Origin of the sequence: Hymenobacter polaris (genome assembly GCF_012927305.1) — a bacterium.
GTDB classification, from domain to species: Bacteria; Bacteroidota; Bacteroidia; order Cytophagales; family Hymenobacteraceae; genus Hymenobacter; species Hymenobacter polaris.
Genome location: NZ_JABBGH010000001.1, coordinates 1030598 through 1086685, shown reverse-complemented (window position 1 = coordinate 1086685; position 56088 = coordinate 1030598). Strand labels below are relative to the sequence as shown.

Below are 56088 nucleotides of genomic sequence, written 5' to 3'. Positions count from 1 at the left end.
CTCGCTGCACAGCGTGGCGGGCTGGTAGGAGGTGCGGGCCTCGCCGGTGTGTACGTCGAGCTTCACCAGGTGGTCGAGCAGGGGCAGGGGGTGGCTGGGCGGGCGGCCGATGCTCCAGGCGTAGCGGTAGGGCTGGCCGGTGCGGGTGGGGTTTATTTCAGGCAGCTCGCCTTCGTAATCGCTCAGCGGCTGGCGCGCCACGGTGCCGGCGGCCAGGTCGAGCCGGAAGCGAGTGAAGCGGGCCTGGATGGCATCGTTGGGCAGGTTGCCCTTGAGGTAGGCCCGAATGCTGAGCGAGTCGGGGTAGTCGTCCAGCAGCAGCGCGTCGGCCACCAGCGTGCCATCGGCGTCCTGGTAACCATTTACGAAGTGGAAGACAAAGCAGAAATCGGTGGTTAAGCGGTGTACGGTACCATCGGGCGCCACTACCACTACTTGCGTGCCCTGCGTGCGGTCGACCCGGATGGAGGCGGCCGGCGAGGTGAGGCCCGAGAAGGCTCGCAGTACGTCGAACGCCACCGGCGTGAGAAAGAAAATCTGGTGCCCGCTCTGCGTCAGCAGGAAGTCGTGGGCGAAGGTGGCGGCGGGCATGGGCAGCGCGTGGGCCACCCGGGCCTGGCCGCCAGGGCTCACCTCGTAGAGCACCAGCCGGTGCGTGGTGCCCGCCACGGTGCCGAAGTTGTGCAGCACGCCGGTGGTGGGGTGCACCTTGGGGTGGGCCGAAAACGGCATTTCGGGCGTAATGCGCCGGTCGAGCCACGAAAACTTATTGCGCAGCACCCCGCCGTAGTCGAAGCGCCCTAGGGTGGCTAGCGTGGCTGGGTCGAGGGCGTGGGGCAGGCCGCCCTCCCAGAGGGCCAGCAGGTGGCCGCCGTGCTGCACCAGGCTGGTATTGGCGGTGTTTTTGAACTGCATCTTGCCAAAATTGGCGCGCAGCCCCCCCGGCAGGTTGGTGCCGAAGCTGCGGTAAAGCATCCGCCCAGCAGCTTCCTCGGCCACAAACTCGCGGGTGCGCACGTAGCGGTTGCGGTAGCGCACGCCGCCCTGCCCGTCGAACACGAAGCGCGCCACCATGCCGTCGCCGTCAAACAAGTGCTCATACACCACACCTTGGTGCTCAAAGCGCCCGTTGCCATTGCGCAGCAGCGTGCCCACTAGGTCGGGCGGCGGGGTGCCTTCCAGCAGCTCCAGCGGCTCGTTGTCGTACTCGGTGCTTACGCAGCGGTTGGCGGCGAGGTAAGCCCCTAGGGTGGGGTAGTGCTGAATAGGCATAGCGGCAGTTTTGGGGGCTAACGGCCGCCGCGCAAGAATAGTTAAAAGCAGGCTAGCGGATTTTCACTCGCTAAGGGCACCTACTCGCCGTGGCCGACGCGCACCACGATGCCATCCGAGTTCAGGCCGAAATAGATGTTTGAAGCAGCCACTGGCCCGTAAGAATATTCGTAGATAACGTCCCCATTAAAAGCAATTGAGCGCCTGCTGGGTGGGCCCATAACGCGCCGGGCCTGCGCCACGCCCATGCCCGGCCGGACGCGGTAGGAGTTTTGCCAATTTCGCCGGCCAGCGCGGGCTTCTGGGCCAAACCACAGCAGATAGCCCAGTGCGAACGTCCCTATCGCCCCTAGGCCCGCAATAGTTAATAAAGCGGGGCGAAAAAACGGGGGCATACTAAAGCGAAGAGGCATAGGCGCAATAGCTTGAAAAGTATCAGTTAAGCCCCGCTAAACACGTTCGCCCGCCGGCTACCCCTAGGGGCACCCGGCGGGCGAACGTGTTTAGCGGGCACTAAAAAGCTATTGCACCCGCGTGAGAGCCACTTGGCGCACCGGTGAAATAACGAGCGGCACCTTCTCCACCTTCACCGACGAGGTATCGAGGCCGAAGTACTGGGCCTCGCCCGAGATGAACTGCTTGAGGTAGAAATAGGCCTGCATCACCAGCTTCTCGAGGGTCGGGAACTCGTTTTCCACCGAGAGGTACTTCTCCAGTACCACGAAGCGGAAGTCGCCCACCACGTGCCGCTGGCTGAGCGAGGCGTAGCGCGAGGTGATGTCCACCTCCTTGTTGCGCACCAAGTCCTCCACCACCTTGCGGAAGAACAGGTTGATGCGCTGCTGCACCCGGAAGCCCAGCCGGAAGTTGATGCGGAACACGTCGTCTTGGGCCAGCTCCGTCACCTTATACTCCATGGTATAGGGCTCGTCGGTGGTATCGACGTGGATAAACCAGTAGATGTCGGCCCGCTTGGGGCGCTTCTGGAAGATGGAGTAAATGATTTTCTGCTCAATCTCGCTGGCTCGCTCGGCCGACGTCAGGAACACCAGGTGGGTGGCGTACTTGCCAATCGACTCGTCATTGCTGAGCTGCTTGAGGGGTTCGATGTAGGGCTCCATCTTCACGAAGTCGGTGAGGCGGCGCTTGATGTAGTACGACTTCAGCCACACGTACATCACGGCCATCAGGGCCAGGCCAATGAGCAGCGACACGTAGCCGCCCTTGGGAAATTTGAGCAGGTTGGCCACCAGAAACGAGCCTTCGATAACGCCGTACACCAGCACGAACAGCATTACCAGCGGCGTAGCCACGTGCTTGACCTTGCGCAGCCACACAGTGAGCAATATCGTGGTCATGAGCATAGTAAGCGTAATGGCCAGCCCGTAGGCCGCCTCCATGTTCGACGACTCGCGAAAGTGCAGCACCACCCCGATGCAGCCAATGAGCAGCAGCCGGTTCATGCTGGGCACGTACAGCTGGCCCTTCACGTCGGTGGGGTAATTGAGGCGCACCTTCGGCCACATATTCAGCCGAATAGCTTCGGCCACCAGGGTGAAGGAACCCGTGATAAGCGCCTGCGAGGCAATGATGGCCGCCACCGTAGCCAGCCCGATGCCGAAGAGTAGAAACCAGCCGGGCATCAACTCATAAAACGGGTTGCGGTCGCCGAGCTGCTTGCCTTGTTCCGTAAGTAGCCACGCGCCTTGGCCCAGGTAGTTAAGCAGCAGCGTAACCTTGACGAAAGTCCAGCTAATGCGAATGTTACCTTTGCCGCAGTGCCCCAGGTCGGAGTATAGTGCCTCGGCCCCGGTGGTGCACAGAAAAACCGACCCTAGGAGCCAGAAGCCGCTCGGATACTGGGTAAGCAACTGGTAGGCATAGTAGGGGTTGATAGCCTTGAGGATGACCGGATTATGGCCAATCCAGATGGTGCCCAGCACCCCGAGCATGGTAAACCACAAAAACATAATTGGCCCAAACGCCTTGCCCACTATCTGGGTACCAAAGCTTTGCAGCAGAAACAGCCCCGCAATAATGCCAATAACAATGTAGACGATGTAGTTCTGCGTCAGGCTCGGATACACCGCCTTGAGTCCTTCGATGGCCGAGGTAACCGAGATGGGTGGGGTGATAACGCCATCGGCCAGCAGCGACGCCCCGCCGACAATGGCCACCACCGACAGCCAGGCCCCGCGCCGCCGCACCAGGGCGTAGAGCGAGAAAATGCCTCCCTCGCCGTTGTTGTCGGCGTTGAGGGTAATGAGGACGTACTTGATGGTGGTTTGCAGCGTCAGCGTCCAGATAACGCACGAGATGCCCCCGAGCACCAGCAGCGGGTCAATCAGGCCCGGTGTTTGCCCGCTCTTGAGGATGGACGACATCACGTACAGCGGCGAGGTGCCAATGTCGCCGTAGATGATGCCCAGCGCGATGAGCAGGCCCGCCCCCGATACGGCGGTGTGGTCGTGCGCCTTGTGGGCCGTGGCTAGCTCGGGGGAAATGGTAGAAGAACTCATACGAAGGAAAAATAAGCGCTAGAAAGCTGACCCCACCGCCGCCCGGCGCGGGGCACCCAAAAGTAAAAATAGCGCGGCTTGGCGACCCAGGCGGCCAGCCGGTACCGCCGCGCGCCGCCTAAGCTAAACCAGGAAACGGCGCGCGAGCCAAGTGCTCAATCGGAAGGGGGTGGGGAAGGAGAAGTAGCGGCCAGCAGCCGCGCCGCTTCGGCAGCGGCGTAGTCGTGGGCGCGGGCAATGCGGCGATTTAGCTCGGCTATCAGGCGCTGCCAACCTGCGAGCTCGCCCGGCAGGGCGGCGTGGGCCGCGGGCTGCCCTAGGCGCCACAGGCGTAGGCGATTGGTGCCGCGCTGCCCGTAGGCCAGCAGCAGCGCCGTGGCCACCAGGCCCGCGGCGGCGGGCAGCGTGCGCAGCCAGTTCTGCAAAAAAGCAATTAGCACCATGGACAGCCCTAGGCCCCCCAGCAGCACCCACAGCACCCAGCGCACGTGCTGCACATCGGCTCGCTCTAGCTCGCGCAGGCTGTAGGCCTGGCCCAGCACCGTAAGCTGCGTATCGGTTAGCACGAAACGCCCGTCGGGGCTGCGTACTGGGGGTAGCGGTTCATGCGGTGGTGGGGCAGGCCAGGGTTCGGTAGCTTGCGCGAGTACAGGTTGTTCAGAGCTAATAGCTTGGCTACTGGTAGTTGAAGCATTGCTGGGGGCCGGCGCGTTGTCGCTAGTGGCCAGGCCGCCGGCCGCCGGGCTAGGGCTAGCGGGCAGCCGCCCCGCCGTACTGCTGCTAGCCCAGGTGGGGGCAGCAGCAGTAGGCGTGGGCGCGGCCACCCAACCAGGCCCTCAGTTGTTCACTTTCAGCAGCTCCACGTCAAAAATCAGCGCCGAATCGGGGCCGATGTCGCGGCCGGCGCCGCGCTTGCCGTAGGCCAGGTCCGAGGGGATATAGAGGCGCCACTTCGAGCCTTCGGGCATCAGCTGCAGGGCTTCCGTCCAGCCCCCAATCACCTGGTTTACGCCGAAGGTAGCCGGCTGGCCGCGCTGGTAGCTGCTGTCGAACACCTTGCCGTTGATGAGGGTGCCGTGGTAGTGGGTGGTTACCGACGCGCGCGGGCCGGGTTTGGGACCGCTGCCCTCGGTCAGCACTTCGTATTGCAGGCCGCTGGGCAGGGTCACTACGCCGGGCTTGTTGGCGTTTTCAGCCAGGAAGGCTTCGCCCTCCGCTTTGTTATTGTTCATGGAGTTTTGGTCTGAGGAATCGTCGTCATCATCTTCTTCGGCGCCGCCCAGCTGCTCTTGCAGCTGCTGCATGGCGGCCTGCATTTGGTCGGGACTGAGGCGTACGGGCTGGCCGGCCAGGCCTTCCTTGAGGGCGGCGGTCAGGATGTCAATATCCAGGTCGAGGCCTTGCTGGGAGAAGTTGCGGGCCAGGTCACGGCCAATTATGTAGCTGACCTGCTGCTGATTGGTGTCAAGTGTCACAAGAAAAACGTTAAGGCAACCGACTTCAATAAGAACGGCTGCGTGGAAGATTAGGGCCGCGAAGGTCGGCACTACGACCCGTTCTTACGCAAAAAGCCCCGCCGGGTAGGCGAGGCTCACGCAAGGGTGGGAGACCGCCCCGGCTTACAGGTAGTGATAATCCTGTTCGCCGTGCAGGTGAAAGGTCAGGTCGAGTTTAGCTAGCTGCAGGCTCAGCAAGCGGAGTGAGCCCAGGCCGCCGAGCAGCAGCAGCGACGACAAAGCGGTAGTCTTTTTCATCGGGTTAAGGGGGTTGATGTATCCGCAAAGATACGCCACGAGGGCGTAAATTTAGTAGGCGTGCCGAGTAGTTGGTAGTCAGCCAAGCCTACTTCTCCGAGGCAGCCAAGGCGGCAAATTCGGTTGCATTCTCCGCTAGCTGTAGCAAATGGCGCTGGGCATGTTGCGCCAGAAAGTACAGATACTCATAAACGTTCAGCTTGCCCAGGCCATTTACTGTCATGGTGGTTTGGTACAGTACGCCCTGCCCATCGGGCAGCCGGTCGAGGCAAGCCAGGGCCTGCACCAGCTGGTTGCGTAGCTGCTGGCGCACCTGCGGCAAGGGGGTGGGAAAATCGCGGGGCTCCATGTGCGCCGGCCGCAGCCAGGGAAAGGCGTGCAGCAAACCAATGGGGGCTAGGCGCGATGGGTTGAGGGGCTGGGCCGCCAGCTCGGCAGCCAACTCCAGGCCCCGGCTGTTGTGGAGCGCCTTGGCAGTGCCTTTTTCGATGAGGATTAGCAAATAGTGGTTGGTAAGGCCGACGTGGGTTAGGATTTCCCGGCCGCTCCAGCCCTGGTCGGCCGGCACGTAGTCCAGCAGCGCAGGCGGTTGGTCGAACCAGGTAGCCAGCGCCGCAAAAGTTGCTTGCATAAACGCGCGCAGGTCGGCCAGCTGATGATGGATATCCATATAATTACTATGCAGCGCGGCTAGCTGGTGTGGTCGGCCACAATCACCCACTGCCCACTTACGAGCTTGAAAACTAGTAGGAAATATCCGCCCAGGTCGCCGGCGGCCACGCCGGGCCGGGCCAGGTGCCAGTGGCCCACCACCTGCGCCGCGCCGGGCGCCAGCAGCGTAATGCGCAGCCCGCTAAAGTCGAGCTTCCCCATTTCGGCGGGCGTGGGATAGCGGTGCTGGTAGTTGGCCAGGGTGGTTTGCCAGCCGTAGGTCAGCCCGCTTTTGCCGATGAACACCAGCGAGTCGGAGTGCCAGTAGCCGGCCATAAAGCCCGGAATGTCGCCCCGGTTCCAGGCCGCCGTTTGGGTGGTGAGCACCTGGGCAATGGCCTGGCGCGGCGTGGGCGGTGCGGCCGGCAGGGGCCTAGGGGCTAATAGTAAACTGAGGGCAAAGGCGTTGAGCATAAGGACAGGAGTAAGCCAGCGGTACACTAGCGGCCCTAAAGAACGTCATGCTGAGCCTCGCGAAGCATCTCTCCCGCGTAACTAATTCCGGCCGTTAGGATTACTTACGCGGTAGAGATGCTTCGACAGGCTCAGCATGACGTTCTTTTTCATTGCTCGCTTTAACCACTCGCCGCCCCTAGGGCTACTTCAGCAGCTCGCTTACGTAGGCTGTGCCCCCTAGGGCCCGCATACGCTGCAACACGCGGCGCTGCTTGGCGCGGGCCTGGGGGCCGGGCTCGCCGGCCCGGAAGCGCAGCGGGTTGGGCAGCACGCCGGCCAGCAGGGCCGCTTCGGGGGCGCTCAGGGCGCGGGCCGACTTGTGGAAGTAGCGCTGGCTGGCCGCTTCTACCCCAAAGGTGCAGTCGCCCAGCTCGGCCACGCTCAAATACATTTCCATGATGCGGCGCTTGCTCCAAAGCAGCTCGATGAGCACCGTGAAGTAGGCCTCGGCGGCCTTGCGCACGTAGGAGCGGCCCTGCCACAAAAACACGTTTTTGGCCACCTGCTGCGAGATGGTGGAGCCGCCGCGCACGGGCTTGCCGGCGGCGCGGTTCCAGTTGTACTTGGCCGCGCGCCACATGCCGTCCACGTCGAAGCCGTGGTGCAGCAGAAAGCGCTGGTCCTCTGAGGCTACCACGGCCAGCGGCAGGCTAGGGGCCACCTCGTCGAGGGTGCTGAACCGGTAGTGGGCGTGGCGCGGGTCGGGCTGCACGCCGATGTAGCCCAGGCCCACCGGGGCGTGGGCGCGGCGGTCGAGCATGAGCCAGGTGGCGGGCGGCGGCACCCAGCGGTAGAGCAGCACCCAGGCCACCGACACCAGAAACAGCGCCGCCAGGCTTTGCAGGCCCACGCGCGCTGCCGTGCGCCAGGTAGGCAAAAGAGAGGTAAGGGGTTTACGCACAGCTTAGTACTTAACACGGGCCCTAGGGTGCGCGAGGCGGCTAGGACTGGCTTTTTTCGTCATCTTTGGTGGTAGCTACCCGCACCTGCGCCAGGCCGGCAGCCGTTATCAGCCCGCACTGGGCGGCGTGGGTGGCGGCGGCCAGGTAGTCGGTTACCAGCAGCATCTCCACGCCGGTGTCGCGGCGCAGGGCGGCGGCAATGGGCGCCACCGGCGTGCTGCGCTTGGGCACGCCCACGTCGCGGATATACACCACCCGCACCCGGCCGGGGTGGCGGCGCACCACCTCGGCGTAGATAACGGGGTCTTGCTGGCCATTATCGCCGAGCAGCACGAAGCTCAGGTGCGGATAAGTATCGAGTACCTGGTTGATTTCCTTGAGCTTATGGTGGTGGTGGCTGGAGGCCGGGGCCGCCTCGCCCTCGGCTAGCACCGGGCGGCCGATGAGGGTGTCGCGCAGCAGCAGGGGCCCTGGCGGAATGCCGCGCAGCCGTAAAAAGTCAATCAGCACGTCGTACAGGTTCCAGGGCGAGGAGCTGACGTAGAAAAACGGGTTATCGGGCCGCTCGCTAAGGCCGCGCAGCAGCGCCTGGTAGAAGGCCGCTACGCCCGCCAGAGGCTCGTGCGAGTAGGCATTGCGCAGCAGCACCGTGCGCAGCATTCGCCACATGTGGGTGGCGCGGGTCACAATCACGGTGTCGTCGAGGTCAGAAATAACCCCAAACTCGGCCGTGGGCGGCGGAATGAGCACCTCGGCCGTAGCGCGCACCGTGCCGTGCAGCCCCCGAAAGCGGTAGGGCAGCCGGCTGAGCTGCGCCGGCACCGGGTGCCAGAGGTAGTCGTGGGCCGGCGGCATGCTCGGCGGGTCGATGACCAGCGTAAAATACCCTTCCGAATCGGTGGTGACGTAGTAATCGTGGCCGCCGGGCAAGCATAGCAGCACCCGCGCCCCCGGAATTTCGCGGCTGTTGAAGCGCCGGTACATGGCCTGGAAGTTGCGCCAGGGCGAGTCGGCCTCGGTTTGGGGCGTCAGGCCGCGGTCGGCCAGCAGGCGGCCCTTCACGTAGAGGCGGTGCGGCGTGCCGTAGCTGCGGTACACGTCGAGGTGCAGCGGGCGCAGGCGCCCCAGGCGGGCCGCCCAGCGCGTGATGGCCGCGTCGGCCCATTCAAAGGCATCCGATAGCCATTGCCGTACATCCATCCGGCAAACCTACGGCCGGCGGGGCCATTCGAGCCCGGCGAAGAGTAGCTGGTAGCCCGCCCCGGCTAGCCTGCCAGCCAGTGCCGCACTTTAGCGAGCCAGAATGAGCGGCCAGCGGCAGCCGGCGCGCCCAACTGGCCGGTACGCTCAAAATGCTGCATCAGGGTGCTAATAGAAACTTGATTTTCAGCTAGCAACGTGGCCAGTAAGGAACTGGGCACCTGGGCGGCGGCTAGCAGGAAGTGGCACGGCAGCACCTCGGCCGCGCGGTAGTGGCGCGCTACCGTCTTGGTCTTGCGCAGCGCCCGCTCGCATTCTTTGAGCAGGGGCAAGCTGCCGGCCGCCGCAAGGGGCGGCCCTGCCCGCAGCTGCTCGGTAAAAGCCGTGAGGGCACGGGCATTGCCAAAAAGCACGTCGCGCAGCGACCAAAAAGGGTACAGCTGGCAGTCGGCCAGCAGCAGGTGCAGCGTCGACACGTAGTCGCAGCCTAGGTGCAGGGCCACCTGGCGCGACTCGGCAATAACGCGCTGCATCTCAACGGAAAACCGGACGGAAGCCATGACAAAAACTAGAACGAAAAGGTAGCGGCAGCGGCTAAAGTAACGGCCGCCAACCAACGGCCCAGCTACGGCCGGAAGTGGCCGGGGCCGCGACACCCACCCGAAGCTTTGCTACCCGTTGCCGCCGCTTACGTACACGTTGCCATCCGTTAGCCTGTTCTACCCGCAATGCCCACCGCTGCCGCCCCCACCGCCCCTAGGGCCAAAACCCCCAAGAAACACCTGCCGCCCGTGCACGACCTGGCGGCCCACGAGCTATACAAAGACCCCGCCCACCAGGCCGAGCTGGCGGGCCTGCGCTACACCACCGACCACGGCCCCGGCCTGCGCCGCGAGGCCCTAGGGGGCAAGGGCGAGTTTGCGTACTTCGACGCTAAGGGCCATAAAATTGAAGACGAAAAGACGCTGGCCCGCATCCATAGCTTCGTGATTCCGCCGGCCTGGACCGACGTGTGGATTGCGCCCAACCCCAAGTTTCACTTGCAGGTGACGGGCCACGACGCGGCCGGCCGCAAGCAGTACCGCTACCACCCGGCCTGGGACGTGGCCCGCTCGCTCACCAAGTTCTCGCGTCTGCTCGCCTTCGGCCAGAAGCTGGGCGAGCTGCGCCAGCAGCTGCAAAAGGACCTCAAGCGCCCCGGCCTCGACCGCGACAAGGTGGTGGCCCTGGTGCTCACGCTCATGGACCAGTCGTTTATCCGCGTCGGCAACGAGGAGTACGCCAAGAAAAATAAGAGCTACGGCCTCACCACGCTGCTCGACGACCACGCCGAGATTCACGGCCAGGATGTGCGCTTCAAGTTTGTGGGCAAGAAGGGCGTGGCGCACGACGTGACGGTGCACGACCGCAAGCTGGCCCAGCTGGTGCGCAAGTGCCAGGATATTCCCGGCCAGCACCTGTTTCAGTTTTATACCCCCGACGGCCAGCACCACTCCCTGGAGTCGGGCCACGTGAACGACTACTTGCATCAGCACACGGGTATGCAGCTATCGGCCAAGGACTTCCGCACCTGGGGCGGCACCGTAAAAATGGTAGAGTGCCTAGAGCAAGTGCTTAATGCGGAGCCCGACTTAGCGCCCGAAAAAGCCATCCGCAAATCAGTGAAGGAAGTGGCCGGGCGCCTGGGCAATACGCCCACCGTGTGCTCGAAATACTACATCCATCCCCAAGTAGTGGAGCTGTTCAAGTCGGGCCGCCTCATCGAGTACTTGCGCCGCCACGACGCCGACCCCAAAGACCAGGACGCCCTTTCGCCCACCGAGCACCTGGTGCTGGAAATGCTGGCGGAGGTTTAAAGAATAGGGCAAAAAAGGCGGTCATGCTGAGCCCCGCGAAGCATGACCGCCTTCCACTTACTGTCAACTATAACTCACTCGTCCTCCAGCCTGTCATACGGATAGAACTGCTCGTGCTTGTTCTTGGGCTCGGGGCGGTTAAGGCGGCCGTTGGCTTCCTCCTCGTAGCGCAGGCGGCGGCGCGAGGGGGCGCGCAGCACGTCGGGCCCGGCCCCGGCGTGAATGACCAGCCGCAGGCCCCGCGCGCCGCTCACCTCAAACAGGTCGCGGCTTTCGAGGCCTTCCAGGGTTAGGCGCTTGGTTTCGCGGGTGTAGAAGGTGCGCTGATAGTAGAGCGAATCGGGCCCTAGGGTGCGGCTGTACACCTGCACGGTGGTGGAGTCGGGCGCGCGGCGCACCACGAAGTGGTCGGGCTGGTTGGTGCCGGCCACCACCGGGCGCTCGGCCTTGAGGCGATAGTAGCGGGCGGCCACGGCGGGCAGCGCGTCGCGGCGGGCTTGCAGGTCGCGCAGCAGCCTAGGGCCTTCCAGGGCGTACACGGCGGGCGGCAGCCGGCGCACGGCGCGGGCCAGTACCGAGTCGGGCAGGCGCTGGCGGGTGCGCTCGGCGGCAGCCACGAAGTCGCGCTGCGTTAGCTCGTTCAGCCCGCGCTGGTCTACGTAGCGGCCCTGCCCAGTGAGGGCCACCAGGTCGTGGTAGCGGTGGCGAAACGTAACGAGGTGGCGCACCAGAACCCGGCGCGTCAGCAGCCAGGGAATTGTTCCGTCGGCCAGGCGAAAAAACACCTGGTCGCGGTCTTTGGGCACCGGCGCAAACAGGTGGCGCGTGGCCGGGGCGGCCGGGTCGGGGCTCAGGGCCCACTGCCACTGCCCGGCGTGGCGGTCCCAGTCGCCCACCAGCACGTCGAGCAGGCGGGCCTGCAACAGGGCGGGCTGGTCGGGGCGGTAGTGGGGGTCCTCGTAGAGCAGCTTGCGCATATCCTCATCACTAAGGAAATCGGTGGCCTGGGGCAGCAGCGGCGAGTAGGCCCGCTTGCTGCTATACTTCTCCTCCAGCAGCGCCAGCTTGCCGCGCAGGCGCTGGTTGGCCTCGGCCGAGCCCAACTGCTGCTCCTCAGGCGGCACGTACTCGAGCCGCGGGTGGGTATGGGGCACGCCCAGGGCCTGGGCCAGGGGCGCCACCACCAGCGCCCCATAGCCTAGGCCGGCCGAGGTGGCATCGCGCAGGGCGTTGGCCACGAAGGTGCGCTGCCAAAACTTGGGCAGAATGCGTGAGGGGTCTTTGTCGATGCTGCGCAGGGCGTAGCTGCGGCCGTCGGCCCCCTTGAGCGTGAGGCTGGTAGTTTGGAAGCCGCCCCCCAGCTTGGTGGGCGTGAGGGGCCCGGCAGTGGGCCAGGCCGTTGCCAGATGAAGCACCGGCACCCGCACCGGCGCTGCCCAGGCGGCCCGGTGGTGGCGGCCCACCAGCACGGTGTTGACAAAGCCGTGCTGGGCGTACTGGCGGCCGGCGGTGGCCCATACGCTGTCGGCGGTGTTGGGGCGGGCGGCGCTGGGGGCGGGCACCACGGCATCGCGCTGAAAGTAGTGCCGCTTGGCGCAACCGGCCAGCCCCAGCGAGCCAGCAATTGATAACAAGAACGTAACAGTACGCAAAGCAGGCGAAAGTTAGGCTGGTAGAAACCGCCCCGCGGGGCAGGTGGCGTATTAACGTAGCCTATTTTAAAAAAGATAAGCTTAACAGGCTTTCCCGCCCCGGTGGCCGGCGGCTGGCCCCGAGCCGTTTCAGGGTCCGGGTAAAGTAGGAGCGGGGTTGGCTGCCGCTCGTCGTTGTAGCGATTGTGCTGAAATTACTTTAGCAGCGCAGGCGACGGGTGGCGGCCAGGCCAGCCCCTACTTTACGGTACCCGACCTACGCATTTGCGGCAGGGTAACCGCAACGGCGTAAGCTGCGCTATAAAGCGGCAGCAAGGTACTGCGCGGCGCGGGGGCCTAGGGGTCCCGGCTGCTCGTAGGCGGTTGCTCGGCGCCTATCTTGCACTAATCTGCCAATTTTTGGTAGAATTCGATTTGTCATTTTGGGCCGCCGTGGCTTAGAACGGGCTGCTTTTTCCGCGTGTCACCAATAAGATTTCGTGCGCTGTGTCGCCGCTGGCCGCTCGGTGTGGTTGCGGGCCTGGTGGCGCTGGGAATGCTGGCTGGGGGCTGCGGCCAGCCCGCGCCCCCGGCGGCGGCGCCCGTTTTTAGTGCTGACTCCAGCGTGGTGCGGGTGGCGCCCAGCGCCGCTTATGCCCGGCGCGGATGGTGGTGGCGGCGCTTGTGGGGGCAGCACTACCGCACGCTGTGGGCCGCGCCCGTGGCGGCTCCGGTGCTGCGCCTGGGCGCGGCCGGCCTCACGCCCGAGCGGGTGGGCGGCAGCTTCCAAACCAATGTGCTGCGCCTGCGCGCGGCCGACGGGCGTTGGCTGGTGCTGCGCTCGGTGGATAAGGACCTGAGCCGCACCCTGGGCAATAACTGGCTCGACCGCCTGGTGGCGCCGGTGCTGCGCGACCAAACCTGCGCCGCCCCGCCCTACGGCGCCTACGTGGCGGCCGAGCTGGCCCACGCGGCGGGCGTGCGCCACACCAATCCGCGCCTGGTGTATTGGCAGCCCGAGGCAGCCCTAGGGCCCCTGCGCCCGCGGTTTCGGGCGGGCCTATACTTGCTGGAAGAGCGGCCTGAGGGCCGCCAACTGCCCGCCTCCTCCTTCGGGGCGGCTAGCCGGGTGGTAGGCTCGGGCGACATGCTGGGCGCGGTGCTGACCCAGCCCGGCGCCCGCGCCGCGCCGCGCGCCTACCTGCGCGCCCGCCTGCTCGACCTGCTGGTGGGCGACTGGAGCCGCCGAGCCGACCAGTGGCGCTGGGCGGCCGTGGCCGACGGCCGCCAAACCGTGTTTCAACCCATTCCGCGCGACCGGGACCAGGCGTTTTTTCGGTTTGACGATGGCTGGCTGACGCGGGTGATTTCATGGCTGCGCCCGCGCTACCAAACCTTTAATCCCCACCTGGTGGCGGCCGACGTGCGCGCCCTCACCGTCACGGCCCGCCCCCTCGACCACACCCTGCTGGCACTGGTGCCCGAAGCCGTATTCGTGGCCGAGGCCGATTCGCTCGTGCGCCGCCTGCCCGATGCCGTGCTGGGGCGCGCCCTGGCCGCCGCGCCCCCCGAGGTGCGGGCCAGCTTCACGGCGGCGCTGCTGCCCGCCCTGCGCGCGCGCCGCGACGCCCTGCCCGCCGTGGCCCGCCGCTACTACGAAGTGCTGCAAGCTGAACCCGTGCTGCTGGGCACCGCCGCCGCCGAGCGCTTCGAGCTGCGGGCCCTAGGGCCCGGCCGGCTGCAGCTGCGGGTGTGGGCCCGCCGCCCCCCGCGCCCCGACAGCCTGCTGGGCGAGCAAGCCTACGCCGTGCGCCGCACTACGCGCCTGAGCATCTACGGCCTAGGGGGCAACGACGTGTTTGAGCTGCGCGGCCGCCTGGCGCCGGGTTTTGGCGTGCACCTTTACGGCGGGGCGGGCCGCAACCAGTTCTGGCAGCAGCCCGCCACCCAGCCCACCGGCCCCGGCCTCACCGTGCACGCCACGCCCGCCGACTTGCTGCACCTCGGCCCCGGCGTGCGCGTGCTATCTAGCTCCGCCGAAACCGCTACGCCCACCTGGCTGGCCCGCTACTACCGCCTTCGCCAAGGGAAATAGTGACTAGTGACTAGTGACTAGTCTAATGTCGTCTGTCATTGCGAGCAGGTGGCGCATCAAGCCAGGGACGCGGCAACCGCACCAGCACAATCCGCCGAGGAGCGTCCGCGTGGCGGTTGCTTCGCAGGCTCGCCAAAAGAACCGGCGCATTAGTCATTATTCATTAGTCATTAGTCACTATCTCCCGCCCATCGACCGTGCCGCGGCTGCTGAGTACGGCAAAGCGCTCGAATAGCTCCTCCGAGTACCAGCCCTCGCGGCGCGTAAGCTGCACTACCTCGCGGTGGGCGGCGTGGCGGTAGGCATACGCCTGCATGGCCGCCGCCGAGTCCCAGATGCTGAACGTGGCCTGGCGCACCAGCGGCAGCTCGCCCAGGCCAATGGCCAGGCGCAAGCCCGGCGCGCCCGCCACGGCCCGGCTCGTGGGCTCAACGTAGCGCCAGAAGCGCGCCGCCCGCCCCAGCCGGATGCTGGCCCGCGTGAGCACCGCCACGGGCCCGGTGGCGAGGCCGTCACTAGCGGCCCTAGGGGCTTCGCCTTCGGCAAAGGGGTTGCGGCCATCCCAGGCGCCGTGGCCCTGCAAGGGAGCCAAAAAGGCCGTCCACGCCTCGGTGCTGCGGGCCTGGTAGGCGGCCCACCAGGCGTTGGTGGCAAAAAAATGCTCGGCCGCCGCCGCGTCCGCCCAGGTGGCTACCAGGCCGTAGCGCCGCCAGTTGGGCCAGAAGCCAAAGCCGTTAGCTGCCCCGCTGCCCAGCAGCTGGCTGAAGTGCAGGCCCGGCACGGTGCGCAACTGGGCGGGCGCCGTGGCCATTTGGGCCAGCGCCCAGCGGGCGGGCCCAAAGCCGGGACGCAGGGTAAAGATAGAAAGCGTAGTGAGCACGGCGGGAAAACAAAGCAGGCACAAAAAAAGGCCGCCGCGCGGCCTTTTTACTGTTGGAAGGGGCTAGGGGCGGGGCCAGCGCGGTGTGGCCGGGGCCCCGCCCCTGGCCGGCGGGGGCGGGCTTAGCGCTGCACCTGGGCGTGCTCGTTCACGTCGTTGTCCTCGCTCTTCTTGCCCGTCAGCACCGAGCGCACGTAGCCGTAGGCCACCGACAGCAGGCTGCTGGGCGTGTCCCAGTACTCGGCCTGGTCGATGGTTACTTTCAAAATCGTGATGCTGGGGTCGTCTTTGCCCTTGGGAAACCAGGCCTTGAACGACTCGTTCCACAGCTCATCAATCTTGGCCTGGTCGCGGTAGGTGCTGGCGCGGCCCGTTACCGAGGCGTAGGTGTTGCTGCCGGGGTCGCCGTAGCTCAGGTTTACCTGGCTGTCCTTCTTCACTTCAAATACTTTGGCCGACTCCTTGTCGGTCAGAAACAGCAGCGAGCCGTCGGCCTCGGGCTTGATGGTGCCCATGGGGCGGCTGTGCAGCTGGTGCTGCTCGTTGAAGGTGGTGAGCATGGCAATGCGCACATCCTTGATTTTCTCGAACAGCTTATCGAGGTCGTGGGTGACGGGCGTGTGGTCGGACATGATAGCAAAAATTTAAACAAACGAAATAGGGGCGCCGCCGCGGCGCGCGGCCCCTGCTAGTGCTTACGGCCGGGCCGCGGCCGGGGTTGGCGGCGTACCTTGCCGCCGCGCATGAATTTCCTGGCTCACCTCTTGCTGGCCGGCCCCGCGGCGGCGCCCGACTACGCGGGCCGCCTGGTGGGCCAGTTTATTGCCGACTCGGTGCCCGGCCGCCAGCTGCTGGCCTACCCGGCGGCCGTGCAGGCAGGCATTCGGGCGCACCGCGCCATCGATGCCTTTACCGACCAGCACCCGCTGGTGCGCCGCACCACCGCCCGCCTGCGCGCGGCCGGCCTGGGCAAGTACGCGGGCGTGGTGGCCGACATGTTCTACGACCACCTGCTGGCCCGCGATTTTGAGGCCTACTCGCCCGCCGAGGCCCTAGGGCCTTTCACGCAGCGGGTGTACGGAGTGCTGGGGGCGCACGAAAACCTGTTTCCGGCCGCCGTGCAGCGGTTTTTTCCGCACTTGGTGCAGCACAACTGGCTGCTGGGCTACGCCCGCCCCGAGGGCCTAGCCCAGGCCCTGCGCGGCCTGAGCCGCCGCGCCACCGCGGGCGGCGCCATGGCCACCGCGGGCGACGAGCTAGCCCGCCACGATGCCGCCTACCAAGCTGATTTTGCCGCCTTCTTCCCCGCGCTGCAAGCCTGGGCGGCCGAGCTGGCGCAGCAGCCCTAGGGCCTGGCCGCCTACTTGGTAGGGTGCCCGCCGTCGGCTACCGGCTCTTCGCTGGGCTTGGCCGTGAGCTTGAGCACCAGGATAATGGCCGCCAACGCGGCCGTGATGCCGTTGGAAACAATAATGGGCCAGTTGCCCGCCACTATCCCGTAGGTCGTCCAGAGGGCAGTGCCGGCCGTGAGCAGCAAATAGGCTGAGAGCGAGAGGCTGGCCGTGGAGCGCGTGCGAATAGTCTGGTAGGCCTGCGGCACGTAGCCCGCCGTGGTAATAACGGCGGCCGACGTACCCAGTAAGGTGGTCACATCCATAGGGGTCGGTAACTAAAAGCCGGTCCCTAGGGTAGCCGGCCAGCTAAAACGGGAGCGGCCGCCCCACCTGGGTGGCCGCTCCCGGCGAAATGTGGTAAGTGATGGGCAGTTATTGCCTGCCACGCACCACTCCTTAATGATGGTGGCCGCCTTCGCCGTGCACGTGGCCGTGGGCCAGCTCCTCGGCGGTGGCGGGGCGCACGTCGGCCACTTGGCCATCGAAGTGCATGACCATACCGGCCAGCGGGTGGTTGAAGTCCATGGTTACCTGCTCGTCGCCCACCTCTATCACTTTGGCTTGCATGTGGTGGCCTTCGTTGTCGGCCATGGGCAGGTAGTTGCCGGGCTGCAGCATCTCGTCGTCGAGCTTGCCGTCCACCAGAAATACGTCTTTCGGAATCTGCACCACGGCCTGCTCGTCGTAGTCGCCGTAGCCCTGCTCGGGCGTGAGCGAGAAGCTGAACGAGTCGCCGGGGTTTTTGCCATCGAGCTGTTTCTCAAACTCTTCGGGTAAGCCGCTGTGGCCGAACAGAAACACCATGGGCGCTTCGGCATCGGCGGTTTCGACCAGCACTTTCTGCTGCTCGTCGTCGGTGACGGATAAGTTGTAGGTAATGGTTACGACCGAGTTTTGGGCAATAGCAGCCATGTGGTGGGACGGGGTGTGGTTTGCGGCAAAGGTAGGGGCTTTACGCAGCCACCCGCACGGGCGGCCAACTCTGGCGCGGCCCCGGCCGTAGTGCCCCGGACACTCCCTTCTCCCTTTTCCTCATGAAAATCAAGTATTACGCCGCCGCGCTGCTGGCCGGCACCGGGCTGCTGGCCGCCTGCGGGCCCCAGCAGTCCGAGCAGAAACAAGAAGTGGCCCAAGCCACCGACCAGGCCGCCGAAACCGCCGACACGGCCACGCGCGGCCTCACGCCCCGGCTCATCACCACCTTCCCCGACTCGCTCAACACCCCCGACGGCCTCACGCTGGCCCCCGACGGGCGGGTGCTGCTCTCGTTCCCGAACCTGGCCGACAACAAGTACCCGTGCAGCATCGTGGTGCTCACCGACCACGGCTACGAGCCCTTCCTGAGCCGCCTACCCGTGGAGCCCAGCACCAAGCACGCCGCACCCATGGACCTGGCTTTCGGGCCCGACGGTAACCTATACTACGCTGAAAACCAGTACGAGAATAGCAAGGACTACAAGTCGCGCCTGATGCGGGTGATTATGCGGGGCGGCAAGCCGGTGAAGATTGAAACCGCCGTCGATAAGTTCGGCCTGGCCAACGGCACCGTCTGGAAGGGCAATACGCTCTACGTGACCGACAGCCAGTGGGACATGCCCGACAATGACAAGGGCAGCGCCATCATGCAGTTCCAGCTCAGCGAGTTAAAGCCCGGCACTACCCTGCACCTGGTGCCCAAAACCAAGGACCCGCACGTGCTGGCCCAGTTCACGACCACCGTCAACGAAACCGGCGTGGACAACGGCGCCGATGGCCTCGACTACGACAGCCAGGGTAACCTCTACACCGGCTTCTTCGGCGACGGTACCTTCCACAAGCTGACCCTAGGGCCCGACGGCCGCCTGCTGAAGCAGGAGGTGCTGCCCGTGGCTGCCCCCAAAATCCCCTGCATCGACGGCATCATCATCGACCGCAAAACCGACAAGGCCTACGTGACGAGCGCCCGCCTCAACTCGGTGGATGTCATCGACCTTAAAACCAACGCCCACACCATCCTGGCCCGCAACGGCGACACCGACGGCCGCGGTGGCCGCCTCGACCAGCCCTCGGAAGTGCTCCTGAAGGGCAAGCAGCTCATCGTGACCGACTACGACGACCCGGTAAAGCACTTCGTGAATACGAAATCGGACGCGCCGCACACCGAATCGGTGCTGGACTTGCCATAAGTTGACCAAATAGCAGCAAACGCCAAACAGAACGTCATGCTGAGCCTGTCGAAGCATCTCTCCCGAACGTCATTTGGACGACGCGGTAGAGATGCTTCGACAGGCTCAGCATGACGTTCTGTTTGTTTACTCCTGCAGCTCCCAGGCGGTGCGGTAGCCGCCCACGCGCTCCACGTAGTCGAGGAAGGCCTTGTAGAAGGGGTGGGCCCCTAGGGTACTGCTGTCGCCCACGAGCAGCAGCTTCTTGCGGGCGCGTGTCATGGCCACATTCATGCGGCGGATGTCGCTCAGGAAGCCGATTTCACCGCTTTGGTTGCTGCGGGTGAGGCTGATGGCGATGATGTCGCGCTCCTGGCCCTGGAAGGCATCGACGGTGCCCACGCTGAGCTGGCGGTGCAGCAGCAGGCCGGCCAGCTCGTCGTTTTCCTCCACCGCGTCCTTGAGGTAGTTAATCTGGGCGCGGTAGGGGGCGATGACGCCGATGCTGAGCGGGTCGGCTTCGTGCTCGGCCTGGTCGTAGGGCTCCAGCAGCTGGGCCAGGCGACGCAGCAGCAGGTCGGCCTCCTCGGGGTTGGCCGTGGAGCGGCTTTCGGGGATGGTGATTTCCTGCATGCCAAAGCCGGCCGTGTCCAGAAACTCCACTGGCAGGTCGGGCGCGAAGGCCAGGTCGTAGGCATCGAGGCCGGCGTGGGCCACGCTGGGGTCGGCCACCAGGCGCCCGTCGTAGAACTGCTCCGACGAAAACTCCATAATCTGCTCGTGCATGCGGTACTGCACCGTGAGCATCCGGCTCACGGCGGGCTGGCGGCGGATGCACTTCTCAAACAGCGTTTCGCGCAGGGCGCCGGCCTTGTCGCTCTTCACGGTGGGCGGCAGCTGCTGGTGGTCGCCGGCCAGCACCACGCGCTGGGCCTTGGCAATGGGTATCCAGCAGCCCGGCTCCAGGGCCTGGGCCGCCTCGTCGATAAACACGGTTTCGTAGGTGAGGTGGCGGATATTGCGGTTGCTGGCGCCCACCAGCGTGCACGTTATCACCTGCACCTGCTCCAGCAAGTCCTCCGTGATGTGGCGCTCCAGGCCGTCGGCCTCCTGGTGCAGGGCGCGGGCCTCCTCCTTCAGCAGGCGGCGCTGCTCGCGCTCTTCCCAGCCAAAGCTGCGCACGTACTTGCCGGCCTGCTCGCGGTACTGCTCGGCGGTTTGGCGCATCGAGCGCAGTTGGCCGTAGCTCTTGTGGGCCATCACCTGGGCGTCGAGCGTGTGGTCGAGCAGCAGGTCGTTCACCCGGCTGGGGTTGCCCATGCGAATGACATTGACGCCGCGCTCGGCCAGCTTCTCGGTCAGTAAATCCACGGCCGTGTTGCTGGGGGCGCACACCAGCACCCGCCGCTCGCGCCGGATGGTTTCCAGGATGGCCTGCACCAGTGTGGTGGTTTTGCCGGTGCCGGGCGGGCCGTGGATGATGGCCACGTCCTGGGCCGCCAGCACGTGGCGCACGGCCGCCTGCTGCGAGTTGTTGAGGGGGCTAGGGTAGAATACGTCGTCGGGCCGCTCGGCGCGGAAGCGGGCGGGCTTGGCGCCCAGCAGGATGTCGCGCAGGTCGGCCAGGCGGTCGCCGTAGGCGCCCATCACCTTGCCCAGCGCGTAGTCCATCTCGCGGTAGCTCACCTCGTCAAAGGTGAGGTCGATGCCCAGCTTGCCGCCTTCCAGCACCCAGTCGGGCAGGTCTTCCTTGCTGGTGCTCAGCGTCAGCTTGTTGCGCCGCACGCTGGTAATCACGCCGCTGAGCGTGGGCCGGTCGGTGGCCGAGCGGCCGGGCAGGTTGCCAAACAAGCTGGCGTTCTTACCCACCTGAAACAGGTGCAGCCCTTGCTGCCCGGCGGGGCGCTCCAGCTCCAGTACCACCTTGCCGCCAAAGCCGATTTCCTCGCTGGCAATGGTGACGGGGTACCAGGTCAGCCCGCGCTGCTGGCGCTCCTGGATGCTGGCTTTCGCGTTCTTGAGCTTGAACTGCTCGGCGTCTTCTTCCTGCTCTAGCTTGAGCAGGGCCTGCACCCGGCGCAGCTCTTTCTCAATGGCATAGGGCTCGGCGTGGGGCAGGCTAGGGGTAGTGTCGGTTGTCAAAAGTCGGTCGTTGGGTTCGTTGAATGGGTAACAACGAAAAAGGCGAATAGGTGGCAAAGATGGGGTTACGAACCAGTTTCAATAAGCTGTTTAAAGCGAGCTAGCAGAAACGCTAGTTTCGAAGGGTCACCGATGCCCAGAAATACCGCTTTCTCAACGGAAACTCCATACCAGTCATCTTTCGCCTTCTCAACTAGCTGGTAAGCAATGGAAACTTCTTCAGCCAACGTAGCTTCTACATTTATCTCTACGCTCCAACCGGGATTATCAATGGATAATAGTTTAATGCCGTAACTGTGTTCCCAATCACCATCACACATGCTGACATACCAGGTTTGTAGCCAGTGCAGCAAGCCGCCAAGTTCTTCATTAGGCTTCAGAGTCGGATAATACCGTGCCTCGTAAGCCTCAATCAGCGTGGTAAGTACATCCAACTCGTCAAACTCCGGCTCGCCGGATTGGGGCTGAGAAATTGCTTTGGCGCGAGTCAGCGCAGCTTGGTAATCAGCCTCGGTGCGGATGGGTTTAATGATGTACATAGGGCGCGGTAGTACCGCAAAGATGCGCTTTTACCGCGCCCCATAAACTTACCCAATGCTCCTGACCACGCCGCCATCCACGCGCACCGAGGCGCCGTTGGTGGCCGAGGCCAGCGGGCTGCATAGGTAAGCCACCATATTAGCCACTTCGGCCGGGGTGGCAAAGCGCTGCAGCAGTGACGACGGCCGCGCCTGCTCGAAAAACTCTTTCTCGGCTGCTTCGCGGGATTTGCCGCCGCTCATCTTCTCCAGAAACCCCTCGACCCCCTCCGAGGCCGTGGGGCCGGGCAGCACCGAGTTCACCGTCACACCCGTGCCCTTGGTTAGCTCGGCCAGGCCGCGGGCCACGGCCAGTTGGGCGGTTTTAGTCGTGCCGTACTGTATCATCTCGGCCGGAATCTGCAGCGCCGACTCGGAGCTGATGAAGAGGATGCGGCCCCAGTTAGCTGCCAGCATCAGGGGGAAGTACTGGCGGGCGAGGCGCACCCCGCTCAGCACGTTCACCTCGAAGAAGTGGAGCCACTCCGCGTCGGGTATCTCGGCAAAGGGCTTGGGGTCGAAGATGCCCACGTTGTTGACCAGGATATCAACCCTAGGCACCGCTTGCAGCAGCCGGTTCACCTCGTCCACCTTGCCAAAATCGACGGCCACGCCGCGCACGTCGGCCTGGGGTGTCTGCTGCAAAATAGCCGCTTTGGCTTCGTTGAGGCGCGCTTCGGTGCGCCCGGTGATGATAACGCGAGCACCCTCGGCCGCCAAGCGCTGGGCAATGGCCAGGCCGATGCCGGCCGTAGAGCCCGTGACGAGGGCCGTTTTATTGGTGAGTTGGAGGTCCATGAGCAAAGGAATAGTTCTTCTCTAAACCCTTACCCGGCCGTTTTGATTTGCGTGCGGCCCTAGGCCAGCCAGAGTGCCCCTAGGGCCAGCATGGTTTGCACCAGCAGGATGCGTACGCCCGCCGTGGCCGCGCCGTAGAACCCCGCCACCGTCACGCAGCCCAAAAAGAATGTGCCCACATTGCGGTGCTACTGCGGGTCGGTGATGAGCAGCGCCCACGCCAGCCCCGCCACCAGAAATCCGTTGTACAATTCTTGGTTGCCGGCCAGCGTCTTGGTCGGCGGACACAGCTTGGCCGGTATCTTTAGCCACACGATGTAGCAGTAAATGAGGGCTACTATGCTGGTGAGGCATTGGAACAGGAGTAATATAATAACACTTATCTATTATTACTCATAATCTGTTTGATACTAGATTCAATTAAGCTTAGGCTATTATAGTCAGGAAATAATTTATTTGCTTCAGAGTCTGATGAAGAAGGAATTATTTTAGCCCCTTTCTCAATTAAGTCAGATATAGTATTGATAGATAGCTTTAGCCTTTCAATAGTTTCGGGCTCTTTTCTATCAAAATGCTTGTTGGCAATTGCTTCTGCTTCGTTAGATAGAATATTGTTTATCTGTATCTTCTGAGCTTCTACTAAAATATCTAAAGCGTTATTTTTTAATTCTAAAGTTTTTGCATGTTGCTCGAAAATATTGGCTTCAGCCTGCTTTTTTCTTATGACAGCAGCAGCCCAACAGATACCAGCTACAAGATTTACTGCAGAAGCTGTTCCCAGAGATACTACTAACCAGATAGACCCGCTTTCAGCAGTTAATATATCAACTTCTCCCTTATTCGATTCTACTACCGGTATTTCGATGGCCTTCTTCAGGTCGTTTGAATACCTTGATAGTGTTTCAAAACTTTTAATTTCTGGAAGCTTTATATAAATAATATCATTAATGGTTGAGTAGCGATTATCGTTTATAGCTTTTTGTAAGAAATGGATTCCAATTTTTATTCTGTAAACAAGATTTGAGACTTTGGTATCTAGGGATGATTCTACTTGTTCTGTGTCATCTTTAGATTTGAATAACCATGACTCTTTAAGAGAATTAATTTCATCTTGAAAATATGGTAATTGTTCAATATTCAATAGCCCTCTTCTTAATTGATTAAGATTTGTGGCTTCATAATAACTTGAGCCGGCGCCACTGGAAACATACCTTGACTGGTAGTTTATTTTATCGGAATTATTATCAATGATTTCTCTTGCTTCAATTAGATTCATGGTATGGTTGTGGTTATAATCGCTTTTGAGCGAACCTCGCATGTAATTATATAGACTAATCTTCTAACTTCTCCAGTATCTCCAGCGCGGCCTTGGCGATGACGGTGCCCGGGCCGTAGATGCCGGCCACGCCCGCGTCGCGCAGGCGCTGGTAGTCCTGGGGCGGGATGACGCCGCCGGCAATAACCAGAATGTCGGGGCGGCCTTCTTGCTGCAGTTCCGCGATGAGCTGGGGCAGCAGCGTGTTGTGGCCGGCGGCCAGGCTGCTCACGCCCACCACGTGCACGTCGTTGTCCACGGCTTGGCGAGCCACCTCGGCGGGCGTTTGGAAGAGGGGAGCCAGGTCTACGTCGAAGCCCACGTCGGCAAAGCTGGTGGCGATGATTTTGGCGCCGCGGTCGTGGCCGTCCTGGCCCATCTTGGCTACCAGCATCCGCGGGCGGCGGCCCTGGGCGGCGGCAAAGTCCTGGGCCGCCTGCCGGGCCTGGGCAAACTCCGAGTTGTCTTGCATGCCTTGCTGATACACGCCCTGCACGGTGCGGGTGGTAGCCTGGTGGCGTCCCCAGGCTGCTTCCAGCGCATCCGAAATCTCGCCCAGGGTGGCGCGGGCGCGGGCGGCGGTCACGGCCAGGGCGAGGAGGTTCTGAGTTGACTCCTGCGAGTTTTCAGCGGCCGCCGGTGCATCCTTTAACGCATCAGTCTTTACTTTTGACTTGCCCGCCGCCGCTTCCCGCAGCGCCCCTAGGGCCGCTTGTACGGCGGCGTTGTCGCGCTCGGCCCTGATTTTCTGCAAGCGCGCCACCTGGCTTTCGCGCACGGCATCGTTGTCAATCTGCAGTACTTCCAGCGGCTCCTCGTTCTCGGGGGCGGGGTACTTATTGACGCCCACGATTACCTCCTGGCCGGTGTCGATGCGCGACTGCTTGCGGGCGGCGGCTTCCTCAATGCGCAGCTTAGGCAAGCCGGTTTCGATGGCGGCGGCCATGCCCCCTAGGGCCTCCACCTCCTCGATAAGGGCCCAGGCCTGGTTGGCGAGGTCGGCCGTGAGGCTTTCCACGTAGTACGAGCCGCCCCAGGGGTCCACTACTTTTGTAATGTCGGTTTCGTGCTGCAAATACAATTGGGTATTGCGCGCAATGCGGGCCGAGAAGTCGGTGGGCAGCGCCAGGGCCTCGTCGAGGGCGTTGGTGTGCAGGCTCTGGGTGCCCCCCAGGGCGGCGGCCAGCGCTTCCACCGTGGTGCGCGTTACATTGTTAAACGGGTCCTGGGCCGTGAGCGAGTAGCCCGATGTTTGGCAATGGGTGCGGAGCGCCAGGCTCTTAGGGTTGGTGGGGTTAAACTGTTTGATGAGCTTGGCCCACAGCAGGCGGCCGGCGCGCAGCTTGGCAATTTCCAAAAAGAAATTCATGCCGATGCCCCAGAAAAACGACAGGCGCGGCGCGAAGTCGTCAATCTGGAGGCCCGCCGCCAGGCCGGCCCGCACATACTGCAAGCCGTCGGCCAGGGTGTAGGCCAGCTCCAGCTCGGCGGTGGCGCCGGCCTCGTGCATGTGGTAGCCCGAGATGCTGATGCTGTTAAACTTGGGCATGTGCTCGGCCGTGTAGCTGAAGATGTCGGCAATGAGCCGCATGCTGGGCGCGGGCGGGTAGATGTAGGTGTTGCGCACCATGAACTCCTTCAGAATATCATTCTGAATGGTGCCCGACAGCTTCTCCGGCGGCACGCCCTGCTCCTCGGCCGCCACGATGTAGAAGGCCAGCACCGGCAGCACCGCCCCGTTCATGGTCATGCTCACCGACATCTCCCCGAGGGGTATCTGGTCGAAGAGAATCTTCATGTCCTCCACCGAGTCGATGGCCACGCCGGCCTTGCCCACGTCGCCCACCACCCTAGGGTGGTCCGAGTCGTAGCCGCGGTGGGTAGCCAGGTCGAAGGCCACGCTCAGGCCTTTCTGCCCGCCGGCCAGGTTGCGCCGGTAAAAGGCGTTGCTTTCCTCGGCCGTCGAGAAGCCCGCGTACTGCCTTACGGTCCAGGGGCTTACGGTGTACATGCTGGCATACGGCCCGCGCAGGTAGGGCGGCGCGCCCGCCCCGAAGCCCAGGTGCGGCAGGCCGGCCGCATCGGCGGCGGTGTACACGGCCGGGCCGCTGCTAGGGTAGTCGGCCGGCTTAATGGGACTTGGCAGCCGGGCCGCGTCGTAGGCGATAGAGGAAAAGTCGGGGCGCATAGCTAGTTCAGTTTAATAATATCTGTCATGCTCATCTAGCGTCCGCTTGTCGAAGCAGCTCTCCCGCATCGTTGAACGGCGTGGGAGAGCTGCTTCGACAAGCGGACGCTAGATGAGCCTGGCGTTCTAAATAAAATACGGCTACCTTCCCTGCAGCCGGGCCAGTACCTCCTCGGTGCGGTGGCCTTCCACCACAAACTCCTTGAGGCCAAAGACGCGCACGGCTTCCTGCAGCGTAGCCAGGTCGGAGTTGACAATAGACGGAATGTCGAACACGTGGCTGGCGGGCACCTGCTGCACCACCCGCGCCAGGTGCTCGAACTGCGCGGGGGTGGCGTACATGAGGATGGCCTCCTCGGGGGTTGAAAACAGTACCGAGTAGCTCTCGGGCGTGATGCCCTCGGGGGTGGGGGCCGGGTCGGTGGGGCGAGCGCCGGGGTGCAGCAGATGCCAGAAGGCGGCGGCAATGTCCTCATTCACCGAGCGGCCGCCCAGCAGCACCAGCGCGGCGGCCTTGTCCTGGTTGGCGCGGCGCTCGAAGTGCAGGGCGGTGGCCAGGCGCAGCACCTCGCTGGGGTAGGCGGCGCGGGTGGTGTCAAACTCGCGCGAGCGCAGCAGTTGCTTGGGGTTGAAATCGAATTTCTCCTGCGGATTTTGGAAGCGGTTGGTGCCCACCACCACGTCTTGCCCGGTGGCAATGCGCTTAAACTGCTCCAGCCCGGCCTGGCTCACGGCCTCTAGGGCGCGGCCCCGCGCCTGCAGCATGCCGCCTAGGGCCTCCTGGGCCTGAAACTCCAGCCAGCCGGCGCGGGCCAGCTCGTCGGTCAGCGTTTCTACGAAGTACGAGCCCGCCGCCGGGTCGGCCACCCAGTCGAGGTGGCTTTCGTCGAGCAGTATAATCGGGGCGTTGCGGGCCAGGCGGGCGCTAAACTCGTTGGGCGCCTGGTAGAGGCAGTCGAACGCCGCCACCTGCACCGAGTCGGCGCCGCCCAGCACGGCGCTCATGGCCTCGGTGGTGTGGCGCAGCAGGTTGGTGTGGGGGTCGAGGGTAGTTTGGTGCCAGGTGCTGGTGGTGGCGTGAATGGGCAGCGCCAGGGCCAGCGCGGGCGGCAGCCCAAAGCTGTGCAGCAGCGTGGCCCACAGCCGGCGGGTAGCGCGCAGCCGGGCTATTTCTGGGAAGAAGCTGGTGCCGATGGCCACGTCGAGGTGCAGGGCCCGCGCCACATCGGCCACGTCGAGGCCAGCGTCGGTGCTGGGCAGCTCGGCCAGCAGGGTGGCCGCAATGCTCAGGGCAAAGCCGATTTGCTGGGGCAGGGTAGCCCCGCGGTTGCCAAAGTACATGCCGTTGATGGCGAGCGCCGAAAAGGCGGGCCAGGGGCGGGCCAGCGCCACGCAGCGCCGCAGCGCGGCCCGGTAGGGCTGCAGCTCGGCCCCCTCGGGCACGGCCGGCGGCAGGTAGCGCAAAAACCCCTGCAGCGGCTGCCCGCCACTCGCCTGGGCTAGGCGCTCGAGCAGGGCATCGGGCCCTTGCAGCACCGTGAAGCCCAGCCAGGTGGTGGCCAGCGGCAGCTGCTCGGCCAGCTCGGAAAAGGCGAAGGTGGCGGGGTCGCCCCGCAAGATGAAGTGCAGCCCCCCCGCCCCGCGGGCTAGCGCATCGGCCCCCAGGGCTATTTGCAGGCGGCCATCGGTGCCGTCGGGCACGGGCAGCTCCACCACGTTGCGGCAGGGCGCGGGGCGCGGGGGCAGCGGGGCGGGCGGCCCCCCTAGGGCGGCCCAGGCCTCGCGGGTGTGGTAGGGCTCGGCTACCACGCCGCCGGGCAGCTCCCAGCGCAGGCGGGCGGGGTCGGCGCCTTTTAGCTCGCGGGTTAGCTGCGCCTGCCACTGGGCGGCCCCTAGGGGAGCAAACTCGGGAAACGAAACGGGTGGGGTCGGAGGAGAATCGGGCATGAGAAACGGCGGTGCGCCCCGCAGCAGCGGGGGCTGCAAGTTACCCCGGCCGCTGCATACCCCCGGCGCCCCCAGGGCCACCCGCCCGCCGCCGGGGCTGCCCGCCGGCCCCAGCCTTCCCCGCTGGCCCAGGGGCAGGCCGCCAGTATCTTTGTGGCAATGGGGACGGCGTTTCACCCGGCTATGCGTATGACTGTTTCTGCTTCAAGGTATTGGTTGGTGCTAGTTAGCACGGTGGGGTTGAGCGTGCTGGCGGTGGCCTGCCAGCGCGGCCCGCTGCAGGCCACGGCCCGGCTGGCGCCCACTACTAGCCAGCCGGTGGGCCGCGCCATCGTTCCCGATGCCGGCGCGGCCGCCTACATCCAGCCCTTCCACGAGCAGGTAGAAAAGCAGATGAGCACCGTGCTGGGCACGGCGCCGGTGGCCCTCACCAAACATGCTGGCGAAAACCCGCTGGGCAATTTCATGGCCGACTTGCAGCGCACCGCCGCCGCCAAAGCCACCGGCCAGCCCATCGACCTGGGCGTGATGACCAATGGCGGCATCCGCACGGAGCTGCCCGCCGGCCCCATTACCCTCGGTAACGTGTTCGAGTTGATGCCCTTCGAGAACGAGTTAATCGTGCTCGACGCGCCCGGCCCGGTGGTGCAGCAGCTGTTCGACTACGCGGCCCCCGTGCGCATGGCCGTGTCGGGCGCCACCTATACCGTAGGCCCCGATAAGCGCCCCGTGGACATTCGCATCGGCGGCCAGCCCTTCGACCCCGTCCGCACCTACACCATCGCCCTTTCCGACTACCTGGCCGGGGGCGGCGACCACATGGAGTTTCTCAAAGCGGCCCCGCTGCGCCACACCGGCCTGTTGCTGCGCACCGTTATCGTCGACCATATCAAGGCCCTCACCGCCGCCGGCCAGCCCGTTACGGCCCAGGTCGAAGGCCGGGTAAAGTAGCCGCCATAGTGTTTTCCTGCCTGATTGACTATAAAAAGAAACCTTCTGCCGCTGCTATTTCTTGTCAGCCTACTCCTAGTAGTGGTGGGCGCCTTATTCAAAATCATGCACTGGCGGTTTGCCGACGTGATGCAACTGACTGGGATGCTGGCTGGCCTTGTTGGCGTCGGCGCGCTAGTAGGGAAAATTTGGTCGAAGCCTACTGCTTAACTTTTGGTGCCCGCGCCTCCATTAAACCCGCTAAACTTGCGATGAAGCGTCGTCATTTTCTTCAACAGTCTTTGCTGGGCACAGCGGCCCTAGGGGTGCTGGGGCCCAGTTTGGTAGCCGAAGCGGCTAGCGGTCCGGCTCGCCTGGTTATCCTGCACACCAACGACATGCACTCGCGCATCGAGCCCTTTCCCGACTCGGCGCCGCAGTGGGCGGGCCTAGGGGGCATGGCCCGGCGCGAGGCCCTCATCAACAGCGTGCGGGCCCAGGAGCCGCACGTGCTGCTGCTCGACTCGGGCGACATCTGGCAGGGCACGCCGTACTTCAACTTCTTCGGAGGCGAGCTGGAGTACAAGCTCATGAGCCGCATGAAGTACGACGCCAGCACCTTCGGCAACCACGACTTCGACAACGGCCTGGCGGGCCTGCAAAAGCAACTGCCCAACGCCGGCTTTCCCTTTCTCATCGCCAACTACGACTTTGGCGGCACGCCGCTGGCCGGCCGCTTCGCGCCGTACAAGGTGTTTGAGAAGGCGGGCGCGCGCATTGGCGTGTTTGGCCTGGGCATCGAACTGAAGGGGCTGGTGGCCGACAAGAACTTCGGCGCCACCCAGTACCGCGACCCCGTGGCGGTGGCCCAGGCCCAGGTGCAGCAGCTACGGCAGCAGGAGCGCTGCGACATGGTTATTTGCCTCTCGCACCTCGGCTACAAGTACGAAGGTGAAAAAATAGACGACCGCAAGCTCGCCGCCCAGGTCGGCGGCATCGACCTGATTTTGGGGGGGCACACCCACACGTTTATGCCGGCGCCCGAGCCCATTACGGGGCCGGCCGGCCACGTCACGCTCATCAACCAGGTGGGCTGGTCGGGCATTAACCTGGGCCGTATCGACTACGAGCTGCGGCGCGGCGCCCAGCCGGTGCGGGCCACCGGGGCGCTGGTGCTGCCCGTGGGCGCTACCTGCTAGCCGGCCGATATACGCAAGGATTTGCCGGCTTTTTTGTCTGCTGGTTTATGCGCAAATTTGTTCCCCCCAAGCCCGGCCGGTCGGGTTTGGGGTTCTTTTTCGCCGGGCGGGCCAGCGGGCCCGAAGCGCTATTTTTTCACTTCACATGTCGCAGGATTTTCGCTCCGTTTGGGCTAACTGCCTGCGCGTGATTCGCGCCGAAGTGGGCGAGCAAAGTTTCCGCACCTGGTTCATGCCCATCGTGCCGGTCGAGCTGCAAGGCAAAGTCCTCACCATCCAGGTGCCGAGCGTATACTTCTACGAATACTTGGAGGAGCAGTACGTAGAAGAGTTAAAGCGAGCCATTTACCAGGAACTAGGCCCCGAGGGGCGCCTGGAGTACAGCGTGGTGGTGGACCAGGGCAACGCCCAGGCACCCCCTAGGGCCATGCACCTGCCACCCGCCCGCAAGGCAGCCCCCGGTACCCCCGCCGCCGCGCCGGGCCCTGCCCGCGGCTACACCGGTACCGGGGCGCCGGCCGTGCCGCCGCGCGCCGGCGGCGCGCCCGCCCGTGGCTACGCGGGCGCGGCCGGCAGCGGGGCGGCGGCCGCCGTGGCCGCCCCGGCCGTCACCCTGCGCAACCCCTTCGATGCGGCCAAAACGATGGACCGCAACATCGTGCCCTCGCAGCTCAACGACTCCTACACGTTTGAGAACTACGTGGAGGGCGACTGCAACCGGCTGGCGCGCTCGGCGGGCCTCGCGGTGGCCAACAAGCCCGGCACCACGGCCTTCAACCCGCTGATGGTGTACGGCGGCGTGGGTTTGGGCAAAACCCATCTCGTGCAGGCCATCGGCAACCACATCAAGGTCACCAACGCCGAGAAGTTCGTGCTCTATGTGTCGGCCGAGAAGTTCACCAACCAGTTCATCGAGAGCTTGCAGCGCAACGCCGTGCAGGACTTCGCCAACTTCTACCTGCTGGTGGACGTGCTGATTCTGGACGACGTGCAGTTTCTGGCCAACAAGGGTAAGACGCAGGAGATGTTCTTCCACATCTTCAACCACTTGCACCAGGGCGGCCGCCAGATTATCATGACTAGCGACCGGCCCCCGCGCGAGCTCAGCGGCCTGGAAGACCGCCTGCTCTCGCGCTTCAAGTGGGGCTTGACGGCCGACGTGCAAAGCCCCGACTTCGAGACGCGCATCGCCATCATCCAAAATAAGGCCGAGCAGAGCGGCATGGAAATCACGCCGCAGGTGGTGGAGTACCTGGCGCATTCGGTGCCCACCAACGTGCGCGAGCTGGAAGGCGTGCTGGTGTCGCTGATGGCCCAGAGCAGCCTCAACCGCCGCGACATCGACCTGGAAATGGCCAAGCAGGCCCTGCGCCACATCATTGAAGAGGTGGAGGCTGAAGTAAACGTTGACTTTATTCAGAAAACGGTGGCCGACTATTTCGGCGTGGCGGTGGGCTTACTGAAGGAAAAAACCCGCAAGAAGGAAATTGTGACGGCCCGGCAGGTGGCCATGTACTTCACCAAGGAGTTTACCAGTCACTCGCTCAAAACCATCGGCTTCCACTTCGGTGGCCGCGACCACGCCACGGTCATCCACTCGGTGCAAACGGTATCGGACCTGATTGACTCGGACCATAAGTTCAAGGCCCAAATAATGGAGCTGCGCAAGAAGTTCGCCCCTAGGTAGTGCCTGGCAACAATGCCCTGCGGCGTAGTGTGTAAACCGCCAAGCAGACAGTTGCTGCCGGCCGTAGGAATGGACGGATGCTTCTATTTGCTATCGCTATGCTGAACCACCGTGTACTACTATTGCTGCTTCTAGGGTCGGTGAAGGCTGAGGTTGGCTGCGGGCAGGCAACTACCGCAGCAACTGCTGCCATTCAGACCCAATACCAGCGCATCTCGAGCAACCGGGCCACCTACAAAACTCGTTCGATTAGTTTAGATGGAGAATCTGGGGAAGGTGGGCAGGGGACGGCTTATTATGAGGGGAAAGAGATGAAACTTCTGGCCGTTGTGCACTACGAGGAGATGGGCAAACGGGAAGCCCACTATTATTACCACAACGGCCAGGTGTTTTTTGCCCTAAGCTCCCTCTACCGCTATAATCGGCCGATTTACTACGATAAAAAAACCGCTCGCAACAACGGCGACCCTGAAGCTTTCGACCTGAAAAAAGCCGAGCTTACGGAAAACCGGTATTACTTTCAGAACGGCAAGCTCATTCGCTGGCTCAACTCTGCCAAAAAGCCACAACCGGTAGCGGCCGCCACAAAAAATGAAGATTATCAGCTGCTTATAGCTGATGAAGCCAGGGTTCGAGCTGCATTCGCAAGGTGATGGCAGGTTGGATTTACCGCTTAATCCCGCAGAATTTCCTTGGGATAGCAAATGTAAAACTTCTGCACTTTCTGGCTGAGGGCCTGGATGTTGGGCAGGTCCGAGGCTTCCGTCACGTTCACCACTTTGCCGGCTTTGGTGAGAATGTTAATTGTGTCGTTGCTGCCGGCGTCGTAGGCGGTGTTGCTCAGGCGGCCGGTTATCATCAGCTCGCGCGCGTCGTCGGTGGCTAGCCCGAAGCGCTCGGCAATCAGCTCTACGATGCCGAGCTGGAACTCCTCGTCGTAGGGGTCGGGGCTGATGACGATTTTGAACAACTGGCGGTTGATGAGGCTCTTGGCCAGGAAGCTCAGCACTGGGTCGGCGTGGCTTTTCCAGCTTTTGATGGCCGACCAGATATCGGTATCGTCCAGCTCCACAAAATGATTGAGGATGCTGGGGTCGGTTTCGAAGTCGCCTAGGGTTACGGCGCGGCCCAGAAAGAACGTGAGGCACGAGCTACCCGGCACCGGCACGCCGGCGCGGGCCAAGTCGCGGGCCCGCTGCATGGTGCGAATCACCATTTGCTCGGCGCTGGTCACCGTTTTGTGCAAATACACCTGCCAGTACATCAGCCGGCGGCTCACCAGGAAATTCTCGACCGAGTACACGGCTTTTTCCTCCAGCACCAAGCGCTCGTTCATCACTTGCAGCATCTTGATGAGGCGGTCGGCGCCCGGCCGGCCTTCCTGCACGCCGGTGTAGAACGAGTCGCGGTTGAGGTAGTCGAGCCGGTCCATGTCCAGTTGCGAGCTGATGAGCTGGTGAAAAAACTCGCGCGCGTAGCTGCCCTGAAACATCTCAATGGCCAGCCCTAGCCGCCCGCCAAATTCCGCGTTGAGCCGCTCCATCAAAAACAGGGACAGCTGCTCGTGCGGAATATCCTGGAAGATGCTGGTTTCTAGAGCGTGCGACAAGGGGCCGTGGCCCACGTCGTGCAGTAGAATAGCTATTTGGGCGGCCTCGCCCTCGCGGCTTGAAATCGGCACGCCCTTGTCTTTGAGCGTGCGCAGGGCTAGCTGCATCAGGTGCATGGCCCCTAGGGCGTGGTGGAAGCGCGTGTGCAGCGCCCCCGGATACACGAAGCCCGTGAGCCCGAGCTGCTGAATGCGCCGTAGCCGCTGAAAATAAGGATGTTCTATTAGGTCAAACAGCAGCTCGGTGGGCACGGTTACGAAGCCGTACACCGGGTCGTTGAATATTTTTTTCTTGTTCATACGGCTGAGGCCGGGCAAAAAGTAGAAGCCCCACGTCGCTGAGCCAGAACGGGCGCGGCGTAGCTTGGGTGGGCCGGTGGGCGGGGCGTCGCAAAGATGCAGCTTGGTTGGGCGCGGACGCGGCCCCTAAGGTCCCGCTTGGCCGATGCCCTGCCCACGTTGGCCGACTGAAGGGTAGGGGACCGAACCAAAAGGGCGCTTTTCGGGTAAAGCTACGGTGGGCTAGCCGCCCCCGATACTAGGGGGCAAGCCCGGCCGTTAGCTACGCTGACCTTTCGGTGAGAGCCGCTAACGTTTTTACTTTCATTTTTCGCGCCGCTGGCCGGTGCGCTTTCTGCTTATGCAACGCTACTCCATTCTTTGGGCCGACGACGAAATTGATTTGTTGAAGCCGCATATTCTGTTTCTGAAAGAAAAGGGCTACGATGTAACCGGCGTCAACTCGGGGGCCGATGCCCTGGAAGAAGTACAGGACAAAACCTACGACCTGGTGTTTCTGGACGAGAATATGCCCGGCCTCACCGGCCTCGAAACGCTCACCGAAATCAAAGCCACCCGCCCCACGGTGCCGGTGGTGATGATAACGAAGAGCGAGGAGGAGCACATTATGGAGGAGGCCATTGGCGCCAAAATTGCCGACTACCTCATCAAGCCCGTCAATCCCAACCAGATTTTGCTGTCGGTGAAAAAGGTGCTCGACAACAAGCGCCTCGTCACGGAAGCGACTAATTCGGGCTACCAGCGTGACTTCCGCCAGCTGGGCATGCAGCTCTCCGACCGCCTCTCGCCCTCGGAGTGGGTGGATGTGTATAAGAAGCTGACCTACTGGGAGCTGGAGATTAACGAAACCGAAGGCAAGAGCATGGCCGAGGTGTTCAACATGCAGAAGGACGAGGCTAATACCTATTTCGGCCGCTTCATTATTGAGAACTACGAGGATTGGGTAAACGGCCAGGACAAGGATGCGCCGCTCATGTCGCACCAGCTTTTCAAAGAGAAAGTATTTCCGCTGATGAAGCAAACGGGCGACACGCCGGTGTACTTCGTGCTCATCGACAACCTGCGCTACGACCAGTGGAAGGTGCTGGAACCCATTATTGCCGAGCTGTTTACGGTAGACTCGGAGGAGCTGTATTACAGCATTTTGCCCACTACCACGGCCTACGCTCGCAACGCCATTTTTGCGGGCATGATGCCGGGCGATATTCAAAAGAAATACCCGAACCTGTGGGTGTGGGACGAGGACGAGGAAGGCAAGAATCTGCACGAGTCGGAGTTTATGGAAATCAATTTCCAGCGCAACAACCAGAAGGCCAAGCACAGCTACCACAAGGTAACTAACCTGCAAGCGGGCAAGGACTTGCTAGGCAAGATGAGCAACCTGCACAACAACTACAAGCTCAACGTTATCGTCTATAACTTCGTGGACATGCTCTCGCACGCCCGCACCGACATGGCGATGATTCGCGAGCTGGCCGCCGACGAAAGCGCCTACCGCAGCATCACGCGCTCGTGGTTTTTGCACTCGCCGCTGTACGAGATGCTGCAAACCATTGCCGAGAAGAAGGGCAAGCTGATTATTACCACCGACCACGGCACCATCCGGGTGAAGCGGCCCTACAAAATTGTGGGCGACCGCAACACCAATACCAACCTGCGCTATAAGCACGGCAAAAACCTAGGCTTCGACGAGAGCCGCGACGTGTACGTGGTGCGCAAGCCGGAGAAGATTTTCCTGCCCCGCGAAAACGTGAGCACCGCCTACGTTTTCACCCTAGGGGACTATTTCTTTGCCTATCCCAACAACTATAACTACTACGTGAACTATTACAAGGACACGTTTCAGCACGGCGGCATCTCGCTGGAAGAGTGCATTATCCCCTACATTACGCTCACGTCCAAGGGGTAGGGGTTAGCGGACAAAACAGCACACAAAAGAACGTCATTCCGAGCTTGCCGAGGAATCTCGCCCACATCGTTAGAAGTACTCTAGCGGCGCGAGTAAGATTCCTCGGCAAGCTCGGAATGACGTTCTTTTGTGTTCTTCCAGCTCTCCTGACCCCACATGACTACCCACTACTACCCGCGCGACCTAGCCGCCGCCCTGCTGGCTGGTTGGCCCGCCGAGGCCGCGCCGCTACCCACGTTAGACCTGCTTACCGAGTTCATTTCGGTGCTCTACCAGGCCAGCTTGCTAGAGGAAGAAGGCCGGCCAGTGGAGTGCCACGCGGCGCTGGTTACTGCGGCGCAGCTGGAGGCCCAACCCGTCGCGCTCACCGATTTTCACTTTCTGCGCTTCGTTCAGCCTCGCACCTATAGCGAGCAGGAATTGCGCCGCCTCAGCCCGGCTGTGCAGCCGCGCGGCAGCCTGCTGGCCGTGGGAATGGTAGCGGATGAACTGCGCATCTGGGGAATGCTATTTGCCGAGCACGTGTGGGACATGTGGGGCGACGGGCCGCGCCAAACGACGGCGGCCGCACCCAATGCCCTGCTAGTGCAAGTAGTGGGGCCGGGCAGCCTGGTATTTTACCACGGGACTCGGCGGTTGCTCACCTTGCAGCGCGGGCGCATCGAGGGCCTTGGCTTCTTGCAGTTCCCAAGGATGTGGGGCGAGGGGCGCTTCGTGGAAAACCACCTGATTGCCGGCGGGCTGCTAGGGCTAGCTCCGCTGCCGCCCTTGCAAGAAGAATTAATGGTGCAGCTAACGCTCTATATGCAGCGGCGGGCGCTGGCCGGCAGCCGCCAGAGCGGCCACGGTGCCCTTATCGTGCTGGTGCCCACGCCTCGGCTGCCGGCCCTGCTAGGCACCGATAAGCTACTGCGCGCTAAATACCCTATCGTGGCGGCCGGAGCTGGCGCGCGCTACCCGCTGCTGGCCCAGGCCATCGTGCGCCGGCTGCTGGCCGTGGGCGAGGCCACCTGGGCGGGCTTTCAGCAGTCGCGCGACGCTGAAGTGCTGGCCTTCACAACTCGCATCGAGCGCTTCGCCACTTACCTCACCGGCATGGGTTCGGTAGATGGGGCCCTAGTGCTGACGCAGCAGCTGGAAATCGTAGGCTTTGGCGTGGAAATTCAGGCCAGCCAACTACCGCTCGACCAGGTGTACCGCGCCCTCAATATGGAAGGCACCGAGCTGCAGCCGGTAGCCGTCGACCACGGCGGCACTCGCCACCGCGCCGCCTACCGCGTATGTCTGGCCGCGCCCGACTGCCTAGCCATCGTGGTGTCGCAGGATGGCGGCGTGCAGTTCGTACACCACCAGGAGGGAAAGGTTGTTTTTTGGGACCAGCTGTCGTTTTGAGCCAGCAAGCGCCGCCCTTCCAATTGCTGGCCATCACCCCGCCCGCACAGGCCGCCGAGCTACCGCTGCTGCCGCCGCTGTTTGCGGCTGGGCTGCCGCGCCTGCACGTGCGCAAGCCTGGCTGGGCGGCTCCCGAGCTGGCCGCCTACGTGCAGGCCGTGCCCGAGTGCTACCGCTGCCGCCTGGTGCTGCACAGCCACTACCAACTGGCGCCCGCGCTGGGCCTAGGGGGTATTCACCTCACCGAGGCCGCCCGGCGCGACCCGGCCACGCCGCAGGTGCTGCGCCGGGCGAAGGGCTTGAGCGTATCGGCCTCGCTGCACAGTCTAGCCGAGCTGCGGCAGCACCGCCGCCGCTACACATACGTGTTTCTTAGCCCCGTTTTCGACAGTATCAGCAAAACTGATTACGCAAGCCGCTACGACCTGACCGAGTTACCGGCCGTGCTGCGTGGGTTGGCGGCCCGCCCCAGCTACCGGCCCCGCGTGCTGGCGCTGGGCGGAGTAGCGGCCGGCAACCTGCCGCTGGTGCAGCAGGCGGGCTTTGCGGGCGCGGCCGTGCTGGGGGCGCTGTGGCAGGCGCCCGACCCCCTAGGGGTCTGGCACGCGCTGCAGGCAGCGGCAGCCGGCGGCTAGGCCAGCGCGGCGTCCCAGTCTTTCCACACCGGCTCGTAGCCCTGGCGGCGCAGCATGGCGGCTACCTCGGCCGGGCTGCGCTCGTCGCTGATTTCGAACTGCTCCAGCGACTCGGGCGCCACGGCGTAGCCCCCTGGGTTGGTCTTGGAGCCGGCACTGATGCTGGTGATACCCAGCCGGATAACCTGGTCGCGGAAGGCCGGCTCCTCGCGGGTCGAGAGCGACAGCTCCACCTCCTCGTTCAGCAGGCGGTAGGCGCAGATGAGCTGCACCAGCTCGCGGTTGCTCATCTCCACCTTGGGCTGCAGCAGGCCCTCGGCCGGGCGCAGGCGCGGAAACGACAGGCTGTACTTGGTTTGCCAGTAGCGGCGCTCCAGGTAGTCGAGGTGCAGGGCGGTGTAGAAGCAGTCGGTGCGCCAGTCTTCCAGCCCAATGAGCACCCCTAGGCCCAGCTTGTGGATGCCGGCCCGGCCCAGGCGGTCGGGTGTATCGAGGCGGTACCAGAAGTTCGACTTCTTGCCCTTGGGATGGTGCTTTTTATAGTCGGCCTGGTGGTAGGTTTCCTGGTACACCAGCACCGCGTGCAGCCCTTCGGGGATGAGGCGGCGGTAGTCGGCCTCGTCGAGCGGCTGCACCTCCAGCGAGAGGTGGGCGAAGTGCGGGCGCAGCGTGCGCAGGGCTTTTTTCAGGTAGTCCACGCCCACGGTTTGGTTGGCCTCGCCGGTCACGAGCAGCACGTGGTCGTAGCCCCAGCCTTTGAGTACGGCCGCCTCCTGCAGCATCTCCACGGCGCTGAGGGTGCGGCGGCGCAGCGGGTTGTCGAGGCTGAAGCCGCAGTAGGTGCAGATGTTCTGGCACTCGTTGCTCAAATACAGCGGCGCGTACAGCTGCATGGTGTGGCCGAAGCGCCGGCGCGTGAGCTGGTGGCTGAGCTGGGCCATCTGCTCGAGGTAGGGCGCGGCGGCGGGCGACACCAGCGCTTTGAAATCCTCCAAGGTGCGGCGCGGCGCCCCTAGGGCCCGCTCCACGTCGGCCGCCGTTTTGGCGTAGATGCTGGCCTGCACCGCGTCCCACGGGTGGGCCTCGAAGATGGGGCGAAAACTCATGGGTAGTGACTAATTATTAATGACAAGTGCCTTGGAGGTGGTCATGCTGAGCGCAGTCGAAGCATCGCTACCGCACCGCTGAACGATTACTTAATGGCGCAGTAGAGATGCTTCACTGCGTTCAGCATGACCGCCTTTTAGCCAACTCAATCCAAAAATGCCGTGAGCGGCGAGCTGGCCACCGCCTCGGCGTGCGGGGTGGGCGCGGCCAGGCGCGCCTCGTAGGCCAGGCGGCCGGCCTCGACGGCCAGCCGGAAGGCCTGGGCCATGACCACCGGCTGGCCGGCCACGGCGATGGCCGTGTTCACGAGCACCGCGTCGGCGCCCATTTCCAGCGCGGCGGCGGCGTGCGAGGGCGCCCCCAAGCCGGCATCGACCACCACCGGCACCCGGCTCTGGCCGATAATGATTTCCAGAAACTCCTTGGTCAGCAAGCCTTTGTTGGAGCCGATGGGGGACCCTAGGGGCATCACGGCGGCCACGCCCACTTCCTCCAGGCGCTTGCACAGTACCGGGTCGGCGTGCACGTAGGGCAGCACCACGAAGCCCAGCTTCACTAGCTCCTCGGCGGCGCGCAGGGTTTCGATGGGGTCGGGCAGCAGGTACTTGGGGTCGGGGTGGATTTCGAGCTTCAGCCAGTTAGTTTCCAGCGCCTCGCGGGCCAGCTGGGCAGCAAATACCGCCTCCTTGGCCGTGCGCACGCCGGAGGTATTAGGCAGCAGGCCAAGCTGCGGGTGGCTGAGGTGGCGCAGCAGGTCGTCGTCGGCAGTGGCCATGTTCACGCGCTTGAGCGCTACCGTCACCAGCTCCGAGCCGGAGGCCAGCAGCGCCTCCTCCATTAGGGCCGCCGAGCTGAACTTGCCCGTGCCCGTGAACAGCCGCGACTGAAAGGTGCGGCCGGCGATTACTAGGGGTTGCGTGTGCATAATTAAGTAGGTACTACTGTCTTGGTGGCTGCCACAAACTGCGCCGCCGCGGCCCTAGGGTCGGTGGCCCTGCCAATGGCGCCCGACACGGCCACGCCGTGCAGGCCGGCGGCCAGCAGCGGCGCCACATCGGCCAGCTCGATGCCGCCGATGCCGACGACCGGCACCGCCAGGCCCGCCGCCCGCGCCTGCGCCAGCAGCGCCGCGTAGCCCGCCAGCCCCAGCACCGGGCTCAGGTTTTCCTTGGTCGTGGTGAAGCGGAACGGCCCTAGGCCCACGTAGTCCACGCCGGCCGCCGCGTGTTGCTCGATGTCGGCCAGCGTGTTGGCCGTGCCGCCGATGAGGTATGCCGGCCCGAGCAGCGCGCGCGCCTCGGCGGTGGGCAGGTCCTGCAAGCCCAGGTGCACCCCATCGGCCCCGATTTCCAGCGTCAGCGGCGCGTTGTCGTTGAGTATCAGCGTAGCGCCGTGGTGGCGGCACACGGCTTGCGTGTCCAGCGCCAGCTGCCGCCAGGCGGCGTAGGGCGTGTTTTTCACCCGCAGCTGCACCCAGCGCACGCCGCCGCGGCAGGCCAGCTCGGCGTCCTGGGGGTTGGTGGTGATATAGTGGAGGGGGCTGATGGTCATGACTGCTTCTGATAATGGTAGCCCAGCAGCGTGTCGTTGCTGGCCAGCACTTGGGTGGTGTAGGCTTTGCCCAGGCGGCAGGCCTCGGCCAGCGGGTGCCCTAGGGCCAGCTGCGCCGCGATGGCTGCCGACAGCACGCAGCCGCTGCCGTGCTTTTCGCCGTGCGGTAGGCGCGGAGCCGTCAGCTTGTGCCGCGCGTCGTGGGTCAGCAGCACGTCGGTGGCCAGGTCGCCACTGGCGTGGCCGCCCTTCAGCAGCACCGGGCAGTAGGCGCTAAGGGCGCCCGCCGCCGCCATGGCCGAGCTGGCAGCGGGCCACAGCCGCCGCACCTCGGGCTGGTTGGGGGTGATGAGTGCCAGCTCGGCGCAGATGCGCTGCAGCAGGGCCCGGTCGGGCTGCGGGTGAAACTCGTAGCCGGCCGTAGCCCGCAGTACCGGGTCCCAGACGATGAGCACCGCCGGGTTTTGCGCTTTCAGCCAACCGATGAGCTTCCACAGGAGGGGCAGGCTTTCAATCAGGCCGATTTTCACTACCTCAACTTGAAACCGCGCCAGCAGCAGCCCGATTTGGTCCTGCACGTCGTCCAGCGCTACCCAGCTCACCCGCTCAAAAGCTACGTCGTTCTGCACCGTTAAGGCCGTGCAGGCCCCTAGGCCATATACGCCGTTGGCTTCGAGTGTTTTCACATCGGCCAGCACGCCGGCCCCGGCACTCGGGTCGAAGCCAGCGATAGTAAGGGCGTAGGGGCGCAGCCCTACGGGACCCCTCTGGGGCGGCCCGGCCCCTGCGGGAGTGGGGAGCCTGGTGTGCACTGACGTCAGCCATCGTTGCTTGTCGGCCAGCTCCCCTTTCCCATAGGGGAGGGGCCGCCCCAGAGGGGTTCCGTGAGGCTGCTCGTTCACAGATAAATCTCGCTGCCCTTCTCTACAAACTCCCGCGCCTTTTCGGCCAGGCCGTGCGTCAGCGCCTCGTCGGGCTGCACGGCCTGGGTGGCGGCGAAGTCGCGCACTTCCTGGGTGATTTTCATGGAGCAGAAGTGGGGGCCGCACATCGAGCAGAAGTGGGCCACCTTGGCGCCCTCGGCGGGCAGGGTTTCGTCGTGGTACTCGCGGGCGGTGTCGGGGTCGAGGCTCAAGTTGAACTGGTCTTCCCAGCGGAACTCGAAGCGGGCCTTGCTCAGGGCGTTGTCGCGGTACTGGGCGCCCGGGTGGCCCTTGGCCAGGTCGGCGGCGTGGGCGGCTATCTTGTAGGCAATTACGCCGTCCTTCACGTCCTGCTTGTTGGGCAGGCCCAGGTGCTCCTTGGGCGTCACGTAGCAGAGCATGGCCGTACCAAACCAGCCAATCATGGCCGCCCCGATGGCCGAGGTAATGTGGTCGTAGCCGGGGGCAATGTCGGTCGTTAGCGGCCCTAGGGTGTAGAACGGCGCCTCGTGGCACTCGCGCAGCTGCTTGTCCATATTCTCCTTAATCAGGTGCATGGGCACGTGGCCGGGGCCCTCAATCATCACCTGCACGTCGTGGGCCCAGGCAATCTTGGTCAGCTCGCCTAGGGTCTCTAGCTCGGCAAACTGCGCCTCGTCGTTGGCGTCGGCGATGGAGCCGGGGCGCAGGCCGTCGCCGAGCGAGAAGCACACGTCGTAGGCCTTCATAATCTGGCAAATCTCCTCGAAGTGGGTGTAGAGGAAGTTCTCCTGGTGGTGCGCCAGGCACCACTTGGCCATAATGGAGCCGCCGCGCGAAACGATGCCCGTCACGCGCTTGGCCGTCAAGGGGATATAGCGCAGCCGCACGCCGGCGTGGATGGTGAAATAGTCCACGCCCTGCTCGGCCTGCTCGATGAGCGTGTCCCGGAACAGCTCCCAAGTCAAGTCCTCGGCCTTGCCGTTGACCTTCTCCAGGGCCTGGTAGATGGGCACCGTACCCACCGGCACCGGGCAGTTGCGGATAATCCACTCGCGGGTTTCGTGGATGTTCTTGCCCGTGCTCAAATCCATGAGCGTATCGCCGCCCCAGCGGCAACTCCACACGGCCTTATCTACCTCTTCCCCAATGCTCGACGTCACCACCGAGTTGCCGATGTTGGTGTTAATTTTTACCAGGAAGTTGCGCCCGATAATCATGGGCTCGCTTTCGGGGTGGTTGATGTTGCTAGGTATCACGGCCCGCCCGGCGGCCACCTCCTGGCGCACAAACTCGGGCGTGATGAACCCCTCCGGCGTGCGCGCCCCGAAGCTGTGGCCGCGGTGCTGCGTCCGCAGCGGGTCGGTGGCGGGCAGCTGGTCGAAGCGCTGGTTTTCGCGGATGGCGATGTACTCCATCTCGGGCGTGATAATCCCCTGCTTGGCGTAGTGCAGCTGGCTCACATTGGCGCCGGCGCGGGCCCGCAGCGGCGGCCGGATGTGCTCGAAGCGCAGGTGGTCGAGGCTGGCGTCGGCGGCGCGCTGCTGCCCGTACTCGGAGGAGATGCCGGGCAGTTGCTCCACGTCGCCGCGCCCGGTTATCCACTCCTCGCGCAGGCGGGGCAGGCCCTGCTTGAGGTCGATATTTACCCTAGGGTCGGTGTAGGGCCCACTGGTGTCGTACACCGTCACGGGCGGATTCTCTTCGGGCGGCGCGCCGAAGTCGAACTTGCGCTCGGTGGGCGCCAGGGCGATTTCGCGCATGGCCACCCGCAGGCCGGGGTGCAGCTGACCCGGCACGTAAATCTTGCGCGAGCCGGTCAGGGGCTGGCGCTCCACCAGCGTCTGCTGGGGGGCTTGGTCTTTTTTCTTCATTGGTGTGATAATTACCAAAGTGAGATGCCCAGAATGTCAGTTAATTATTTCAACCAAGCCCTATCAACTGTTCATTGGTAATGGCTCATTGATAATTGAAAACCTACCCCCCCTGGGTAGCGCGGATGAGCAGTACCCGGTCGTGGGGCTGCACGGCATAGCTCCCCCAGGCTGCCTGGGGAATCACCTGGTCGTTGACGGCCACGGCCAGGCCGCGGAAGTGCGTTTGGCCTAGGCTGGCGAGTAAGTCGGCGAGCAGCCAGTTGTTGGCCAGCGGCTGGGGCGTATCGTTTACGTAGCAAACCATGCAACTAGCAGTAGTTGAGGTGAATAGAGTCGTAAAACGATAGGAGCAGCTGCGGCCGGCTCGCCCCAAGGGGGCAGCCGCGCGCAGCCTAGCACTTTTCCCTTCGCCAGCATTACCTGGTTCAGGTTCGGAGGGTATCATCTCAGCCGCACAACATGCAGCACCCCTAAAGTTTACGCTGGCAAACGTAAGGCAAAAATTCTAAGCGGCGCGTGAACCAGCGAAATTTTGCACGTTGGGGCAATAAGCGCAGTGGCCCCGAAGCAGAAACGTCATGCGGAGCCCCGCCAAGCATCTCTCCCGAACGATACCCTAGGGGCGTGGGAGAGGTGCTTGGCGGGGCTCCGCATGACGTTCCTGCCTGAGAAAACGTAGAACGTGACCCTAGGTCTTCTGCTTCTTCTTCTTGGCCGCCGGAAATAGCACGTTGTTGAGTATCAGGCGGTAGCCGGGCGAATTGGGATGCAGCGAGAGGTCGGTGGGTTCTTCGCCCACCATGTGCTGGTAGTCCTCGGGGTCGTGGCCGCCGAAAAACGTCCAAGTGCCTTTGCCCAGGGTGCCGTGCATGTAGCGTACCTCGCCGTCCTGCTTGGTTTCGCCCATTATCACCACGTCGGGCTTGATAAGGCTTTTGCGGAAGGCCGTGGTCTGGCCCATGAAGCCGTGGATGGTTTTCTCGTGGTCCTGGGTGAGCATGGTGGGCACCGGGTCGTACTTGGCCGAGAAGGTAAAGAGCTGGAAATAATCGTTTTGCTCGTAGAGGCCGCGCTCGCTAGGTTGCATGTCGATGTCGGAATACTCGTACTCCATCGGGTTCATGCGCAGGCGAAAGTTTTGGAATGCCAGTGTGCGATTGAAGTTGAGCTTGCTTTGGGCGGCTGGGTCGGCCGGGTCGCCGTCGTACATGTCGGCCACCATATCCACCCCTAAGCCCGCCAGGGCAATGTCGTAGCTATCGGTGGCCGAGCACATGGCGAACATAAAGCCCCCGCCCGCAATAAATTCCTGCATCTTCACGGCCACGGCGCCCTTCATCTCGCTCACCTTCTTGAAGCCATTGCGCTTGGCCGCGGCTTCCGAGTCGCGCTGTTGCTGCTGGTACCAGGACGCGTAGCGGTAGTTGGCGTAGAACTTACCGTATTCGCCCGTAAAATCTTCGTGGTGCAGGTGCAGCCAGTCGTACTTGGGCAGCACGCCGGCCAGCACTTCATCGTCATAAATCTGGTCGTACGGAATCTCGGCGTAGGTCAGTACCAGCGTCACGGCATCGTCCCAGGGCTGCTTGCCCTTGGGCGTGTACACCGCAATTTTGGGCACCTTCTCCAGCTTCATCACGTCCATATTGGCGTTGGGGTCAGCTATCTGCTGCAAGATGCCGGTGTACTGCGCCTCCGAAATGGTTTGGAACGTGATGCCGCGCACGCTTAGCTCGCTTTCCACGGCTGGCTGGGCCTCGCAGGCAAACGAGCCGCCGCGGTAGTTGAGCAGCCAGTCAACCTCAATCTGCTTGCTCAGCGCCCAGTAGCACAGCCCGTAGGCCTTGAGGTGCTCCTTCTGGGTTTCGTCCATCGGGATAAAGAGGTGGTTGGCGCGGGCCCCGAGGGCGGGGGCCAGTAGCACCAGAGCCAGCAGCAAGCGCTTGAGCAGCATAGGGAGCACGAGAAATAAAAGCCAGTCGCGTAACGTGCGCCGCCGTAATCCTAGTTCAAGGTACGGGCCGAGGGCTGTAATTAGTAGCCGGCGGGCGTCGATAAGTGCCAGCAGCGATGCGCGTCAGTGGCCGGCGCGCCTCACCTTTGCACCCACACTAGGCGCGTAGCCTGCTTGGCGCAGCCAAGCGTATCGGCGCAATCCGTTAAATCCGTTGAATCTGCGATGACGTTACTTGAAAATATTCGCGAGGCGCTGCGCTCCATCGGCGGCAACTTGCTGCGCACGGTGCTCACGGGCCTCATTGTCAGCATCGGGCTCATTGCACTGGTGGGCATCCTCACGGCCATCGATGCCATGCGCCACTCGCTCAACGATACCTTCGCCAGCCTAGGGGCCAATGCCTTCGAAATCAAGGCCAAAGGCTACGGCAACCGCTTCCGGCGCGGCGGCGTGCAAGACAAGCAATATCCGGCCCTGAGCTTTCTGCAAGCCAGCCTCTACAAAAAGGAGCTGACCCGGCGCGAGCCCAGCGCCGTGGTGGGCGTGTCGGCCCAGGTGTCGGGCGCCACCGAGATAAAAGCCGGCAGCCTCAAAACCAACCCTAATATGCAGGTGGTGGCCGGCGATGAAAACTACCTGCGCATCCAAAACTACGCCCTCGCCCAGGGCCGCACCTTTGCCCCGGCCGAGCTGCAAACTGGGGCTAAAGTGGCGCTTATCGGCCAGGAAATCAAGGACAAGCTTTTTCCTGGCCAGCCAGCCCTAGGGCAGTACCTCTACGCGCTGGGGCAGCGCTTCCAAGTAGTAGGCCAGCTCGAGAAAAGCGGCAGCACCATGGGGGGCTCCGGGGCCGACCGCCTGCTGCTGGTGCCCCTGGAAGCCGGCAACCAGCTGCCCCGCACCGGGGCGCTCACCTACGATGTGAAGAGCGCCCTGCCGGCCGCCAGCGGCCTCAGCTTTCTGGAAAGCCAGGCCACCGGCGTGATGCGCGCCGTGCGCGGCGACCGCCTGGGCCAGGAAGATTCCTTCGAGATTCAAAGCCCCGAGTCGCTCAGCGGCACCCTCGATTCGCTCACCGGCAAGGTGCAATTTGGGGGGGCGCTGGTGGCTACGCTGGCGCTGCTCGGGGCCAGCATCGCCCTCATGAATATCATGCTCGTGTCGGTAACCGAGCGCACCCGCGAAATCGGCATCCGCAAGGCCCTAGGGGCCACGGCGCGCCAAATTCGCCTGCAGTTCCTAATCGAGGCCATCGTCATTTGCGTGCTGGGCGGCTCGCTAGGCATCTTGCTGGGCATTGCGGCCGGCAACGGCGTGGCGTCGCTGGCTGGCAGTACTTCCTTCCTGGTGCCGTGGCTGTGGGTAGGGGTGGGGCTCACCATTTGCGTGGCCGTGGGCCTGGTGGCGGGCTCTTATCCGGCCGGCAAGGCCGCCGCCCTCGACCCCATCGAGAGCCTGCGCTACGAATAAGGACCGCAGATTTAACGGATTTAACGGATTTCGCGGATACGCTGCTTCGCAGCTGACTATGCGAATGGCGCGGCTTCGCTCATGCTGGGGACCTAGGGTGGGTAATAACCGCCAATTAATCCAACCAGCTTACGCAAACAAGAATCCGTACTCATGCGCGCCACCCGCGTAGTCAGCTGCGAAGCAGCGTATCCGCGAAATCCGTTAAATCCGTTAAATCTGCGGTCTACATTTGTGCAAATGACCGACTCTACTTCTCCCGGCCAGCGCTTCGTCCAGCTTATTCAGCAGCTAGGCTTGAGTAAGAACGCCTTTGCGCAGTCGCTGGGCAAAACGGCTACCGTCATTCAGCATTTGGTGGATGAGCGCAATAAGCCTGGTTTCGACCTGCTGAGCAAGGTGCTAGAGGTTTATCCAACTGTATCTAGCGACTGGCTGCTGCTGGGCCGGGGCCCCATGCTGCGCGCCGAAACCCCAGTTCGCCTTGCTGATGAAGCAGCCCCTAGCGAGCCCAACCCGCCCCAACGCGGCGGCATTGACCTAGACGAAATACCCGACGCCCCCCGCCGCCGCAACGGCAACCTTCTACAGTCGGCCGATATTGCCGCCACGCTGCGGCTAGCCGGCCAGCCGCGCAACGGCAGCAGCCACGGTCACGCTGTTTCGGTAGCGCCCGCAAAGCCAGTTGCCGTCGGAGCCCCTAGGCCCGTCGTTGCTGCCAGCCCCGCCGCCGCGCCAGCCGCTACCGAGCCCGCCCCGTTGCCAACGGCCGCTCCGGCTTCAGCGCCCGTCCAAGCGTCGGCACCCCCAACACCTGCCTGGCCCGCCCCCGCGCCGCCCGACCCCGCCTACCTAGCGGCGCTGCTGCAAGCCCAGCAGTTGCAGCACCAACTGGCCCTGGCCGAGCAGCGCAACCAGCATCTGCTGGAGCAGCAGGCGCTGTTGCAGCAGATGGTAGAGCTGTTGCGAAACCGTTAAATTAAAAGTAGTCTTTGTGCAGTAGTCCCGATGGTCGAAGCTTAGTGCTTAACGCAGCCGAATGGTGTAAGTGGTTTCGAGCGGACCTTCTACGCCTAGGTGTTCGCTGCTAGTATCGGTAATGAAGTCGCTAACTGAGCTGGCCGTAATATACTTGATACTACCCGTAGGACTTCTCACTAGCAGCGTATCCCCGTCAAAAGGAACAGTTTGGAAGTATGCTGTTGCACTTCCCAGGTACATAGTTTGACCGGGCGCAAGTTCACACGTTTCTCGCAGGCTGCGCTGGTCAGTTTTCGCGCTATAAAGTGAAGTAGGCCCACAAGGGAAGACTGGCTTGAGAGTTGGCCCCCGCTTATTATTAACCAGCTCTACCGATAAAGATTCAGCCGTATCGTTCTGAACATTAGTGCGATAAATCGACCAGCACGCTGTTGTTAGTAGCGGCAACAGGCAAATTGCCGTTAGTGCTTGAAAACGCTGACTCATAGCAGGTCAAACAAGCAAGCCCACCTCTTCGGCCTCCATCAGCCCTAGGGCATTTACTTGGGTCAGGCGCAACGGGCGGATTTCGCCCACCAGCAGCGGGTCATACTTGGCAGCTACGCGGATGTAGTTGGGCGTGTAGCCCTCCACGCGGCCGTCGGTAATGTCATCTTCAAACAGCACCTCGGTAGCTAGGCCAGCGTGCTGCTCGTAGAAAAAGCGCTTTTTCTTTTCCGATAAGCTGCGCAGCTGCGTGGTGCGCTCGGTGCGCACGCGCTCAGGCACCCGGCCGGGCAGGGTGGGGGCCAGCGTGTTGGGCCGCTCCGAATACGGGAAAACGTGCAGGTAGCTCACTGGCAGCTCGTTGAGGAACTGGTAGGTTTCCCGGAAATCCGCCTCCGTTTCGCCCGGAAAGCCTACGATAACGTCCACCCCGATGCCCGCGTGCGGCATCAGTTCCTTGATGTGGGCCACGCGCTCGGCGTAGAGCGCACGGCGGTAGCGGCGGCGCATGAGGCCCAGTATCTTGTCCGAGCCGCTTTGCAGAGGCAAGTGAAAATGCGGCATAAAGCGCCGCGAGGCCGCCACGGTGGCAATAATTTCGTCGGTCAGCAAATTGGGCTCGCACGAGCTGATGCGGAAGCGGCGAATGCCCGCCACGGCATCCAGGGCCCGCACCAGCTGCGTGAAGTTTTCCGGGCGCTGCCGCTCGGGGCCCTGCACCCCAAAATCGCCCAGGTTGACGCCCGTCAGCACGATTTCCTGCACGCCTTGCGCCGCCAGCGCTTCTACCCGCGCCACCACCGAGGCCACGCTGCCCGAGCGGCTGGCCCCGCGCGCCAGCGGAATAGTGCAGAACGAGCACGAATAGTCGCAGCCATCCTGCACCTTGAGAAAGGTGCGCGTGCGCTCGCCCAGCGACTGCGCCGGGTGAAACTCGTGGGCCGCCGCGATGGGCGAGGCGAATACGCGCCCCGGCGTCGGGGCCGCGCCTACTTCGGGCAGCTCCAGCTCGCTGATAATCTCGGCCAGCCGAAATTTCTCGGCCGCGCCCAGCACGGCGCCTACTCCCGGAATCTCGCTGATTTCTTGGGGCTTGAGCTGGGCGTAGCAACCCACAATGGCCACGAAAGCCCTCGGGTTGTGCCGCAGCGCCTGCTGCACCACGCGGCGGCACTTGCGGTCGGCGTGGTCGGTTACCGAGCAGGTGTTGACCACGTACACGTCGGCCCCCTGCTCGAACTCGACGCGGCGCACGCCGCGCTCCTCAAACTGCCGCCCGAGGGCCGACGATTCGGAAAAGTTGAGCTTGCAGCCTAACGTATAAAAAGCAACAGTTTGCGGAGTCATAAGCCCACAAATTTACAACCGCGCGCGGCGAGTAGCGCCGGCCACAAGCTCGCAACCGAACGGCCGCCTTGGCGGCACGCGGAGCCCTAGGGCCTGGGCGGCGGCAAAAGGCGGGTAAAGCGGGCTCGTTGGCTGCGGCTCCGCCCCTGGGTGTTGGCTGGCTTCTAACTCGCAGCCGGCCAGCTTACTTCGTGCCAAAGCGGGTTGGTGCTTATTAGTTAGCAGCTAAGTGTCTTTACCCCTTTTAGAAGATTTTTAGCATGTTTTGCCGACGAACTAGGCTTATTGAAGGGGTATTGCTGCGAAAATCAGCGCTTCAGACTTACTTTTGCATCGAAAATAATACCCCACTCATTTTTTCATGGCAATCTTACGCTTCAAAGCTCTCGAGCTAGTGGACCAGCGCCAAGCGCAAACCGTTAAGCCCGAGAAGCACCGGCGCTCCGACTCGTTTGGGCAGAATGTGTTCAACCTCGAAGCTATGCGGGCTACTATGCCCGGCGAATACTTCAAGAAGCTGCAAGCGGCTATCAAGCAAGGTACGACCGTGGAGCGCTCGGTAGCCGACGCGGTTGCCTCAGCCATGAAAACCTGGGCCATGGCCAAGGGGGCCACCCACTACACCCACTGGTTTCAGCCCCTGACCGGCGCCACGGCCGAAAAGCACGACTCGTTCTTCGACCTCAACTCCGACGGCCGCCCCATTGAGAACTTCAAGGGTTCGGCCCTGGTGCAGCAGGAGCCCGACGCCTCGTCGTTCCCCAACGGTGGGCTGCGCAACACCTTCGAGGCCCGTGGCTACACCGCCTGGGACCCTACCTCGCCCGCCTTCATCATCGAAACAATTGGCGCCAAAACGCTGTGCATCCCCACCATTTTCGTGGCTTACACCGGCGAGGCGCTTGACTACAAGGCCCCGCTGCTGAAGTCGCTGGCCGTGCTCGAGAAGGCCGCCGTGGATGTGTGCCAGTACTTCGATAAGGACGTTAATCGCGTCAATACCACCCTAGGCATCGAGCAGGAATACTTCCTGGTGGACAAGGCGCTCTTCGACGCCCGCCCCGACCTGGTGATGACCGGCCGCACCTTGTTTGGCCATGCCCCGGCCAAGGGCCAGCAGCTCGAGGACCACTACTTCGGCTCGATTCCGCCCCGCGTGCATGGCTTCATGCTCGAGTTTGAGGAGGAAGCCAACGCCCTAGGCATTCCGCTGCGCACCCGCCACAACGAGGTGGCGCCCAACCAGTTTGAGTGCGCCCCCACCTTTGAGGACGCCAACCTGGCCGTGGACCACAACCAGTTGCTGATGGATGTGATGGACCGCGTGGCCCTGAAACACAACTTCAAGGTGCTGCTGCATGAGAAACCTTTCGCGGGCGTCAACGGCTCGGGCAAGCATAACAACTGGGCCATGAGCACCGACACCGGCGTGAACCTGCTGGCGCCCGGCAAGCGGCCCAAGGAAAACCTGCAGTTCCTGACCTTCTTCATCACCACCGTGAAGGCGGTGCACCGCCACGGCGATTTGCTGCGCGCCAGCATCGCCTCGGCCAGCAACGACCACCGCCTGGGGGCCAACGAGGCGCCGCCGGCCATCATGTCGGTGTTCCTGGGCTCGATGCTCAACGGGGTGCTCGACGAGCTGGAGCGCACGGCCAAGGTGCCGCTTGACAAGGGCGACAACATCTACCTGAAGCTGGGCATCGATAAGATTCCGGCCATCCTACTCGACAATACCGACCGCAACCGTACCTCGCCGTTTGCCTTCACCGGCAACAAGTTTGAGCTGCGCGCCGTAGGCTCGTCGGCCAACTGCTCATCGGCCATGACCACGCTCAACGCCATTGTAGCCGACCAGCTTATTGACTTCAAAACCGAAGTGGACGCGCTTATCGAGCAAGGCAAGAAGAAAGAAGTGGCCATTGTAGATGTGCTGCGCCGCTACGTGATTGACTCAAAAAGCATTCGCTTCGAAGGCAACGGCTACTCCGACGAGTGGCGCGACGAGGCTGCCCGCCGCGGCCTGGCCAACGTGCCCACCACGCCCCTGGCGCTGGACGCGCTCGTAACCGAAAGCTCGGCTGAGCTGTTTACCCGCCTCGGCATCCTCTCGGACTCGGAGCTGCACGCCCGCCACGAGATTCTGCTGGAAGACTACACCAAGAAAATTCAGATTGAAAGCCGCGTGCTCGGCGATTTGGCTATCAACCACGTCATCCCCACGGCCATTGCCTACCAAACCAAACTGGTGCAAAACGTGCGCGGCCTGCGCGAGCTAGGCCTCGACGACGAGTACAGCCAGGTGACAGTAGATATGATTAAAGCCATTTCGGGTTACGTAACGACCATCAAGCAAACGGTAGATGCCATGATTGAGGCCCGCAAAGTGGCCAATAAGCTGGAAGATGCCCGCGAGAAGGCCATTGCGTACTGCGACACGGTAAAGGAAAAATTTGCGGCCATCCGCCGAGCTGCCGACAAGCTCGAGCTACTGGTGGCCGATGAGGACTGGCCCCTGGTAAAGTACCGCGAACTATTGTTCCGGCACTAGCCCTAGGGGTTGGAGCCACGGACCAGCGCTGGGTGGGAATTCTCGCTGCGTCCGGGTTTGGAAAGGGTCGTGCCGGGTGGCGCGGCCTTTTTTTATGTCTAGCCGGGTCTGACCTGCTAAAACCGCGTTCTAGTGCCCTGCAAGGGGGTAGGCGTCGGCCAGCCTAGGCCAGCCCCGGCCAGCTTTTAGGTCAGTCTGCCACTAAAACTGCCACTAAAATGGTAGGGACTAGGCGGCTTTCACGCGCCGCGCCGTCTGCTCGTGCGAGGCTAATAGCTCCGCCTCGTTAATGCCCAGGTACTCGTTGAACTGCGCCTCGGTCTGGTGACCAGTGGCCAGCATCACCAGCGACTTCGGGACGCCCTGGTAGACTTTCAAGGTGGCGTAAGTCTTGCGGCCTACGTGCAGGCCGAGCTTGAGGCGGGTGAGGCGCGCCAGGACCGCCACGTGGGGCAAGTAGAGCCAGGGGTCGCGCACGAAGGGCAGGCAGGTGGCTAGGCCCAGGGGCCGGTAGCTTTCCAGCAGGGCCACCGGCCGAAACACATCGTCGTCCAGGTAGGGAATCAGGGCCACGATGTCAGTCTTGCTGAGCAGATTCTTAATTAGCCGCTGCTCCGGGTGTACGTGCTGCCAGCCGAGGGTCGCCGCGTCGCCGTGGCGCGGAGAAGTGTAGGTGCAGAGCAAAAACAAGTCCCTGGCCCAGCGGCAGCGCTCGGCGTGGGCGGCGCTGGTAAGCTCGCCCCGGCCGCCGCGCCCGGTGTGCGGGGGCAGCTCGGGAAAGGCGGCCGCCAGGTAGCCTATAGTAGCAGGGGTTTCAAAGTCGATGGCCGCGATGCGCAGCAGTTCGTCCTGGCTCAGGGCGTCGACGCCGACGTAGCTGGGCGCCAGGCGCAGCTGGCAGAGCCTGGGCGTCTCGACCTCGTTGCAGACCGCTTGGCAGGCGTCCCCCCGCAAGCCCCGTCCCAAGCCCAAACCCGAAACCCTCATCTGGGCGCTGTTACTGCAAGCCGTCGCGGCACAGGTCACCCCACCTGCCGCCCCGGTGGGACCGAGTACGCTGCCGGCTGTTCCCCCCTTATCGTTACCCCCACGCGAGGACAAGCCCAAGCCGTAGCGCTGCCGCGAGCGACCTGCAGCTCTCTTTGCTTAGTGTATCTAGTAATTATAAGACACGTTTTTTCAGGAGGGTGTTATTTGCGAATCCGCTCTCTCTACTTGTGGCTATTTTATTAGTTGGGGAAGCATACACCTTGACCGGCAGCGCTCCGCTATTGGCTACCGCTTACCGCATCAATTCGAGCGCGACTCACAAATAAGCAATTCAAGGTCTAGCAGGAGTTTCTCACTCCTGCTAGACCGATTATACCCTTTTATTTAGGCGCCACTTTACCATTAGTGGTGAAGAGCACGTCCTGCTTCTTGCCGCCTTTAGCTACTTTGGCCTCGTAGACGGTCGTCCCGTCGGCCCGCACGATGGTGGCGGCCTCATGCACCTGGTAGGCTTTGTAGTCGCGGGCCAGGGTAGTGCGCACGGCGGCCGGTAGTTGGGCGGACGTCATGTCCGTTTCCGTTTCCTGTAGCTTGCCGTCGGCCGTGATGACAGCCGACATCGTTTTGCCGTTCATACTAAAGCCCGCCTCGTAGGCAGGGCCTTCCTTTTCCCAGGTGTTGCGCTGCACAGTGGGAAATTTGGTTTTAAAGGCGGCTTTCGTGGCGGCGGGTACCTGCGCTGCCGTCATTTTCTGGGCTTGGGCCGCGCCAGCCGCGAGCACCAGCAGGGCGGCGGATATCAGCAGTTTTTGCATGACTGGAAGTAGTAAAGGTGAAAAAAGTGAAACTTTCCGGCCAAGCTATTGCCTGATTCTGGCGTTAGTCTGAGGATGGTTGCCTTAGTGAAAAATAGACTGATTCACCACCCCTGCCTACCTGTTTGTGATTTGATGCGGATAAGGTCAAAACAGCTGATTGCTACAGAATCTCGACAAAATCCTAAACTAGCTTGGCGGCATATTCATCATCCGGCCGTAGCTAAGGGTTGCGGCCAACCATAGTTTATGGCCCGTACCAAGCCGTTTTTTCGTCACGTTCAGCACGTTACGGGCATTATGGCCCGCGCTCCCGAGTCGGAGCGCTATCCATACCACGACTGGCGCGAGTGCCCCATCGGTCGCAGCGTTAAAAAAAGCGGCGACTGGCAGTACTACCTGGGCCGGCCGGGCGAGGAGCGCGCCCGCTGCAGTTACTGCGTCAAGCTGGCCGCCGAAGCAACTGCAACCACTAGTTGAGAGTATAGTGGCGGCTACTGCCTGATAAGTGCGTTACGGCCGAATTGTGCCGTGAAAAAGCGCTCCGCACCACCTTGCGCAGTACATTCATAAGCTCTCCTACCAAGGTTACAACGAACAACTTGCGGCACTAACAGCTGGGGAGCGCGCTTGCTTTTAATCAGTGACTTTTAGCCCCAAATCAACACCAGCGTGCCCGCGATAATCAGCACGGCGCCGATGCTGGCGTGCCAAGTTAGCTTCTCGCCTAGGAAAACGACTGACAGCACGATGGCGATGGCCACGCTCAGCTTATCGACAGGAGCAACCTGCGACACCTGGCCCAGTTGCAAGGCCCGGAAGTAGAATATCCACGACAGGCCGGTAGCTACGCCCGACAACCCCAAGAAAATCAGGTTAGTGCGTGTGAGCAGCCCTAGCTTATCGAGGCCGCCCTGGAAGTAGACAATGCCCCAGGCCAGCAGCAGGATAATCACCGTGCGAATGGCCGTGGCCAGGTTAGAATCGACCCCTTTAATGCCAATTTTGGCCAGGATGGCGGTGAGCGCGGCAAAGAGCGCGGAAAGCAGGGCGTATATCCACCACATAGCGTAAACGGGGGTTAAAAATCAAGGAAACGCGCCGGCCAGCTCGCTTCCGCGAAGTGGCCGGCGCGTTTGCCAGGTAGTCGAGTTATTTGCCGATTTCCAGCACCCGGAACGTACCGGGCAGGATGCTCGGGCGCGGCCGAGGGTTTTCGGTAGTAGCAGCCGGGGCGGGGCCGTAGTCGGCGGTGCAGGTGTAGAGATGGTGGGTTTTGGGGTTTTCGGCTACGGTGCGGGCGCCCTTGGCGGTGGGCACGTTGGCCACCACGGTGTACTTCTCGGGCGAGTCCTGGTGGATGACGGTCATGGTGCCGTCGCCGCCGTTGAAGCTGAGCACGTTATTAGTTGTGGGGTCGAAAGCCACGCCGTCCACGCCCGGCCCGATGGGCAGCACGGCCACCTGCTTGCCGGTTTTGCTGTCGGTCACCACCAGCTTCTCGTTGGCGCAGCCGCTGAAGAGGCGGCCGTCCTTGGGGTCGAAGGCCAGGCCGGTGGGCTCCTCGCCGGGGGCCAGGGAGTAGCGGTGCAGCACGGCCAGGCTCTTGGCGTCGAACTCGATTACCTCGCTCTTGTCTTCCAGGTTCACGAAGATGTGGCCTTTGCCGTCGCTGGCGGGCACTTCCACGTCGCCGCCCAGCTCGGCCGTGCCCACGGCCCGGCCGGTGGCCGGGTCGAGCACCGTGCTCTTGCCCCCGGCGTTGCTGAAGGCAAAGACGTGCTTTGAGTAGTCGTCGTAGTACACCGCGTCGGGCTTGGGGCCGGTGGCGACGGTACCCAGGTTCTTCAGCGTTTTCAGGTCGAAGATGACGCAGTAGTTATTGCGCCCGCAGCTGACGTAGCCGCGGTTGGCGCCGGGCACTACGGCCACGCCGTGGGCGCCGGGCGTATTCTCAATGTGGCCGAGCAGCTTCTTGGTTTTCAAGTCGATGACTTCGGTTTGGGTGCCGTGGGCCACGTAAAGGCGCTCGCCGGCCGGATCGGTGGCCAGGAAATCCCAGCCGCCCTCACCGCCTACGGGAATGGTGCTGAGCACGCGGTAGGGCGCGGGCGCCGCCGACTGCCCGTGGGCAGCCGGCAGCCGGCCTAGGCTGGCCAGGGCCAGCGGGGCAACAACCAACAAGGTTTTCATGGGAGAAAATAAAAGAAGGGAAAAGGCTGAATCAGGAAACGGGGCCGCCCGGCTCCTTAGCCGTGACCGGCTCGGCGGGCTGCGGCCGCAACGTGGTGTACACGACGAGGACGACCAGCATACCCAGCAGTATCAGTGAAGAGCCTTGGGTGCCGAAGCCCAGGCCATTCTTGGCGACGGGCTTGGTGAGCAAATCGCCGAAGGTGGCGCCGAAGGGCCGCGTGAGCACGAAGGCCACCCAGAAGAGTAGGACCGACGAGATGCGCGTGAAGTAGTGGACCAGCACCACCAGCGCCAGCACGCTGCCAATGAGCAAGGCCCCGCCCCCGAAGCCCAGACCGGAGTCGTCGGCCAGAAAATCACCCAGGGCCGTGCCGAGGGTATTGGAAAACAAGATGGCCGTCCAGTAGAAGAGTTC

At 63.2% G+C, this 56088-nt stretch carries 51 protein-coding genes, 1 pseudogene and 1 riboswitch (2 of these 53 only partly in view); of the genes and pseudogenes, 16 read left to right on the top strand and 36 right to left on the bottom strand.

Annotation, left to right across the window (positions count from 1 at the left end; genetic code table 11):
• The 10 genes from HHL22_RS04600 to HHL22_RS04560 all read right to left on the bottom strand — a co-directional run.
• Nucleotides 1-1272: the 5' portion of a carotenoid oxygenase family protein gene (locus HHL22_RS04600; RefSeq protein ID WP_169529773.1), read on the bottom strand. Its footprint begins 189 nt before the window's first position; only the first 1272 of its 1461 coding nucleotides appear in the window; its start codon is at nucleotides 1270-1272; the stop codon falls past the left edge of the window.
• Between the two features lie 521 nt (nucleotides 1273-1793).
• Entirely contained in the window at nucleotides 1794-3791 is a 1998-nt protein-coding gene (locus HHL22_RS04595) for a KUP/HAK/KT family potassium transporter (RefSeq protein ID WP_169529772.1), read from the bottom strand.
• A 155-nt stretch (nucleotides 3792-3946) separates the two neighbouring features.
• Nucleotides 3947-4357: a hypothetical protein gene (locus HHL22_RS04590; RefSeq protein WP_169529771.1), complete on the bottom strand. Its 411-nt coding sequence runs from the start codon at nucleotides 4355-4357 to the stop codon at nucleotides 3947-3949.
• A 270-nt stretch (nucleotides 4358-4627) separates the two neighbouring features.
• Nucleotides 4628-5266, bottom strand: coding sequence for an FKBP-type peptidyl-prolyl cis-trans isomerase (locus HHL22_RS24335; protein WP_169529770.1), 639 nt, complete (start codon nucleotides 5264-5266; stop codon nucleotides 4628-4630).
• A gap of 144 nt (nucleotides 5267-5410) precedes the next feature.
• Nucleotides 5411-5545: a hypothetical protein gene (locus tag HHL22_RS24195; protein WP_262888337.1), complete on the bottom strand. Its 135-nt coding sequence runs from the start codon at nucleotides 5543-5545 to the stop codon at nucleotides 5411-5413.
• Between the two features lie 88 nt (nucleotides 5546-5633).
• Nucleotides 5634-6215: a DinB family protein gene (locus HHL22_RS04580; RefSeq protein WP_169529769.1), complete on the bottom strand. Its 582-nt coding sequence runs from the start codon at nucleotides 6213-6215 to the stop codon at nucleotides 5634-5636.
• A gap of 20 nt (nucleotides 6216-6235) precedes the next feature.
• Nucleotides 6236-6670, bottom strand: coding sequence for a YybH family protein (locus HHL22_RS04575; RefSeq protein WP_169529768.1), 435 nt, complete (start codon nucleotides 6668-6670; stop codon nucleotides 6236-6238).
• Between the two features lie 184 nt (nucleotides 6671-6854).
• The gene (gene mtgA / locus HHL22_RS04570; RefSeq protein ID WP_169529767.1) at nucleotides 6855-7589 is read right to left on the bottom strand and encodes a monofunctional biosynthetic peptidoglycan transglycosylase; all 735 of its coding nucleotides are present in this window, start codon (nucleotides 7587-7589) and stop codon (nucleotides 6855-6857) included.
• Nucleotides 7590-7653: 64 nt separating this feature from the next.
• Nucleotides 7654-8814, bottom strand: a complete 1161-nt coding sequence (locus HHL22_RS04565; RefSeq protein ID WP_169529766.1) for an App1 family protein — start codon at nucleotides 8812-8814, stop codon at nucleotides 7654-7656.
• 65 nt (nucleotides 8815-8879) lie between these two features.
• On the bottom strand, nucleotides 8880-9374 hold the full coding sequence (locus HHL22_RS04560; protein WP_169529765.1) for a Clp protease N-terminal domain-containing protein: 495 nt from the start codon (nucleotides 9372-9374) through the stop codon (nucleotides 8880-8882).
• A 168-nt stretch (nucleotides 9375-9542) separates the two neighbouring features.
• On the opposite strand from HHL22_RS04560, the gene HHL22_RS04555 reads away from it, so the two are divergent.
• On the top strand, nucleotides 9543-10670 hold the full coding sequence (locus tag HHL22_RS04555; RefSeq protein ID WP_169529764.1) for a DNA topoisomerase IB: 1128 nt from the start codon (nucleotides 9543-9545) through the stop codon (nucleotides 10668-10670).
• A gap of 74 nt (nucleotides 10671-10744) precedes the next feature.
• Here the strand turns inward: HHL22_RS04555 and HHL22_RS04550 are convergent, their stop codons facing one another.
• Nucleotides 10745-12322, bottom strand: a complete 1578-nt coding sequence (locus HHL22_RS04550) for a hypothetical protein (protein ID WP_169529763.1) — start codon at nucleotides 12320-12322, stop codon at nucleotides 10745-10747.
• A gap of 508 nt (nucleotides 12323-12830) precedes the next feature.
• On the opposite strand from HHL22_RS04550, the gene HHL22_RS04545 reads away from it, so the two are divergent.
• Nucleotides 12831-14396 carry a hypothetical protein gene (locus HHL22_RS04545; protein WP_169529762.1) on the top strand — a complete coding sequence of 522 codons (1566 nt, stop codon included), beginning with the start codon at nucleotides 12831-12833 and terminating at the stop codon, nucleotides 14394-14396.
• Between the two features lie 163 nt (nucleotides 14397-14559).
• Here the strand turns inward: HHL22_RS04545 and HHL22_RS04540 are convergent, their stop codons facing one another.
• Nucleotides 14560-15276 carry a spheroidene monooxygenase gene (locus HHL22_RS04540; protein ID WP_317172624.1) on the bottom strand — a complete coding sequence of 239 codons (717 nt, stop codon included), beginning with the start codon at nucleotides 15274-15276 and terminating at the stop codon, nucleotides 14560-14562.
• Between the two features lie 122 nt (nucleotides 15277-15398).
• Nucleotides 15399-15908 carry a pyridoxamine 5'-phosphate oxidase family protein gene (locus HHL22_RS04535; protein ID WP_169529761.1) on the bottom strand — a complete coding sequence of 170 codons (510 nt, stop codon included), beginning with the start codon at nucleotides 15906-15908 and terminating at the stop codon, nucleotides 15399-15401.
• Nucleotides 15909-16019: 111 nt separating this feature from the next.
• Here HHL22_RS04535 and HHL22_RS04530 point away from each other — a divergent pair, with 111 nt between their 5' ends.
• Nucleotides 16020-16625 carry an acyl carrier protein phosphodiesterase gene (locus tag HHL22_RS04530; protein WP_169529760.1) on the top strand — a complete coding sequence of 202 codons (606 nt, stop codon included), beginning with the start codon at nucleotides 16020-16022 and terminating at the stop codon, nucleotides 16623-16625.
• 11 nt (nucleotides 16626-16636) lie between these two features.
• Here the strand turns inward: HHL22_RS04530 and HHL22_RS04525 are convergent, their stop codons facing one another.
• Together HHL22_RS04525 and HHL22_RS04520 are read right to left on the bottom strand one after the other, a co-directional pair.
• A complete protein-coding gene (locus tag HHL22_RS04525) occupies nucleotides 16637-16933 on the bottom strand; it encodes a SemiSWEET family sugar transporter (protein WP_169529759.1) in 297 nt (98 codons plus the stop codon).
• 133 nt (nucleotides 16934-17066) lie between these two features.
• Complete coding sequence (locus HHL22_RS04520) at nucleotides 17067-17582, bottom strand: FKBP-type peptidyl-prolyl cis-trans isomerase (protein WP_169529758.1); 516 nt, start codon at nucleotides 17580-17582, stop codon at nucleotides 17067-17069.
• A 122-nt stretch (nucleotides 17583-17704) separates the two neighbouring features.
• Between HHL22_RS04520 and HHL22_RS04515 the strand changes: the two genes are divergently transcribed.
• Nucleotides 17705-18835 carry an SMP-30/gluconolactonase/LRE family protein gene (locus HHL22_RS04515; protein ID WP_169529757.1) on the top strand — a complete coding sequence of 377 codons (1131 nt, stop codon included), beginning with the start codon at nucleotides 17705-17707 and terminating at the stop codon, nucleotides 18833-18835.
• Nucleotides 18836-18961: 126 nt separating this feature from the next.
• Here HHL22_RS04515 and HHL22_RS04510 read toward each other — a convergent pair whose 3' ends face one another.
• The 7 genes and pseudogenes from HHL22_RS04510 to HHL22_RS04475 form a co-directional block, all read right to left on the bottom strand.
• A complete protein-coding gene (locus HHL22_RS04510; protein WP_241737963.1) occupies nucleotides 18962-20956 on the bottom strand; it encodes an AAA domain-containing protein in 1995 nt (664 codons plus the stop codon).
• Between the two features lie 65 nt (nucleotides 20957-21021).
• Nucleotides 21022-21495, bottom strand: a complete 474-nt coding sequence (locus HHL22_RS23615) for an Imm53 family immunity protein (protein ID WP_195809222.1) — start codon at nucleotides 21493-21495, stop codon at nucleotides 21022-21024.
• 48 nt (nucleotides 21496-21543) lie between these two features.
• Nucleotides 21544-22332 carry an SDR family NAD(P)-dependent oxidoreductase gene (locus HHL22_RS04495; protein WP_169529756.1) on the bottom strand — a complete coding sequence of 263 codons (789 nt, stop codon included), beginning with the start codon at nucleotides 22330-22332 and terminating at the stop codon, nucleotides 21544-21546.
• Between the two features lie 59 nt (nucleotides 22333-22391).
• Nucleotides 22392-22646, bottom strand: a pseudogene (locus tag HHL22_RS23915) (DUF1304 domain-containing protein).
• A gap of 65 nt (nucleotides 22647-22711) precedes the next feature.
• The gene (locus HHL22_RS04485) at nucleotides 22712-23608 is read right to left on the bottom strand and encodes a hypothetical protein (RefSeq protein WP_169529755.1); all 897 of its coding nucleotides are present in this window, start codon (nucleotides 23606-23608) and stop codon (nucleotides 22712-22714) included.
• Between the two features lie 55 nt (nucleotides 23609-23663).
• On the bottom strand, nucleotides 23664-25835 hold the full coding sequence (scpA, locus tag HHL22_RS04480) for a methylmalonyl-CoA mutase (protein ID WP_169529754.1): 2172 nt from the start codon (nucleotides 25833-25835) through the stop codon (nucleotides 23664-23666).
• Between the two features lie 141 nt (nucleotides 25836-25976).
• Entirely contained in the window at nucleotides 25977-27782 is a 1806-nt protein-coding gene (locus HHL22_RS04475; RefSeq protein WP_169529753.1) for a methylmalonyl-CoA mutase family protein, read from the bottom strand.
• 189 nt (nucleotides 27783-27971) lie between these two features.
• Between HHL22_RS04475 and HHL22_RS04470 the strand changes: the two genes are divergently transcribed.
• The 5 genes from HHL22_RS04470 (at nucleotide 27972) to HHL22_RS04455 (ending at nucleotide 32251) form a co-directional block, all read left to right on the top strand.
• Complete coding sequence (locus HHL22_RS04470) at nucleotides 27972-28733, top strand: 5'-nucleotidase C-terminal domain-containing protein (RefSeq protein WP_195809221.1); 762 nt, start codon at nucleotides 27972-27974, stop codon at nucleotides 28731-28733.
• Nucleotides 28734-28814: 81 nt separating this feature from the next.
• On the top strand, nucleotides 28815-28943 hold the full coding sequence (locus HHL22_RS24450; protein ID WP_394354448.1) for a GldL-related protein: 129 nt from the start codon (nucleotides 28815-28817) through the stop codon (nucleotides 28941-28943).
• 41 nt (nucleotides 28944-28984) lie between these two features.
• Nucleotides 28985-29911 (top strand): bifunctional metallophosphatase/5'-nucleotidase, encoded by a 927-nt coding sequence (locus HHL22_RS04465; protein ID WP_169529752.1) that lies wholly within the window; start codon nucleotides 28985-28987, stop codon nucleotides 29909-29911.
• A 145-nt stretch (nucleotides 29912-30056) separates the two neighbouring features.
• A complete protein-coding gene (gene dnaA, locus HHL22_RS04460) occupies nucleotides 30057-31598 on the top strand; it encodes a chromosomal replication initiator protein DnaA (protein ID WP_169529751.1) in 1542 nt (513 codons plus the stop codon).
• Nucleotides 31599-31696: 98 nt separating this feature from the next.
• A complete protein-coding gene (locus tag HHL22_RS04455) occupies nucleotides 31697-32251 on the top strand; it encodes a hypothetical protein (protein ID WP_169529750.1) in 555 nt (184 codons plus the stop codon).
• Nucleotides 32252-32271: 20 nt separating this feature from the next.
• On the opposite strand, the gene HHL22_RS04450 is transcribed toward HHL22_RS04455, so the two are convergent.
• Nucleotides 32272-33507, bottom strand: a complete 1236-nt coding sequence (locus HHL22_RS04450; RefSeq protein ID WP_169529749.1) for an HD domain-containing protein — start codon at nucleotides 33505-33507, stop codon at nucleotides 32272-32274.
• Between the two features lie 340 nt (nucleotides 33508-33847).
• Between HHL22_RS04450 and porX the strand changes: the two genes are divergently transcribed.
• From porX to HHL22_RS04435, 3 genes are all read left to right on the top strand, one after another.
• Nucleotides 33848-35416 (top strand): T9SS response regulator signal transducer PorX, encoded by a 1569-nt coding sequence (gene porX / locus HHL22_RS04445; RefSeq protein ID WP_169529748.1) that lies wholly within the window; start codon nucleotides 33848-33850, stop codon nucleotides 35414-35416.
• Nucleotides 35417-35572: 156 nt separating this feature from the next.
• Nucleotides 35573-36808 carry a DNA integrity scanning protein DisA nucleotide-binding domain protein gene (locus HHL22_RS04440; RefSeq protein WP_169529747.1) on the top strand — a complete coding sequence of 412 codons (1236 nt, stop codon included), beginning with the start codon at nucleotides 35573-35575 and terminating at the stop codon, nucleotides 36806-36808.
• Nucleotides 36805-37443 carry a thiamine phosphate synthase gene (locus HHL22_RS04435; protein ID WP_169529746.1) on the top strand — a complete coding sequence of 213 codons (639 nt, stop codon included), beginning with the start codon at nucleotides 36805-36807 and terminating at the stop codon, nucleotides 37441-37443. The genes HHL22_RS04440 and HHL22_RS04435 overlap by 4 nt, the downstream gene beginning before the upstream one ends.
• Here HHL22_RS04435 and thiH read toward each other — a convergent pair.
• From thiH to HHL22_RS04400, 7 genes are all read right to left on the bottom strand, one after another.
• Nucleotides 37440-38549, bottom strand: coding sequence for a 2-iminoacetate synthase ThiH (gene thiH / locus HHL22_RS04430; RefSeq protein WP_169529745.1), 1110 nt, complete (start codon nucleotides 38547-38549; stop codon nucleotides 37440-37442). The genes HHL22_RS04435 and thiH overlap by 4 nt on opposite strands.
• 146 nt (nucleotides 38550-38695) lie before the next feature.
• Nucleotides 38696-39475, bottom strand: a complete 780-nt coding sequence (locus tag HHL22_RS04425) for a thiazole synthase (RefSeq protein ID WP_169529744.1) — start codon at nucleotides 39473-39475, stop codon at nucleotides 38696-38698.
• Between the two features lie 2 nt (nucleotides 39476-39477).
• Nucleotides 39478-40101: a thiamine phosphate synthase gene (locus HHL22_RS04420; RefSeq protein WP_169529743.1), complete on the bottom strand. Its 624-nt coding sequence runs from the start codon at nucleotides 40099-40101 to the stop codon at nucleotides 39478-39480.
• The gene (locus HHL22_RS04415) at nucleotides 40098-40913 is read right to left on the bottom strand and encodes a hydroxymethylpyrimidine/phosphomethylpyrimidine kinase (protein ID WP_317172623.1); all 816 of its coding nucleotides are present in this window, start codon (nucleotides 40911-40913) and stop codon (nucleotides 40098-40100) included. The genes HHL22_RS04420 and HHL22_RS04415 overlap by 4 nt, the downstream gene beginning before the upstream one ends.
• Before the next feature lie 86 nt (nucleotides 40914-40999).
• On the bottom strand, nucleotides 41000-42877 hold the full coding sequence (gene thiC, locus HHL22_RS04410) for a phosphomethylpyrimidine synthase ThiC (RefSeq protein ID WP_169529741.1): 1878 nt from the start codon (nucleotides 42875-42877) through the stop codon (nucleotides 41000-41002).
• 103 nt (nucleotides 42878-42980) lie between these two features.
• Entirely contained in the window at nucleotides 42981-43184 is a 204-nt protein-coding gene (gene thiS, locus HHL22_RS04405) for a sulfur carrier protein ThiS (protein ID WP_169529740.1), read from the bottom strand.
• A gap of 81 nt (nucleotides 43185-43265) precedes the next feature.
• Nucleotides 43266-43362, bottom strand: a riboswitch (TPP riboswitch).
• Between the two features lie 206 nt (nucleotides 43363-43568).
• Nucleotides 43569-44834, bottom strand: a complete 1266-nt coding sequence (locus HHL22_RS04400; RefSeq protein WP_169529739.1) for an asparagine synthetase B — start codon at nucleotides 44832-44834, stop codon at nucleotides 43569-43571.
• A gap of 225 nt (nucleotides 44835-45059) precedes the next feature.
• Here HHL22_RS04400 and HHL22_RS04395 point away from each other — a divergent pair, with 225 nt between their 5' ends.
• Both HHL22_RS04395 and HHL22_RS24190 read left to right on the top strand, forming a co-directional pair.
• On the top strand, nucleotides 45060-46307 hold the full coding sequence (locus HHL22_RS04395; RefSeq protein ID WP_169529738.1) for an ABC transporter permease: 1248 nt from the start codon (nucleotides 45060-45062) through the stop codon (nucleotides 46305-46307).
• Nucleotides 46308-46547: 240 nt separating this feature from the next.
• Entirely contained in the window at nucleotides 46548-47285 is a 738-nt protein-coding gene (locus HHL22_RS24190) for a helix-turn-helix domain-containing protein (protein WP_169529737.1), read from the top strand.
• A gap of 495 nt (nucleotides 47286-47780) precedes the next feature.
• Here HHL22_RS24190 and mtaB read toward each other — a convergent pair whose 3' ends face one another.
• Nucleotides 47781-49121, bottom strand: coding sequence for a tRNA (N(6)-L-threonylcarbamoyladenosine(37)-C(2))-methylthiotransferase MtaB (mtaB, locus tag HHL22_RS04385; protein ID WP_169529736.1), 1341 nt, complete (start codon nucleotides 49119-49121; stop codon nucleotides 47781-47783).
• A gap of 361 nt (nucleotides 49122-49482) precedes the next feature.
• Between mtaB and HHL22_RS04380 the strand changes: the two genes are divergently transcribed.
• Nucleotides 49483-51672: a glutamine synthetase III family protein gene (locus HHL22_RS04380; RefSeq protein ID WP_169529735.1), complete on the top strand. Its 2190-nt coding sequence runs from the start codon at nucleotides 49483-49485 to the stop codon at nucleotides 51670-51672.
• Nucleotides 51673-51900: 228 nt separating this feature from the next.
• Here HHL22_RS04380 and HHL22_RS04375 read toward each other — a convergent pair whose 3' ends face one another.
• Nucleotides 51901-52626, bottom strand: coding sequence for a site-specific integrase (locus HHL22_RS04375; protein ID WP_169529734.1), 726 nt, complete (start codon nucleotides 52624-52626; stop codon nucleotides 51901-51903).
• 416 nt (nucleotides 52627-53042) lie between these two features.
• Nucleotides 53043-53477 carry a PepSY-like domain-containing protein gene (locus HHL22_RS04370; RefSeq protein ID WP_169529733.1) on the bottom strand — a complete coding sequence of 145 codons (435 nt, stop codon included), beginning with the start codon at nucleotides 53475-53477 and terminating at the stop codon, nucleotides 53043-53045.
• Between the two features lie 249 nt (nucleotides 53478-53726).
• Here HHL22_RS04370 and HHL22_RS04365 point away from each other — a divergent pair, with 249 nt between their 5' ends.
• Nucleotides 53727-53957 (top strand): hypothetical protein, encoded by a 231-nt coding sequence (locus HHL22_RS04365; protein WP_169529732.1) that lies wholly within the window; start codon nucleotides 53727-53729, stop codon nucleotides 53955-53957.
• Nucleotides 53958-54127: 170 nt separating this feature from the next.
• Here the strand turns inward: HHL22_RS04365 and HHL22_RS04360 are convergent, their stop codons facing one another.
• The 3 genes from HHL22_RS04360 to HHL22_RS04350 all read right to left on the bottom strand — a co-directional run.
• Complete coding sequence (locus HHL22_RS04360) at nucleotides 54128-54544, bottom strand: EamA family transporter (protein WP_169529731.1); 417 nt, start codon at nucleotides 54542-54544, stop codon at nucleotides 54128-54130.
• 85 nt (nucleotides 54545-54629) lie between these two features.
• Entirely contained in the window at nucleotides 54630-55670 is a 1041-nt protein-coding gene (locus tag HHL22_RS04355) for a YncE family protein (protein ID WP_169529730.1), read from the bottom strand.
• 31 nt (nucleotides 55671-55701) lie between these two features.
• Nucleotides 55702-56088 carry the 3' portion of a COG4705 family protein gene (locus tag HHL22_RS04350; protein WP_169529729.1) on the bottom strand. It continues 381 nt past the right edge of the window, so only the last 387 of its 768 coding nucleotides appear in the window; its start codon lies beyond the right edge, outside the window — the gene reads right to left on this strand; it ends in the stop codon at nucleotides 55702-55704.

Coding starts and splice junctions, on each gene's coding strand:
- HHL22_RS04595 (WP_169529772.1), bottom strand. CDS start 3,791: ATGAGTTCTTCTACCATTTCCCCCGAGCTAGCCACGGCCCACAAGGCG.
- HHL22_RS24195 (WP_262888337.1), bottom strand. CDS start 5,545: ATGAAAAAGACTACCGCTTTGTCGTCGCTGCTGCTGCTCGGCGGCCTG.
- HHL22_RS04580 (WP_169529769.1), bottom strand. CDS start 6,215: ATGGATATCCATCATCAGCTGGCCGACCTGCGCGCGTTTATGCAAGCA.
- HHL22_RS04575 (WP_169529768.1), bottom strand. CDS start 6,670: ATGCTCAACGCCTTTGCCCTCAGTTTACTATTAGCCCCTAGGCCCCTG.
- HHL22_RS04565 (WP_169529766.1), bottom strand. CDS start 8,814: ATGGATGTACGGCAATGGCTATCGGATGCCTTTGAATGGGCCGACGCG.
- HHL22_RS04560 (WP_169529765.1), bottom strand. CDS start 9,374: ATGGCTTCCGTCCGGTTTTCCGTTGAGATGCAGCGCGTTATTGCCGAG.
- HHL22_RS04555 (WP_169529764.1), top strand. CDS start 9,543: ATGCCCACCGCTGCCGCCCCCACCGCCCCTAGGGCCAAAACCCCCAAG.
- HHL22_RS04535 (WP_169529761.1), bottom strand. CDS start 15,908: ATGTCCGACCACACGCCCGTCACCCACGACCTCGATAAGCTGTTCGAG.
- HHL22_RS04530 (WP_169529760.1), top strand. CDS start 16,020: ATGAATTTCCTGGCTCACCTCTTGCTGGCCGGCCCCGCGGCGGCGCCC.
- HHL22_RS04525 (WP_169529759.1), bottom strand. CDS start 16,933: ATGGATGTGACCACCTTACTGGGTACGTCGGCCGCCGTTATTACCACG.
- HHL22_RS04520 (WP_169529758.1), bottom strand. CDS start 17,582: ATGGCTGCTATTGCCCAAAACTCGGTCGTAACCATTACCTACAACTTA.
- HHL22_RS04515 (WP_169529757.1), top strand. CDS start 17,705: ATGAAAATCAAGTATTACGCCGCCGCGCTGCTGGCCGGCACCGGGCTG.
- HHL22_RS23615 (WP_195809222.1), bottom strand. CDS start 21,495: ATGTACATCATTAAACCCATCCGCACCGAGGCTGATTACCAAGCTGCG.
- HHL22_RS04495 (WP_169529756.1), bottom strand. CDS start 22,332: ATGGACCTCCAACTCACCAATAAAACGGCCCTCGTCACGGGCTCTACG.
- HHL22_RS04485 (WP_169529755.1), bottom strand. CDS start 23,608: ATGAATCTAATTGAAGCAAGAGAAATCATTGATAATAATTCCGATAAA.
- scpA (WP_169529754.1), bottom strand. CDS start 25,835: ATGCGCCCCGACTTTTCCTCTATCGCCTACGACGCGGCCCGGCTGCCA.
- HHL22_RS04475 (WP_169529753.1), bottom strand. CDS start 27,782: ATGCCCGATTCTCCTCCGACCCCACCCGTTTCGTTTCCCGAGTTTGCT.
- HHL22_RS04470 (WP_195809221.1), top strand. CDS start 27,972: ATGACTGTTTCTGCTTCAAGGTATTGGTTGGTGCTAGTTAGCACGGTG.
- HHL22_RS04465 (WP_169529752.1), top strand. CDS start 28,985: ATGAAGCGTCGTCATTTTCTTCAACAGTCTTTGCTGGGCACAGCGGCC.
- dnaA (WP_169529751.1), top strand. CDS start 30,057: ATGTCGCAGGATTTTCGCTCCGTTTGGGCTAACTGCCTGCGCGTGATT.
- HHL22_RS04455 (WP_169529750.1), top strand. CDS start 31,697: ATGCTGAACCACCGTGTACTACTATTGCTGCTTCTAGGGTCGGTGAAG.
- HHL22_RS04450 (WP_169529749.1), bottom strand. CDS start 33,507: ATGAACAAGAAAAAAATATTCAACGACCCGGTGTACGGCTTCGTAACC.
- porX (WP_169529748.1), top strand. CDS start 33,848: ATGCAACGCTACTCCATTCTTTGGGCCGACGACGAAATTGATTTGTTG.
- HHL22_RS04440 (WP_169529747.1), top strand. CDS start 35,573: ATGACTACCCACTACTACCCGCGCGACCTAGCCGCCGCCCTGCTGGCT.
- thiH (WP_169529745.1), bottom strand. CDS start 38,549: ATGAGTTTTCGCCCCATCTTCGAGGCCCACCCGTGGGACGCGGTGCAG.
- HHL22_RS04425 (WP_169529744.1), bottom strand. CDS start 39,475: ATGCACACGCAACCCCTAGTAATCGCCGGCCGCACCTTTCAGTCGCGG.
- HHL22_RS04420 (WP_169529743.1), bottom strand. CDS start 40,101: ATGACCATCAGCCCCCTCCACTATATCACCACCAACCCCCAGGACGCC.
- thiC (WP_169529741.1), bottom strand. CDS start 42,877: ATGAAGAAAAAAGACCAAGCCCCCCAGCAGACGCTGGTGGAGCGCCAG.
- thiS (WP_169529740.1), bottom strand. CDS start 43,184: ATGGTTTGCTACGTAAACGATACGCCCCAGCCGCTGGCCAACAACTGG.
- HHL22_RS04400 (WP_169529739.1), bottom strand. CDS start 44,834: ATGCTGCTCAAGCGCTTGCTGCTGGCTCTGGTGCTACTGGCCCCCGCC.
- HHL22_RS04395 (WP_169529738.1), top strand. CDS start 45,060: ATGACGTTACTTGAAAATATTCGCGAGGCGCTGCGCTCCATCGGCGGC.
- HHL22_RS24190 (WP_169529737.1), top strand. CDS start 46,548: ATGACCGACTCTACTTCTCCCGGCCAGCGCTTCGTCCAGCTTATTCAG.
- mtaB (WP_169529736.1), bottom strand. CDS start 49,121: ATGACTCCGCAAACTGTTGCTTTTTATACGTTAGGCTGCAAGCTCAAC.
- HHL22_RS04380 (WP_169529735.1), top strand. CDS start 49,483: ATGGCAATCTTACGCTTCAAAGCTCTCGAGCTAGTGGACCAGCGCCAA.
- HHL22_RS04370 (WP_169529733.1), bottom strand. CDS start 53,477: ATGCAAAAACTGCTGATATCCGCCGCCCTGCTGGTGCTCGCGGCTGGC.
- HHL22_RS04365 (WP_169529732.1), top strand. CDS start 53,727: ATGGCCCGTACCAAGCCGTTTTTTCGTCACGTTCAGCACGTTACGGGC.
- HHL22_RS04360 (WP_169529731.1), bottom strand. CDS start 54,544: ATGTGGTGGATATACGCCCTGCTTTCCGCGCTCTTTGCCGCGCTCACC.
- HHL22_RS04355 (WP_169529730.1), bottom strand. CDS start 55,670: ATGAAAACCTTGTTGGTTGTTGCCCCGCTGGCCCTGGCCAGCCTAGGC.